The 56,048-nt window shown below is 55.5% G+C and carries 56 protein-coding genes and 2 pseudogenes (1 of these 58 only partly in view); 32 read left to right on the plus strand and 26 right to left on the minus strand.

What is annotated here, in order from left to right:
* Positions 1–360: 360 nt before the first annotated feature.
* The gene (locus MKZ79_RS02660; RefSeq protein ID WP_336140000.1) at positions 361–927 is read left to right on the plus strand and encodes a VOC family protein; all 567 of its coding nucleotides are present in this window, start codon (positions 361–363) and stop codon (positions 925–927) included.
* On the opposite strand, the gene MKZ79_RS02665 is transcribed toward MKZ79_RS02660, so the two are convergent.
* Entirely contained in the window at positions 916–2,064 is a 1,149-nt protein-coding gene (locus MKZ79_RS02665) for a MalY/PatB family protein (protein WP_336140003.1), read from the minus strand. The two genes, MKZ79_RS02660 and MKZ79_RS02665, sit on opposite strands and share 12 nt — an antisense overlap.
* Positions 2,065–2,165: 101 nt before the next feature.
* Here MKZ79_RS02665 and cutC point away from each other — a divergent pair, with 101 nt between their 5' ends.
* Both cutC and MKZ79_RS02675 read left to right on the plus strand, forming a co-directional pair.
* Complete coding sequence (gene cutC, locus MKZ79_RS02670; protein ID WP_336140005.1) at positions 2,166–2,921, plus strand: copper homeostasis protein CutC; 756 nt, start codon at positions 2,166–2,168, stop codon at positions 2,919–2,921.
* Positions 2,922–3,064: 143 nt separating this feature from the next.
* The gene (locus MKZ79_RS02675; RefSeq protein WP_336140007.1) at positions 3,065–3,910 is read left to right on the plus strand and encodes a hypothetical protein; all 846 of its coding nucleotides are present in this window, start codon (positions 3,065–3,067) and stop codon (positions 3,908–3,910) included.
* Between the two features lie 26 nt (positions 3,911–3,936).
* On the opposite strand, the gene MKZ79_RS02680 is transcribed toward MKZ79_RS02675, so the two are convergent.
* From MKZ79_RS02680 to MKZ79_RS02705, 6 genes are all read right to left on the minus strand, one after another.
* Positions 3,937–5,034 (minus strand): glycerol dehydrogenase, encoded by a 1,098-nt coding sequence (locus MKZ79_RS02680; protein ID WP_336140009.1) that lies wholly within the window; start codon positions 5,032–5,034, stop codon positions 3,937–3,939.
* A 225-nt stretch (positions 5,035–5,259) separates the two neighbouring features.
* Positions 5,260–6,225: a tRNA 5-methoxyuridine(34)/uridine 5-oxyacetic acid(34) synthase CmoB gene (gene cmoB, locus MKZ79_RS02685; protein WP_336140011.1), complete on the minus strand. Its 966-nt coding sequence runs from the start codon at positions 6,223–6,225 to the stop codon at positions 5,260–5,262.
* Entirely contained in the window at positions 6,225–6,965 is a 741-nt protein-coding gene (gene cmoA, locus MKZ79_RS02690) for a carboxy-S-adenosyl-L-methionine synthase CmoA (RefSeq protein WP_336140012.1), read from the minus strand. The genes cmoB and cmoA overlap by 1 nt, the downstream gene beginning before the upstream one ends.
* A 73-nt stretch (positions 6,966–7,038) precedes the next feature.
* Entirely contained in the window at positions 7,039–7,434 is a 396-nt protein-coding gene (locus MKZ79_RS02695) for an MAPEG family protein (protein ID WP_336140013.1), read from the minus strand.
* A gap of 85 nt (positions 7,435–7,519) precedes the next feature.
* The gene (locus tag MKZ79_RS02700) at positions 7,520–8,344 is read right to left on the minus strand and encodes a DUF72 domain-containing protein (RefSeq protein WP_336140014.1); all 825 of its coding nucleotides are present in this window, start codon (positions 8,342–8,344) and stop codon (positions 7,520–7,522) included.
* Positions 8,345–8,400: 56 nt separating this feature from the next.
* Positions 8,401–8,964 (minus strand): hydrolase, encoded by a 564-nt coding sequence (locus tag MKZ79_RS02705; RefSeq protein ID WP_336140015.1) that lies wholly within the window; start codon positions 8,962–8,964, stop codon positions 8,401–8,403.
* A gap of 267 nt (positions 8,965–9,231) precedes the next feature.
* On the opposite strand from MKZ79_RS02705, the gene aspS reads away from it, so the two are divergent.
* The 6 genes from aspS to ruvB all read left to right on the plus strand — a co-directional run bounded on the left by aspS (position 9,232) and on the right by ruvB (position 14,647).
* On the plus strand, positions 9,232–11,010 hold the full coding sequence (aspS, locus tag MKZ79_RS02710; RefSeq protein ID WP_336140016.1) for an aspartate--tRNA ligase: 1,779 nt from the start codon (positions 9,232–9,234) through the stop codon (positions 11,008–11,010).
* Position 11,011: 1 nt separating this feature from the next.
* Positions 11,012–11,446, plus strand: coding sequence for a dihydroneopterin triphosphate diphosphatase (nudB, locus tag MKZ79_RS02715; RefSeq protein ID WP_336140018.1), 435 nt, complete (start codon positions 11,012–11,014; stop codon positions 11,444–11,446).
* 195 nt (positions 11,447–11,641) lie between these two features.
* Positions 11,642–12,385: a YebC/PmpR family DNA-binding transcriptional regulator gene (locus tag MKZ79_RS02720; protein ID WP_336140019.1), complete on the plus strand. Its 744-nt coding sequence runs from the start codon at positions 11,642–11,644 to the stop codon at positions 12,383–12,385.
* A 34-nt stretch (positions 12,386–12,419) separates the two neighbouring features.
* Complete coding sequence (ruvC, locus tag MKZ79_RS02725) at positions 12,420–12,944, plus strand: crossover junction endodeoxyribonuclease RuvC (protein WP_336140021.1); 525 nt, start codon at positions 12,420–12,422, stop codon at positions 12,942–12,944.
* Between the two features lie 72 nt (positions 12,945–13,016).
* Complete coding sequence (ruvA, locus tag MKZ79_RS02730) at positions 13,017–13,634, plus strand: Holliday junction branch migration protein RuvA (RefSeq protein WP_336140022.1); 618 nt, start codon at positions 13,017–13,019, stop codon at positions 13,632–13,634.
* Positions 13,635–13,642: 8 nt separating this feature from the next.
* Positions 13,643–14,647, plus strand: coding sequence for a Holliday junction branch migration DNA helicase RuvB (ruvB, locus tag MKZ79_RS02735; protein WP_336140023.1), 1,005 nt, complete (start codon positions 13,643–13,645; stop codon positions 14,645–14,647).
* A gap of 46 nt (positions 14,648–14,693) precedes the next feature.
* On the opposite strand, the gene znuB is transcribed toward ruvB, so the two are convergent.
* Positions 14,694–15,479, minus strand: a complete 786-nt coding sequence (gene znuB / locus MKZ79_RS02740; RefSeq protein ID WP_336140024.1) for a zinc ABC transporter permease subunit ZnuB — start codon at positions 15,477–15,479, stop codon at positions 14,694–14,696.
* Complete coding sequence (gene znuC, locus MKZ79_RS02745; RefSeq protein WP_336140025.1) at positions 15,476–16,228, minus strand: zinc ABC transporter ATP-binding protein ZnuC; 753 nt, start codon at positions 16,226–16,228, stop codon at positions 15,476–15,478. Before znuC ends, znuB begins: the two co-directional genes overlap by 4 nt.
* Before the next feature lie 77 nt (positions 16,229–16,305).
* Between znuC and znuA the strand changes: the two genes are divergently transcribed.
* The 3 genes from znuA to lpxM all read left to right on the plus strand — a co-directional run bounded on the left by znuA (position 16,306) and on the right by lpxM (position 19,692).
* Positions 16,306–17,253 carry a zinc ABC transporter substrate-binding protein ZnuA gene (znuA, locus tag MKZ79_RS02750; RefSeq protein ID WP_336140027.1) on the plus strand — a complete coding sequence of 316 codons (948 nt, stop codon included), beginning with the start codon at positions 16,306–16,308 and terminating at the stop codon, positions 17,251–17,253.
* 12 nt (positions 17,254–17,265) lie between these two features.
* Positions 17,266–18,597, plus strand: coding sequence for a murein DD-endopeptidase MepM (gene mepM / locus MKZ79_RS02755; RefSeq protein WP_336140028.1), 1,332 nt, complete (start codon positions 17,266–17,268; stop codon positions 18,595–18,597).
* Positions 18,598–18,723: 126 nt separating this feature from the next.
* On the plus strand, positions 18,724–19,692 hold the full coding sequence (gene lpxM, locus MKZ79_RS02760) for a lauroyl-Kdo(2)-lipid IV(A) myristoyltransferase (RefSeq protein WP_336140029.1): 969 nt from the start codon (positions 18,724–18,726) through the stop codon (positions 19,690–19,692).
* Between the two features lie 32 nt (positions 19,693–19,724).
* Here lpxM and MKZ79_RS02765 read toward each other — a convergent pair whose 3' ends face one another.
* Positions 19,725–20,957, minus strand: coding sequence for an MFS transporter (locus MKZ79_RS02765; protein ID WP_336140030.1), 1,233 nt, complete (start codon positions 20,955–20,957; stop codon positions 19,725–19,727).
* A 159-nt stretch (positions 20,958–21,116) separates the two neighbouring features.
* Positions 21,117–22,559: a pyruvate kinase gene (pyk, locus tag MKZ79_RS02770; RefSeq protein WP_336140031.1), complete on the minus strand. Its 1,443-nt coding sequence runs from the start codon at positions 22,557–22,559 to the stop codon at positions 21,117–21,119.
* Between the two features lie 597 nt (positions 22,560–23,156).
* Between pyk and zwf the strand changes: the two genes are divergently transcribed.
* The 3 genes from zwf (at position 23,157) to MKZ79_RS02785 (ending at position 26,124) form a co-directional block, all read left to right on the plus strand.
* The gene (gene zwf, locus MKZ79_RS02775) at positions 23,157–24,632 is read left to right on the plus strand and encodes a glucose-6-phosphate dehydrogenase (protein WP_336140032.1); all 1,476 of its coding nucleotides are present in this window, start codon (positions 23,157–23,159) and stop codon (positions 24,630–24,632) included.
* Positions 24,633–24,884: 252 nt separating this feature from the next.
* Entirely contained in the window at positions 24,885–25,175 is a 291-nt protein-coding gene (locus MKZ79_RS02780; protein ID WP_336140033.1) for a hypothetical protein, read from the plus strand.
* Between the two features lie 310 nt (positions 25,176–25,485).
* Positions 25,486–26,124 (plus strand): bifunctional 4-hydroxy-2-oxoglutarate aldolase/2-dehydro-3-deoxy-phosphogluconate aldolase, encoded by a 639-nt coding sequence (locus tag MKZ79_RS02785; protein WP_336140034.1) that lies wholly within the window; start codon positions 25,486–25,488, stop codon positions 26,122–26,124.
* 64 nt (positions 26,125–26,188) lie between these two features.
* On the opposite strand, the gene purT is transcribed toward MKZ79_RS02785, so the two are convergent.
* Entirely contained in the window at positions 26,189–27,367 is a 1,179-nt protein-coding gene (gene purT / locus MKZ79_RS02790; RefSeq protein ID WP_336140035.1) for a formate-dependent phosphoribosylglycinamide formyltransferase, read from the minus strand.
* 138 nt (positions 27,368–27,505) lie between these two features.
* On the opposite strand from purT, the gene MKZ79_RS02795 reads away from it, so the two are divergent.
* The gene (locus MKZ79_RS02795; RefSeq protein WP_336140036.1) at positions 27,506–27,844 is read left to right on the plus strand and encodes a YebG family protein; all 339 of its coding nucleotides are present in this window, start codon (positions 27,506–27,508) and stop codon (positions 27,842–27,844) included.
* Positions 27,845–27,922: 78 nt separating this feature from the next.
* On the opposite strand, the gene MKZ79_RS02800 is transcribed toward MKZ79_RS02795, so the two are convergent.
* On the minus strand, positions 27,923–28,753 hold the full coding sequence (locus tag MKZ79_RS02800; protein WP_336140037.1) for a sugar phosphate isomerase/epimerase family protein: 831 nt from the start codon (positions 28,751–28,753) through the stop codon (positions 27,923–27,925).
* 202 nt (positions 28,754–28,955) lie between these two features.
* Between MKZ79_RS02800 and MKZ79_RS02805 the strand changes: the two genes are divergently transcribed.
* Positions 28,956–29,606 carry a tellurite resistance TerB family protein gene (locus MKZ79_RS02805; protein WP_336140038.1) on the plus strand — a complete coding sequence of 217 codons (651 nt, stop codon included), beginning with the start codon at positions 28,956–28,958 and terminating at the stop codon, positions 29,604–29,606.
* A gap of 116 nt (positions 29,607–29,722) precedes the next feature.
* Complete coding sequence (locus MKZ79_RS02810; RefSeq protein ID WP_336141332.1) at positions 29,723–31,786, plus strand: prolyl oligopeptidase family serine peptidase; 2,064 nt, start codon at positions 29,723–29,725, stop codon at positions 31,784–31,786.
* Here the strand turns inward: MKZ79_RS02810 and exoX are convergent.
* From exoX to MKZ79_RS02825, 3 genes are all read right to left on the minus strand, one after another.
* Entirely contained in the window at positions 31,783–32,445 is a 663-nt protein-coding gene (exoX, locus tag MKZ79_RS02815; protein ID WP_336140039.1) for an exodeoxyribonuclease X, read from the minus strand. The genes MKZ79_RS02810 and exoX overlap by 4 nt on opposite strands.
* Positions 32,446–32,455: 10 nt before the next feature.
* Entirely contained in the window at positions 32,456–33,214 is a 759-nt protein-coding gene (locus MKZ79_RS02820) for a carbon-nitrogen hydrolase family protein (protein WP_336140040.1), read from the minus strand.
* Positions 33,215–33,288: 74 nt separating this feature from the next.
* Positions 33,289–33,519, minus strand: a complete 231-nt coding sequence (locus tag MKZ79_RS02825; protein ID WP_336140041.1) for a DNA polymerase III subunit theta — start codon at positions 33,517–33,519, stop codon at positions 33,289–33,291.
* 151 nt (positions 33,520–33,670) lie between these two features.
* Between MKZ79_RS02825 and yobA the strand changes: the two genes are divergently transcribed.
* The 3 genes from yobA to MKZ79_RS02840 are packed head-to-tail and all read left to right on the plus strand — an operon-like array spanning position 33,671 to position 35,310.
* Entirely contained in the window at positions 33,671–34,042 is a 372-nt protein-coding gene (gene yobA / locus MKZ79_RS02830; RefSeq protein WP_442897118.1) for a CopC domain-containing protein YobA, read from the plus strand.
* A 1-nt stretch (position 34,043) separates the two neighbouring features.
* Entirely contained in the window at positions 34,044–34,922 is an 879-nt protein-coding gene (gene copD, locus MKZ79_RS02835; RefSeq protein WP_336140043.1) for a copper homeostasis membrane protein CopD, read from the plus strand.
* A 49-nt stretch (positions 34,923–34,971) separates the two neighbouring features.
* Entirely contained in the window at positions 34,972–35,310 is a 339-nt protein-coding gene (locus MKZ79_RS02840) for a YebY family protein (protein ID WP_336140045.1), read from the plus strand.
* A gap of 301 nt (positions 35,311–35,611) precedes the next feature.
* Here the strand turns inward: MKZ79_RS02840 and MKZ79_RS02845 are convergent.
* Together MKZ79_RS02845 and MKZ79_RS02850 are read right to left on the minus strand one after the other, a co-directional pair.
* Positions 35,612–35,953 (minus strand): annotated as a pseudogene (locus MKZ79_RS02845) (tyrosine-type recombinase/integrase); the annotation flags it as partial.
* Between the two features lie 10 nt (positions 35,954–35,963).
* Positions 35,964–36,229 (minus strand): annotated as a pseudogene (locus MKZ79_RS02850) (phage tail protein); the annotation flags it as partial.
* 136 nt (positions 36,230–36,365) lie between these two features.
* On the opposite strand from MKZ79_RS02850, the gene MKZ79_RS02855 reads away from it, so the two are divergent.
* Together MKZ79_RS02855 and MKZ79_RS02860 are read left to right on the plus strand one after the other, a co-directional pair.
* Positions 36,366–37,037: a hypothetical protein gene (locus MKZ79_RS02855; RefSeq protein WP_336140046.1), complete on the plus strand. Its 672-nt coding sequence runs from the start codon at positions 36,366–36,368 to the stop codon at positions 37,035–37,037.
* Between the two features lie 21 nt (positions 37,038–37,058).
* A complete protein-coding gene (locus MKZ79_RS02860) occupies positions 37,059–37,499 on the plus strand; it encodes a WapI family immunity protein (protein WP_336140047.1) in 441 nt (146 codons plus the stop codon).
* 55 nt (positions 37,500–37,554) lie between these two features.
* On the opposite strand, the gene MKZ79_RS02865 is transcribed toward MKZ79_RS02860, so the two are convergent.
* Positions 37,555–37,635, minus strand: coding sequence for a tail fiber assembly protein (locus MKZ79_RS02865; protein ID WP_336141333.1), 81 nt, complete (start codon positions 37,633–37,635; stop codon positions 37,555–37,557).
* Positions 37,636–37,912: 277 nt separating this feature from the next.
* Positions 37,913–39,556: a methyl-accepting chemotaxis protein gene (locus MKZ79_RS02870; RefSeq protein ID WP_336140048.1), complete on the minus strand. Its 1,644-nt coding sequence runs from the start codon at positions 39,554–39,556 to the stop codon at positions 37,913–37,915.
* A gap of 479 nt (positions 39,557–40,035) precedes the next feature.
* Between MKZ79_RS02870 and MKZ79_RS02875 the strand changes: the two genes are divergently transcribed.
* Together MKZ79_RS02875 and MKZ79_RS02880 are read left to right on the plus strand one after the other, a co-directional pair.
* Complete coding sequence (locus MKZ79_RS02875) at positions 40,036–40,494, plus strand: OB-fold protein (RefSeq protein ID WP_336140049.1); 459 nt, start codon at positions 40,036–40,038, stop codon at positions 40,492–40,494.
* Positions 40,495–40,837: 343 nt separating this feature from the next.
* Positions 40,838–41,257: a PH domain-containing protein gene (locus MKZ79_RS02880; RefSeq protein ID WP_336140050.1), complete on the plus strand. Its 420-nt coding sequence runs from the start codon at positions 40,838–40,840 to the stop codon at positions 41,255–41,257.
* Between the two features lie 191 nt (positions 41,258–41,448).
* Here MKZ79_RS02880 and MKZ79_RS02885 read toward each other — a convergent pair whose 3' ends face one another.
* Complete coding sequence (locus tag MKZ79_RS02885) at positions 41,449–41,619, minus strand: hypothetical protein (protein WP_336140051.1); 171 nt, start codon at positions 41,617–41,619, stop codon at positions 41,449–41,451.
* Between the two features lie 167 nt (positions 41,620–41,786).
* Here MKZ79_RS02885 and MKZ79_RS02890 point away from each other — a divergent pair, with 167 nt between their 5' ends.
* The gene (locus tag MKZ79_RS02890) at positions 41,787–41,987 is read left to right on the plus strand and encodes a hypothetical protein (RefSeq protein ID WP_336140052.1); all 201 of its coding nucleotides are present in this window, start codon (positions 41,787–41,789) and stop codon (positions 41,985–41,987) included.
* Between the two features lie 39 nt (positions 41,988–42,026).
* On the opposite strand, the gene MKZ79_RS02895 is transcribed toward MKZ79_RS02890, so the two are convergent.
* On the minus strand, positions 42,027–43,799 hold the full coding sequence (locus MKZ79_RS02895) for a hypothetical protein (RefSeq protein WP_336140053.1): 1,773 nt from the start codon (positions 43,797–43,799) through the stop codon (positions 42,027–42,029).
* A gap of 705 nt (positions 43,800–44,504) precedes the next feature.
* Here MKZ79_RS02895 and yjbD point away from each other — a divergent pair.
* Entirely contained in the window at positions 44,505–44,804 is a 300-nt protein-coding gene (gene yjbD, locus MKZ79_RS02900; RefSeq protein ID WP_336140054.1) for a DUF3811 domain-containing protein, read from the plus strand.
* 197 nt (positions 44,805–45,001) lie between these two features.
* The gene (locus MKZ79_RS02905; protein ID WP_336140055.1) at positions 45,002–45,649 is read left to right on the plus strand and encodes a metallophosphoesterase; all 648 of its coding nucleotides are present in this window, start codon (positions 45,002–45,004) and stop codon (positions 45,647–45,649) included.
* A 3-nt stretch (positions 45,650–45,652) separates the two neighbouring features.
* On the opposite strand, the gene rsmF is transcribed toward MKZ79_RS02905, so the two are convergent.
* The 3 genes from rsmF to yebS form a co-directional block, all read right to left on the minus strand.
* Entirely contained in the window at positions 45,653–47,089 is a 1,437-nt protein-coding gene (rsmF, locus tag MKZ79_RS02910; protein WP_336140057.1) for a 16S rRNA (cytosine(1407)-C(5))-methyltransferase RsmF, read from the minus strand.
* A gap of 100 nt (positions 47,090–47,189) precedes the next feature.
* Positions 47,190–49,826 (minus strand): PqiB family protein, encoded by a 2,637-nt coding sequence (locus MKZ79_RS02915; RefSeq protein WP_336140061.1) that lies wholly within the window; start codon positions 49,824–49,826, stop codon positions 47,190–47,192.
* A complete protein-coding gene (yebS, locus tag MKZ79_RS02920) occupies positions 49,795–51,039 on the minus strand; it encodes a membrane integrity lipid transport subunit YebS (protein ID WP_336140062.1) in 1,245 nt (414 codons plus the stop codon). Before yebS ends, MKZ79_RS02915 begins: the two co-directional genes overlap by 32 nt.
* 198 nt (positions 51,040–51,237) lie before the next feature.
* Here yebS and MKZ79_RS02925 point away from each other — a divergent pair, with 198 nt between their 5' ends.
* From MKZ79_RS02925 to htpX, 4 genes are all read left to right on the plus strand, one after another.
* Positions 51,238–51,738 (plus strand): GAF domain-containing protein, encoded by a 501-nt coding sequence (locus MKZ79_RS02925; RefSeq protein ID WP_336140063.1) that lies wholly within the window; start codon positions 51,238–51,240, stop codon positions 51,736–51,738.
* A 96-nt stretch (positions 51,739–51,834) separates the two neighbouring features.
* A complete protein-coding gene (gene proQ, locus MKZ79_RS02930) occupies positions 51,835–52,518 on the plus strand; it encodes an RNA chaperone ProQ (protein WP_336140064.1) in 684 nt (227 codons plus the stop codon).
* A 19-nt stretch (positions 52,519–52,537) separates the two neighbouring features.
* Positions 52,538–54,580: a carboxy terminal-processing peptidase gene (gene prc / locus MKZ79_RS02935; protein WP_336140065.1), complete on the plus strand. Its 2,043-nt coding sequence runs from the start codon at positions 52,538–52,540 to the stop codon at positions 54,578–54,580.
* 351 nt (positions 54,581–54,931) lie between these two features.
* The gene (htpX, locus tag MKZ79_RS02940; RefSeq protein WP_336140066.1) at positions 54,932–55,813 is read left to right on the plus strand and encodes a protease HtpX; all 882 of its coding nucleotides are present in this window, start codon (positions 54,932–54,934) and stop codon (positions 55,811–55,813) included.
* A gap of 83 nt (positions 55,814–55,896) precedes the next feature.
* Here htpX and MKZ79_RS02945 read toward each other — a convergent pair whose 3' ends face one another.
* A protein-coding gene (locus tag MKZ79_RS02945; protein ID WP_336140067.1) for an MFS transporter crosses the window boundary here: on the minus strand, positions 55,897–56,048 show its 3' portion. Its footprint extends 1,231 nt past the window's final position; only the last 152 of its 1,383 coding nucleotides appear in the window; its start codon lies beyond the right edge, outside the window; the stop codon is at positions 55,897–55,899.

The following is a 56,048-nucleotide window of genomic DNA, read 5'->3' on the forward strand; positions in this document are numbered from 1 at the left end:
AGAGCAAAGCCCATCATAACGATAAGCGCTGCAATAAGTATTAACATCAGCATTTGCTATTCCTTGTGTGAGTAGCGGAACGAATCTATAAGCAATAAGAATACCCGGAGACAGGAAAATTTGATTTAAGAAAAGTCGCATTGTATTAATTTAACCAAATTAAAACATTAAGTTAAGGCAAATTTCCTAAATGATGCGCTGGAACTAAACCAGTTTTAACTACAATAACGCGATTATCTCCGACTTATCTGTAGATATAACCGGATGTTACCTTATATTGCAGCAGTATAGCTGGCCCGGTTTAACTGGCTAATAAATGAACAATAGTTAATTATTTTAAATTGAATAAGTGAAAGAAATATGTTTCCAGAAAAGGTTGCAGTGGAATTAACCGATCTTGCTAATGATTCGGCAAGGTTTCTACAAAGCATTAACGAGCTGGCAGAACGGCTGGGGCTCGATTTAACCACGCTGGCTGCCGATCATATCGCCGTTCGCTGCCATCAAACCGCCACGGCGGAACGCTGGAAAAAAGGGTTTTTGCAGCACGGCGTGCTGTTTTCAGAAAAGATGATTGGCGGCAGGCCGGTTGCCCTGTTTGAGCTGCACGAGCCGTTGCAGGTCGGGCCGTGGCGAATCAGCATGGTAGAGCTGCCCTGGCCGGGCAAAAAGATCTACCGACATGAAGGCTGGGAACATATTGAAATCGTCCTGCCTGGCGATGAGTCGCAGCTTAGCGCCCGCGCCCTGGCGCTGTTGTCGGACGAGAGCCTGTCAAAACCGGGGATCTCGGTTAAAAACAGCGCGCCCAAAGGCGAAGGCGAGAGGCTGCCCAATCCCACGCTGGCGGTGAGCGATGGCCGCGTAACTATCAAGTTCCATCCCTGGAGCCTGAAAGAGATAGTGGAAAGCGAGCTAGCGCCTTAGCGTCCTTACCGCCTTTTCCATTCGCCTGACGGCTTCCGCCAGCAGATCGCGAGGAGAGCCAAAATTCAGGCGTATAAAATGGTCATCGCCAAAATCGCGTCCGGCGGAGAAACCCAGCCCGTGGCGTTCAAAAAACAGCGCCGGGCTGGCGACGCCAAGCTGGCTGGCGTCTATCCAGGCAAGATAGGTCGCTTCCGGCCCAACCAGCGAAAGCCCTTCAATCGCGTTGACGCGCTTGTTCAGCCAATCGCGTGATCCTCTGAGGTAGGCCAGCTGCTCGTCCAGCCACGGCTGTCCATCCCGCCAGGCGGCCGTAGCGGCCACTAAAGCCAGAATGTCAGGCTGCGGCACTATTCCCAGTCGCGCTTTGGTAAAGCGGGCGCGCAGCTCTTTATCCGGAATAATCGCCACTGAAGCGCCCAGACCCGCGATATTAAACGTCTTCGACGGCGAAATCAGCGTGACTGAACGCTGCTGCGCATCCTCGCTCAGGCTGCCGAAAGGGATATGCTTCGCGCCTTCATCCAGCAGCAGATCGCAGTGAATTTCATCAGAGCAGACGATGAGGTCGTGTTGACGGGCGAAACGCAGCTGGGCCTCCAGCTCTTCGCGCCGATAAACCGTGCCGCCGGGATTTTGCGGATTGCACAGCATCAACAGTTTTTCACTGCCGGTCATGGCGGGCGACAGCTCGTCGAAATCCACCAGCCAGCGTCCCTCGCGCAGCTGCAGCGGCGCGTTGCTCTGCGTGCGACCAGCCAGTTTCGCCGCGGAGCGGAAAGGCGGATAGATCGGCGTGGGCGCGATGGTGCCCTGATGCGGTTCGGTAAAAGCGCGCACGGCAAGATTTAGTCCGCTGACCACGCCCGGCAGCATAACCAGCCATTCCGGCCTGATCTTCCATTGATAGCGCGTCTGCATTCTGGCTACCACTATCTCGATCAGCTCTTCCGGCGCCGTGCCATAGCCGAACACGCCGTGCGCCACGCGCTGTTGCAGGGCGTCGATAATGCAGTCCGGTGAACGAAAATCGGTGTCCGCTACCCAGAGCGGCAAAATATCCTGTCCGCCATATTTTTGCCATTTCAGGCTATCGCTGTGACGGCGATCGATACGCTGGTCGAAAGTACATGCCATGTTGGTGATTCCCGTTACTATTATTTTTTAATGTCTGCACTCAGACTAAACAGCGAAGATTATTTTCACAACCAGCCAGCAGTCATTAACAGGAGGATGAAATGTTAAAACTGGAAGTATGCTGCTACGGAGTCGATTGCGCGCTGGCCGCGCAAACCGCCGGCGCCGACCGGGTGGAACTCTGTTCCGCGCCTTCGGAAGGCGGGCTAACCCCTTCGGCTGGCAGCCTGATGCAGGCCAGAGAAATGCTGACTCTTCCCGTTCATCCGCTGGTGCGGCCGCGTGGCGGCGATTTTTGCTTTAGCGACAACGAGTTCCGACAAATAAAATCGGACATCGCTTATATCCGCGAGCTCGGTTTTCCCGGCGTGGTGACAGGAATTCTGGATGTGGACGGCCATATCGATATCGGCCGGATGAAACAGTTGATGACGCTTTGCGAAGGAATGGCGGTTACCTTTCATCGCGCTTTCGATCTCTGTCACAGCCCGCTTACCGCGCTGCAGCAGTTGACCGATTTGGGCGTGGCGCGCATTCTGACTTCGGGCCAGCAGCAAAGCGCCGAAAGTGGTTTACCTTTATTAAGGGAACTTAATCAGCAAACTCGGGGTCCAATCATTATGGCCGGTGCAGGCGTACGTATGAGCAACCTGCATAAGTTTGTGGAAGCGGGGTTAAGTGAGCTGCACAGCTCGGCCAGCCAGCGTATCGCCTCTGCAATGCGCTATCGCAAAGCCGGCGTATCCATGACGTCGGTCGCAGAGACAGATGAATTCAGCCGCGCCTGCGTGGATGGCGATATGGTGGAAGCCATGAAAGCCTCGCTGGCGCTCCGTTCGCCCGCAAGCGCCGTCTGAACCGATTTTGCCGCACAGCACGCCAGTTCGACGACGTGATGTTTGCAAGTACCAGGCCTCATCATTTTGGTGAGGCTTTTTTTCTGCCGCGGGTCAAAATACCTCTTACACTAATCAAAATAATGGCTGCCGCGAGCTTGTGGATGAAAATCACCGTACCGATCCTGACTGTTACGCTTCTTATGACTGCTGTAGCCCAGGGCGCCGAAACCTGCCCCGTTAACGCCGCGCGTATCAACGACAGCAACAGCCTGCTGCTGCTGGGCGGCACCGCAAAGGGCACGATAAAGCAGGTAGTAATGGGCGAGTTTGGTAAAGACGTTGACTGGCAAAAGAGGTTGCTGAGCGAGTTTGACCGCTGCGGCGCCCTGCTGCGGGCAGATATCAGCTTTGATAAAAACGAAGGAAACGTCGTGCTGAAGATGGCGCAGAACATTACCCGCGTCGCTACCGGCTGGAAAGCCGTCTATGCGCTGTCGGTCTATGTGTTGCAAAAAGGCGAGCTGGTGGAGGTGAATAACAAGCGGGGCACCATCAGCTACCTGACCGGTAAAAAGGGCGTGATCACCAGTTCGTCGGAGGCTTTTTTGCTGCAGGGCAAGGAAGGCTTTACGGAAACCACCAACAGTTACGACAGCCGCCTGCGCCTGGTAAAGAGCGTAGCAAGAGGATCGGATGCGGACGCCAACGGCGAGTTTCTCTATCGATGGGACGCGCAAAACCGGCTAATCACCAGCAGCTCCGCCGACAGCGAGACGCAGTGGCGTTACGACACAAAAAACCGGGAACAGGGTTTATTAACCCACAGACATCAGCCGCACAGCGAGCTGACCACGCAGGATGAGTGCCAGCTGTGGGACGAGCATGACAACTGCACCCTGAGCTACTCGCACGAGAAAGAGGTCTTTGCGGATGGCAACATCGTACGCAATATCAGCACGGCCTGGCGCTTTGAGTATTGGGAAGAGCCGCAGGACAAGGAGAAATAAGCGGCCCGCAGACCGCTTATCTGGCGCTACTCCACCGTGCGGCTGAAAGCGTCCACCGCTATAATCGCGCTGGCGATATCCTGCGCGCTAAGGTTGGGATTGAGATTTTTCAGCGTATCGCCTTCGCTGTTAGCCAGTTCGCCGACTTTCAGCAGGTTCTCCCGGCTCTCATTTTCCAGATGCATCTCTTTCAGCGTTGTCGGCATCTTTATCGCACGATAAAAGCGAATATAGCGCGCGATCTCTTCATCAGGACGCGGCTCCAGCATCATCTGCGTCAGCGTGCCATAGGCGACCTTTTCGCCATGCGTCAGATGATGGATATCGCCATCAATGGCGGTAAAGCCGTTATGGATAGCGTGCGCGCCCGCCAGGCCCGCGTTCTCGAAGCCCAGACCGGAGAGCAGCGTGTTGGCCTCTACCACGGCTTCTACAGCGGGCGTAACCACTTTTTTCTCTACGGCCTGATAAGCGCTGTAGCCCCAGGTCAGCAGCGTTTTTTCACAGGCTTCCGCTATCGCCATACCCGCGATAGTGGGATCGCCGTTGACCATGGATTTGCTGTGCGAACGCTTCACCGCCTGCGCCTCGACAAAGGTCGCCAGGCCGTCGGCGATACCGGAAGCGAACAGCCTGACCGGCGCCTGCGCGCAGACCCAGGTATCCACCAGCACCAGATCCGGGTTTTTATTGTAAAAACGGTAGCTTTCAAACACGCCGCTCTCTGAATAGATCACGGACAGCGCGCTGCATGGCGCGTCTGTCGAAGCGATTGTCGGCACAATCGCTACCGGCCGCTTCAGTTCATCGGCCACGGCCTTGACCGTATCCAGCGTTTTACCGCCGCCGACGCCGATAACCAGACGTACATCGGCTTCTTTCGCCAGCGCCGCCAGCCGGGAGATCTCGTTGCCGGAGGCTTCCCCGTTAAATTGCTGATAGTGACACTCCACGTTGTACTGCCGCAGCGACGCCTGCACCGCTTCGCCCGTCAGCTTCCAGACGATTTCATCCGCCACCACAAAAGCGCTGTTGCCCAGTTCCGCCACATAGTCGCCCAGCTGCGCCATCACGCCAGCGCCCTGAACATATTTACGCGGTGAAGAGAAAACAAATTTACTCATGGGAACTCCTTTTGGTGAAAAAAAAGTCGTGCAGGTTCAACCCTGGCCCTTTTGTGGCAGAAGCGCTAGCGGATACAAGACATTTTGGGAAAAAGGCGAGGTTTGCGCAGGTGAGAAGGCAGAGAATGCGCCCGGTTAGCTGCATATTGATAGTTACAACATACTAAAAGAAACGCGTTTTGGGCGAAGATTGGCCTGGCGATGCCAGGCCAATGTGGAGAGCAGTCAGGGTTTGCGCGCCACCAGCACCGCGCGCAGCGGCGCCGGATAGCCTTCGACAGTTTTGCTGCTGTCATTGGGATCCAGAAACTCTGCCAGCGATTCGCTGGTCATCCAGTCGGTGCGGCGCTGCTCTTCGGTCGAGGTTACGGAGTAGTCCGCAATCTTCACGTCCACAAAGCCGCACTTCTCCAGCCAGTTTTTCAGCGCGCCGGTCGAAGGAATAAAGTAAACGTTGCGCATCTGCGCGTAGCGCTCGCCCGGCACCAGCACCGCGTGCTCGTCGCCTTCCACCACCAGCGTTTCCAGCACCAGCTCGCCGCCGCTGACCAGCTGATTTTTGAGCTGGTAAAGATGATCCAGCGGCGAGCGGCGATGATAAAGCACGCCCATTGAAAACACGGTGTCAAAGGCCTTCAGCTCCGGCAGCTGTTCAATGCCGAGCGGCAGCACGTGCGCGCGCTGATCGTTGCCCAGCAGCTTACGGACGGCCTCGAACTGGCAGATAAAAAGCTGCATCGGGTCGATACCGACCACCAGATTCGCCCCGGCGCCGACCATGCGCCACATGTGGTAGCCGCTGCCGCAGCCGACGTCCAGCACGGTGCGACCGGCCAGCGGCGAAATATGCGGCAGCACGCGATCCCACTTCCAGTCGGAACGCCATTCGGTGTTGATATGCACGCCATACAGCGAATAGGGGCCTTTGCGCCACGGCATCAGATTGCGCAGCAGGCTTTCAATGCCGCCGCGCTGACGATCGCTCAGCTGGCTGCTGTCGGCGGTGACGCTATGCAGCAAATCCAGGGTTTCCGGCACGATAGTCGGCAAATGTTCCACCGAGCGATCCCAGTTTTTGAAATGGCCGTGTAGCTGTTCGCGCTGCCAGGCGGCGATCTGCGCGGGCAGCGTCTCCAGCCAGTGTGACAGCGGGCTTTTGGCGATAAGCTGATAAAAATTACCGAAATCCATTAGCGGTCGCCTGCCTTAAGCGCGATCAGCGAGCCGAAATTAAAACACTGGAACCACAGCTCAGCGTGTTCAAATCCGGCCAGCCGTAGCCGCTCTTTATGGGTTTCCACGCTGTCGGTCAGCATCACGTTCTCCAGCATGCTGCGCTTCTGGCTGATCTCCAGCTCGCTATAGCCGTTAGCCCGCTTGAAGTCATGATGCATATTGAACAGCAGCTCGCCCACATCGGCGTCTTCAAAACTGAACTTCTCGGAGAGCACCAGCGCGCCGCCGGGACGCAAACCCTGCCAGATGGTATTCAGCAGCTGCTGACGTTCGGCGGGTTCCAGAAACTGCAGCGTAAAATTCAGCACCACCAGGGAAGCGTTTTCAATGGGGATAGCGCGAATATCCGCTTCAATCACCTCAACCGGCGTGTCGGCGCGAAAGGCGTCGATATGGCGGCGGCAGCGCTCGACCATTGCCGGAGAGTTATCCACGGAGATGATTTTACAGCCGTCGACTTTGATATTACGGCGTACGGAAAGCGTGGCGGCGCCCAGCGAGCAGCCGAGATCGTAAACCTGGCTGTGCGGCTGCACAAAGCGCTCGGCCAACATGCCGATCATGGAAATAATATTCGAATAGCCAGGCACCGAGCGCTGGATCATATCGGGAAAAACTTCGGCCACGCGCTCGTCAAACGTCCAGTCGCCCAGTTTGGCAATCGGCGCGGAGAACAGCGTATCGCGGTTAGACATAGTGGTAAGTCCGGAACAAAAACGGAAAGGGCGTATTCTGGCAGAAAGCGGCGCGGGCTGCACCTTTTCCGCCTCAGTTCAGGGTGAAAACCAAATCCCAGGGCAGAAAAATCAGGTTGACCAGGATCATGCCCAGCAGCGACAGCAGCGTGAGGATCATCCCGTTTTTACGCCAGACGAGCGTGCTGGTGCGCATACCATAGCTGTGCAGGGCGCGGCCCAGAAAAAAGAAGAGGCCGGTAAGATGCAGCATCCACATATCCGCGCCGTTCATCTCCATCACCACCAGCAGCAGCAGCGCTGCGGGAATATATTCCACCGCGTTGCCGTGAACGCGAATGGCGGTCTGTAATTCATAGAAGCCGCCGTCGCCGTAGGCTACGCGATACTGGCGGCGCAGCCGCACGACGTCGAAAGAAAACTTGATAAGAAACAGTGCTCCAAGCACCACGTACAGCGCGCTGACCATCCTGACTCCACCCAGACTGAAACTTCTGGCGCCATCATAGCGGCGAAAGAACAGACTGTCAGCAAATGTACAGGTTCGTTTAGGATCAGAAGAGACTTTCCTGCTGAGGCCAGGCGGGCGGCTCGCCGATATCGGGCACGGCCTGGCGCAGCGCCTGCCATAAGCTCTGCACCATCGCGGGAGCAAAGGCCACGTCCGGGGTATGAATAAACAGCCACGGCTGGCCCTGTTCGCGCCACTGCGGCAGTTTGTTGCGCCAGGCCTCGAACCATTTCAGGTTAGCCGTCGCGTCGTCGCCGCCGATAAAGCGGATCATCGGCTGGTCGGCGGTCATCACCGCATGAACCGGCAGATGCGGTTTTTTCCGCTGCGCCTCTATAATCGCCGGGTTACTGGGGATGGCGGAATGCACGCCGCGCGTGTCCAGGATCACCCGGTTGACGCCGCGCTGATGCAGTCCGGCGTTCAGCGCTTTTTCCGCTTCTCCTTTGGCAAAAAATTCCGGATGACGCACCTCCACGCCGTAGCTGAAATCCTTCGGCAGACCGTCGAGAAAAGCCCACAGCGCGGCTAAATCGGCTGGCGCGAAGGCGGCAGGAAGCTGGAGCCAGTACTGACCGACGCGCGACGCGAGCGGCGAGAGGAGGCTAAAAAACTCGGCGGTCAGATCGCCGCTGTCGCGCAGTGCAGCCTTATGACTGATGGTCGCAGGAAATTTAAAGCAGAAGCGGAAATCGTCATGGGTCATCGCATACCAGCGCTGTACGATCTCCGGGCGGGGCAGCGCATAGAGCGTGGTATTGCCTTCCACGCAGTTAAAAAAGCGGGCGTAGTCGGCCAGCGTCTCCATGCCCAGCTTTTTCCACTGCGGATGCTGCCACTGCGGCAGGCCCAGATAAAAAGGTTTCATTATTCCTCCCTTAACTACGGCGATCGCGATCGCCTCCCTGCGATCGCTGGCGGCGATTACAGCGCGGCGATGATTTCGTCAGAAGTCCGCACGCGGCCCAGGCGCGGGAAAATATAGCTAAAGCTGCTGTTATGCTCTTCCGTACTGCCTGCCGCGCAGATATCTTCCGCTACGATCAGGTTGAAGCCCAGTTCCCAGGCGTTACGCGCGGTGGATTCCACGCCGATATTCGTGGAAATGCCGCCCAGCACGATGGTGTCGATACCGCGGCGACGCAGCTGCAGCTCCAGATCGGTGCCGTAGAACGCGCCCCACTGATGTTTAATCACTTCGATATCGCTTTCCTGCTTGCCCAGCGCTTCCGGCCAGTCCCACCAGTTTTCCGGCAGCGGGCCGCCGTGGCTGCTGTCTACGGGCTGTTTTGGCGCGTCGCCGAAATCTTTCGCCCAGCCCACGCGCACCAGCACGACAGGCGCGTTGACGGCGCGGAATTTATTGGCCAGCTTCGCCGAACGGGTAACCACGTCTTCCGCTTTATAAGGGCCGCCGGCGAAAGGCAGAATGCCTTCCTGCAGATCGATCAGCACCAGCGCGGTGGTGGCGGCGTTTAGTTGCAACATAGTGACTCCGGGTGTTTGGGGAAAACCGTTGAGAATACAGGCAGTCAGCTCACCAGGGCGATAACAACAATGTGAGAGACGCGAGAAATTTGTTAGCTTTTGTGAGGCGCAGGCTAATTGTAGCGACTTTCCGCACGGCTTGCAGGAACCGGCTCTTATCGCGCCCGGCTTTTTCCATTATAATAGCCGCCTTTTTCGCGGCGGCATCGCCCCGAACGGATAACTAAAGATGCTGCCCGCGAGCGGCGAAGTTAAAAGGATAGCGTTATGCGTACCGAGTATTGCGGACAGATCAACCTGTCTCACGTAGGTCAACAGGTGACACTTTGCGGCTGGGTTAACCGCCGCCGCGATCTGGGAAGCCTGATCTTTATCGATATGCGCGATCGTGAAGGCATCGTGCAGGTATTTTTCGATCCCGATCGCAAGGAGGCTTTTAACCTCGCCTCTGAACTGCGTAACGAGTTTTGCATTCAGCTGACCGGCACCGTGCGTGCGCGCGACGAGAAAAACAAAAACAGCGAGATGGCGACGGGCGAAGTGGAAGTGTTCGCTACCGATCTGACCATCATCAACCGCGCGGAACCGCTGCCGCTGGACTCCAACCAGACCAACAGCGAAGAAGCGCGCCTGAAATACCGCTATCTGGATCTACGTCGTCCGGATATGGCGCAGCGCCTGAAAACCCGCGCGAAAATCACCAGCTTTGTGCGCCGCTTTATGGACGATAACGGCTTTCTGGATATTGAAACGCCGATGCTGACCAAAGCCACGCCGGAAGGCGCGCGCGACTATCTGGTGCCAAGCCGCGTCCATAAAGGTAAATTCTACGCGCTGCCGCAGTCGCCTCAGCTGTTCAAGCAGCTGCTGATGATGTCCGGCTTCGACCGTTACTACCAGATCGTGAAGTGCTTCCGCGATGAAGATCTGCGCGCCGACCGCCAGCCGGAATTTACCCAGATCGACGTGGAAACCTCCTTTATGACCGCGCCGCAGGTGCGTGAAATCATGGAAAAAATGGTGCGTGAGCTCTGGCAGAGCGTGAAAGGCGTTGAGCTGGGCGACTTCCCGATGATGACCTTCGCTGAAGCGATGCGTCGTTACGGCTCCGACAAGCCGGATCTGCGTAACCCGATGGAGCTGGTGGACGTTGCCGATCTGCTGAAAGAGGTCGAGTTCAAAGTCTTCTCCGGCCCTGCTAACGATGCCAAAGGCCGCGTCGCCGCACTGCGCGTGCCGGGCGGCGCGCAGCTCAGCCGCAAGCAGATTGATGAATACGGCAAGTTTGTGGAAATCTACGGCGCTAAAGGCCTGGCGTGGATGAAGGTTAACGAGCGCGCCAAAGGTCTGGAAGGCATCAGCAGCCCGGTCGCCAAATTCCTGAACGCGGAAATCGTTGAAGAGATCCTGAGCCGCACCTCTGCTGCGGACGGCGACGCCATCTTCTTCGGCGCCGACAGCGCGAAAATCGTGGCCGACGCGCTGGGCGCGCTGCGCCTGAAGCTGGGTCGCGACCTGGAGATTACCAACGGCAACACCTGGGCGCCACTGTGGGTGGTGGACTTCCCGATGTTCGAAGAGGACGGCGAAGGCGGCCTGACCGCAATGCACCATCCGTTCACCGCGCCGCGCGATATGACGCCGGGCGAGCTGAAAGCGGCGCCGGAAACGGCCATCGCCAACGCTTACGATATGGTGATCAACGGTTACGAAGTGGGCGGCGGTTCCGTGCGTATCCACAACGGCGACATGCAGCAGACGGTGTTTGGCATTCTGGGCATCACCGAGCAGGAGCAGCGCGAGAAGTTTGGCTTCCTGCTGGACGCGCTGAAGTTCGGCACGCCGCCGCACGCTGGTTTAGCCTTTGGTCTGGATCGCCTGGTTATGCTGCTGACCGGCACCGACAATATTCGCGACGTTATCGCCTTCCCGAAAACCACGGCAGCGGCCTGTTTGATGACCGAAGCGCCAAACTTCGCCAACCCGGCTTCGCTGGCGGAGCTGGGCATAGAAGTGGTGAAAAAGGACAAGCCTGAGAGCCACTAAGATGGCTTTCAAGCGGCCCGTATCGGTGCTGGTGGTGATTTTCGCCCGCGATAGCGGACGGGTGTTGATGCTGCAGCGGCGGGACGATCCCTCTTTCTGGCAATCCGTTACCGGCAGCCAGGAAGAGGGCGAAACGCTGCTGGCGACCGCGCAACGTGAAGTGCGGGAGGAGACAGGAATTGATATTAACGATGGCCAGCTCACCTTAGTGGACTGCCAGCGTCAAATAGAATTCGAGATCTTTGCGCATTTCCGTCATCGTTACGCGCCGGAAGTGACGCACAACAGCGAACACTGGTTTTGCCTGGCGCTGCCGGAAGAGCGGCCGATAGCCTTGAGCGAGCATCTGGCTTACCGCTGGATAGCCGCCGCCGACGCTGCCGCGCTCACGAAGTCCTGGAGCAACCGCCAGGCGATTGAAGAATTTGTAGTATAACTTGTTTAATTATCGCCTGATGGTCAGGCGGTATCGATGATGCTAAACCTTCAGGCGTATATCGGCGCAGTGAGTTTGTTCGCTGCCAGCGCACAGGAACCGCAGCGTACTTTAGTACGTGAGGATTCCGCGCACTGCCAGCGGACAAAATCACAAGTAAGATAGCCTGTGAGGGATCGAGGAGGAATTTAAAGCATGGCTGGTCATAGTAAATGGGCTAACACCAAGCACCGCAAAGCGGCGCAGGACGCTAAACGCGGCAAGATTTTCACTAAAATCATTCGCGAGCTGGTCACGGCGGCGAAGCTGGGCGGCGGCGATCCGGGCTCTAACCCGCGCCTGCGTGCGGCGATGGATAAAGCGCTGTCCAACAATATGACTCGCGACACCATGAACCGCGCTATCGCGCGCGGCGTGGGCGGCGAAGACGACAGCAACATGGAAACCATCATCTATGAAGGTTACGGCCCTGGCGGCACGGCAGTTATGGTGGAGTGCCTGAGCGACAACCGTAACCGTACCGTTTCCGAAGTGCGTCACGCCTTCACCAAAACCGGCGGCAACCTGGGGACGGACGGCTCTGTAGCCTACCTGTTTACCCGTAAAGGCGTTATCTCCTTCGCGCCGGGTCTGGAAGAAGACGCGGTGATGGATGCGGCCCTGGAAGCGGGTGCGGATGACGTCGTGACTTACGATGACGGCGCTATCGACGTCTTTACCGCCTGGGAATCGCTGGGCGAAGTCAAAGACGCGCTGGCGGCAGCCGGTCTGAATGCCGACAGCGCTGAAGTGACCATGATCCCTTCCACCAAAGCGGATATGGACGCGGAGACGGCACCGAAGCTGCTGCGCCTGATCGATATGCTGGAAGACTGCGACGACGTGCAGGAGGTCTACCATAACGGCGAGATTTCCGACGAGGTGGCGGCTACGCTGTAATGGCGTTATTTCCACAGCTGGCCGGAGGAGCGTGATGGCGATCATTTTGGGTATCGATCCCGGTTCACGCATCACCGGCTACGGCATCATCCGCCAGGTGGGTCGCCAGTTGACTTACCTGGGCAGCGGCTGTATTCGCACCAACTCCACCGATTTGCCGGCACGCCTGAAGATAATCTATGCGGGCGTTAGCGAGCTTATCACCCAGTATCAGCCGGATTATTTCGCCATTGAGCAGGTCTTTATGGCGAAAAACGCCGATTCGGCGCTCAAATTGGGTCAGGCTCGCGGCTCGGCGATCGTCGCGGCGGTGAATCACGATTTGCCGGTGTTCGAGTACGCGGCGCGTCAGGTCAAGCAAACCGTGGTCGGCATCGGCAGCGCGGAAAAAAGCCAGGTGCAGCATATGGTGAAAACGCTGCTGAAGCTTTCCGCCAGTCCGCAGGCCGACGCCGCGGACGCGCTGGCTATCGCCATTACGCACTGCCACCTCAGTCAGAACGTCAACCGGCTGGGCGAAGGCAAACTTAACCTGGCGCGTGGCCGCCTGCGTTCCTGATAAGCTGGATATCTATCCAGCTTTTTTTGTGATATAAAACCCCGCATTACTCTTTTCTGAAGGAAGCTTAAGGTGATAGGTCGTCTGAGAGGCAAGATTCTGGAAAAACAGCCGCCGCTGGTTCTGTTGGAAGTGGGCGGCGTAGGCTATGAAGTGCATATGCCGATGACCTGCTTTTACGAGCTTCCCGAGCTGGATCACGAAGCAACGCTGTTCACCCATTTTGTGGTGCGCGAGGACGCGCAGCTGCTGTTCGGTTTCAACAGCCGTCAGGAGCGGGCGCTGTTCCGCGAGCTAATCAAGGTTAACGGCGTCGGGCCTAAGCTGGCGCTGGCTATTCTTTCCGGCATGTCGGCGCAGCAGTTCGTTACCGCCGTAGAGCGCGAAGAGATCGCCTCGCTGGTGAAGCTGCCGGGCGTGGGCAAGAAAACCGCCGAGCGTCTGGTGGTCGAAATGAAGGATCGCTTCAAAGGGATGCATGGCGATCTGTTCGCCGCCGATGCGCCTTTCGCCCTGACCAGCGAAGTCCAGGCGCCCGACGCGGGCAACAGTGCCGAAGAAGAGGCCGTTGCCGCGCTGGTATCGCTGGGGTATAAACCTCAGGAAGCCAGCCGGATGGTGGGTAAAGTCGGTCGTCCGGACGCGGATTGTGAAACGCTGATCCGCGAAGCCCTGCGCGCAGCTATTTGAGGTAAAGCATGATTGAAGCCGATCGCCTGGTTTCGCCGGGAACCATCAGCGAAGAAGAAGTGATTGACCGCGCTATCCGGCCTAAACTGCTGGAAGAGTATGTCGGCCAGCCGGTCGTGCGCGAGCAGATGGAAATCTTTATTCAGGCCGCCAAAATGCGCGGCGACGCGCTGGATCACCTGCTGGTGTTTGGCCCGCCGGGCCTGGGCAAAACCACGCTGGCGGGGATTGTCGCCAACGAGCTGGGCGTAAACCTGCGCACCACTTCCGGCCCGGTGCTGGAAAAAGCGGGCGATCTGGCGGCGATGCTGACTAACCTTGAGCCGCACGACGTGCTGTTTATCGATGAGATCCATCGTCTCTCGCCCGTGGTGGAAGAGGTGCTCTATCCGGCGATGGAAGACTACCAGCTGGATATCATGATCGGCGAAGGCCCGGCCGCGCGCTCTATCAAGCTGGATCTGCCGCCGTTTACGCTGATTGGCGCCACCACGCGCGCCGGCTCGCTGACTTCGCCGCTGCGCGACCGCTTCGGCATCGTGCAGCGTCTGGAGTTCTATCAGGTGGAAGATTTGCAGCATATTGTTGGCCGCAGCGCCAGCTGCCTTGGGCTGCCGCTGAGCGAAGAGGGCGCGCTAGAGATCGCGCGCCGTTCGCGCGGCACGCCGCGTATTGCCAACCGTCTGCTGCGCCGCGTACGCGACTTTTCCGAAGTGCGGGCAGCGGGTAGCCTGAGCGGCGAAGTGGCCGCCAGAGCGCTGGATATGCTGAACGTGGATACGGAAGGCTTTGACTATATGGACCGCAAGCTGCTGCTGGCGATCATCGATAAGTTTACCGGCGGCCCGGTCGGGCTGGATAACCTGGCGGCGGCCATTGGCGAAGAGCGCGAAACCATTGAGGACGTGCTGGAGCCTTATCTGATCCAGCAGGGCTTTATCCAGCGCACGCCGCGCGGCAGGATGGCCACCCAGCACGCTTACCGGCACTTTGGCATCACGCGGGAAGAGTAAAAAAAACCGGTCATCGCTGACCGGTTTTTTCTTGCCTGGCGAAGAGCTACACCGCAGGTTTTCTTACCATGCTGAGCATAAACATCAGCGATGCGCCCAGCACCACGGAAGGCCCGGCTGGCGTATCGTAAAACGCCGAGAAGGTCAGGCCAGCGGTCACTGCCAGAATGCCTACCAGAACGGCAAAGGCGGCCATCTGCTCTGGCGAACGGGCGAAGCGACGCGCCGTGGCCGCCGGGATAATCAGCAGCGAGGTGATAATCAGCGCGCCGACAAATTTCATCGCCACGCCGATAGTCAGCGCCGTCACCAGCATCAATATCATTTTGGTTCGCTGGATATTCACGCCGTCGACCTGCGCCAGCTCCGGGCTGATGGTCATGGAGAGCAGCGAGCGCCAGTTGGCCGCCAGTACCGCCAGCACTATCACTACCCCAGCCGCGATGGTGTAGAGATCGGTCGGCGTCACCGCCAGCAGATCGCCAAACAGATAAGCCATCAGATCCACGCGTACGCCGGACATCAGGCTGACTACCACCAGGCCCAGCGACAGCGCGCTGTGCGCCATAATCCCCAATAGTGTATCAATGGCCAGGTGAGGACGTCGCTCCAGCCAGACCAGCAGCAGCGCCAGCAGCAGCGTCACCGCGATCACCGCGTAAAACGGACTGACGTTAAGCAGTAGGCCGAAGGCGACGCCAAGCAGCGAGGCGTGCGCCAGCGTATCGCCAAAGTAGGACATGCGGCGCCAGACCACGAACGAGCCTAGCGGGCCGGCGGCAAGCGCCAGCAAAAAGCCCGCCAGCCAGCCGGGAAATAACAGTTCAATCACCTGGTTTGTCCTCTGCGCAATACGATACGTCCCTGAAGGTCGTGACGATGATTATGCTGGTGTCGATAGATAGCCAGCTGCTCGGCGCCGCGAGGGCCAAACATAGAGATAAATTCCGGATGGCGGGAAACCGCCTCGGGCGTGCCGGAGCAGCAAATGTGCTGATTCAGGCAGAGCACCTCGTCGGTTTTCGCCATCACCAGATGCAAATCGTGGGAAACCATCAGCACGCCGCAGTTGAGTTCACGCCGCAGTTGATCGATTAAATCGTACAGGGCGACCTGACCGTTGACGTCCACGCCCTGCGTTGGCTCATCCAGCACCAGCAGCTGCGGCTGATTAAGCAGGGCGCGAGCCAGCAGCACGCGCTGCATTTCACCGCCGGAGAGTTTTTGCAGCGGCGCTTGCAGCAGCTGGCCGGCCTGAACTCTTTTCAGCGCAGGCAGAATATCGGTGCGCCTGACGCCGCCGCGCAGCAGCATAAAGCGTTCAACGGTCAGCGGCAGCGTGGCGTCCAGGTGGATTTTTTGCGGCACGTAGCCGATGCGCAGCTGTTCATGGCGCACGACTTTGCCCTTCGTGGGCGAAATCAGCCCCAGCACCACGCGCACCAGCGTGGATTTGCCGGCGCCGTTAGGGCCGAGCAGCGTCAGTATCCGGCCAGGCTGCAGCTGCAGCGACACGCTGGAAAGCACGGCGCGCTGGCCAAAGCTGACGGAAATGTTTTCAAGGCTTATCAGTGAAGACATAGTGATTACAGGTTGCAGAAGTTTTATAATGTTATAATATCACAATCCATCGACCTGTCACGATGGACTGAATCATTATGTTACATAAAACTAAGCCCTTGTTTACCCTGCTTTCCGCGCTCGGCCTTGCCGCTTCGCTTACCTCTGCTGCTAATGCTGCGGTAGTCGCCTCCGTTAAACCGCTGGGCTTTATCGCCGCCGCTATCGCTGACGGCGTTACGCCGGTCGAAATCCTGCTTCCCGATGGCGCTTCGGAGCATGACTATTCACTGCGTCCTTCGGACATTAAACGCCTGCAGGGCGCGGATCTGGTGGTCTGGATCGGGCCAGAAATGGAAGCCTTTATGCCGAAAGCGGTAGCGACGCTACCCGCACAAAAAAACCTCGAACTGGCTGATTTAACCACGGTCAAACCGCTGCTGGTTCGCGGGCAGCATGACGACGAGAGTGAACATGAAGAAGGTGCTGCAGGGGATGCCGAACAGGCTCACGCGCACCATCATGGCGAATATAATATGCACCTGTGGATGTCGCCGGAAATCGCGAAGCAATCTGCGGTTGCAATCCACGCAAAATTATTGGAACTTATGCCGCAAAGCAGAGACAAACTAGACGCGAACCTGCAGCACTTTGAGGCAGAATTGGCCACGGCTGATACGCAAATAGCCGCTCAGCTTGAGCCGGTAAAAGGGAAGGGTTATTTCGTTTTTCACGATGCATATACCTACTTTGAAAAACACTTCGGTCTGACCCCCAGAGGGCATTTTACCGTTAACCCTGAAATCCAGCCCGGCGCTCAGCGTTTACATCAAATTCGAACAGAGTTGGTTGAGCAAAAGGCGGTCTGCGTCTTTGCTGAGCCACAATTCAGGCCGGCCGTGATCGATGCCGTCGCCAGAGGAACCAAAGTGCGTACAGGAACGCTGGATCCGCTGGGTACGGACATCACTCCGGGAAGAGATAGCTATGTGAAATTCCTCTCACAGCTGTCCAGCCAGTATGCGAGCTGCCTGAAAGGAGCTTAGAGGAACTAATACGTGCAGCAAATTGCCCGCGCTGTCGCCATGGCGTTTAATACATTGCCGCGAACCCACCGCGTTATGCTGGGTTCGCTCACCGTCGTTACGCTGGCCGTCTCCGTATGGCGGCCTTTCGTTTATCACCCGATCGTCCCCGGGGAAAATCCTGTCGTCAAAAGCATCGAGCTGGACAAAGAGCAGCTGCGCACGCTGCTGCCGGAAGCCAGCGAGCCGATTGACCAGGATACGCCTTCGCCGGACGAAGACGTGCCGAAAGATGAGATAGATCAGGATGTGCCCAGCGAAACCGGCACGCATGATTACGTGGTGTCAGCGGGAGATACGTTAAGTAGCGTACTCAACCAGTATGGCATCGATATGGGAGATATCAACCAGCTGGTCAAAGTGGATAAAGATCTGCGTAATCTGCAGATTGGCCAACAGCTCTCCTGGACGCTAACCGATGACGGCCAGCTGCAGCGTCTGACCTGGGAAGCTTCGCGTCGCGAAACCCGCACCTACGACCGTTCCGGGGATACCTTTAAAGCCTCTTCCGCCGTCCAGCAGGGCGAATGGCAGAGCAGCGTGCTTGCCGGCACCGTACAGGGCAGCTTTGTCACCAGCGCCCGTAACGCGGGTCTGAGCAGCGGCGAAATCAGCGCGGTGATCAAAGCGCTACAGTGGCAGATGGACTTCCGCAAGCTGCGTAACGGCGATCGTTTCTCGGTGATGATGTCCCGCGAGATGATGGACGGTAAAAGCCAGCAGAGCCGTCTGACGGGCGTGCGCCTGCAAACCGGCGGCAAAGACTATTACGCTATTCGCGCCGCGGACGGCAAATTTTACGATCGCAGCGGCGCGGGTCTGGCGCACGGCTTTATGCGCTTCCCGACGGCGAAACAGTATCGCGTCTCCTCCAATTTCAACCCGCACCGCCTGAACCCGGTGACCGGCCGCGTTGCGCCGCACAAGGGCGTAGACTTCGCGCTTCCGCTGGGCACGCCAGTATTAGCGGTGGGCGACGGCGAGGTGATCGTGGCGAAGCGCAGCGGCGGCGCAGGCAACTATGTCGCCATTCGTCATGGCCGCCAGTACATGACGCGCTATATGCATATGAAAAAGCTGCTGGTGCAGCCGGGCGACAAGGTGAAGCGGGGCGAGCGTATCGGCCTGAGCGGCAACACCGGCCGTTCTACCGGGCCGCATCTGCACTTTGAAGTCTGGATCAACAACCAGGCGGTCAACCCGCTGACGGCGAAGCTGCCGCGGATGGAAGGGCTGACCGGCAAAGAGCGTAGCGACTATCTGGCACAGGTTCGCGAAATCACGCCGCAGCTGCGTTTTAATTAATCGTTCCACCCTGAAAGACAAGCCGACGGATCCTCCGCCGGCTTTTTCTTATGGGTAAAACGAGGCGAACGTTGCAAAATAGTTCGTCAGCACTATCATTAGCCGCTCAGAATTTGAGGCGAGTGCATGAATAACAAAAAAAGCAATATTGAATTTATCCCTGTTTTTCAGAAATCCTTTCTGCTGCCGCGCTACTGGGGAAGCTGGCTGGCGATAGGATTGTGCGCCGGTATGGCCTGGGTACCCGCGCGCCTGCGCGATCCGCTGCTGGGTGCGCTGGGTCGCTTCGCCGGCAAGTATGCGAAAAGCGCTCGCCGCCGCGCGCAGATCAATTTGTTCTACTGCCTGCCTGAAATCCCGGAAGCCGAACGTGAGAAAATCATCGACGAGATGTTCGCTACCGCGCCGCAGTCCATGGTGATGATGGCGGAACTCGCCATGCGCCCAGAGCATGCCCGCCAACGTATAACCTGGCACAACAGAGAGATTATCGAGCAGATCCGCGCTGAAAATCAGAACATTATCTTTCTGGTGCCCCACGGCTGGGCCGTGGATATTCCGGCTATGGTGCTGGCCTCCGAAGGCCAAAAAATGGCGGCGATGTTTCATAACCAGCGTGACCCGCTGCTGGACTATATGTGGAACACGGTGCGTCGCCGCTTCGGCGGCCGTATGCATGCCCGAAACGACGGTATCAAGCCGTTTATCAGCTCTGTGCGTCAGGGCTACTGGGGCTATTATTTGCCGGACCAGGATCATGGAGCCGAGCACAGCGAGTTTGTGGACTTTTTCGCAACCTATAAGGCGACGTTGCCAGCGGTAGGTCGATTAATGAAAGTCTGCCGCGCTCGCGTAGTGCCGCTGTTCCCGGTTTACAACAGCAAAACGCATCGCCTGGATATTCACCTGCGTGCGCCGATGGACGATCTGCTGGAAGCGGACGACAAAACGCTGGCGCGCAGGATGAATGAAGAAGTGGAGAATCTGGTGCGGCCGAATCCGGAACAGTACACCTGGATCCTGAAGCTGCTGAAGACCCGCAAAGAAGGCGATATTGAGCCTTATCGGCGTAAAGATCTCTTCCGCAAAAAGTAGCAGAGAGCCCCGTTATCCAACGGGGCTTTTTTTTATTCCGCCAGCGCGACGATGCGCCTTTCGCGCTCGCGCAAAAAGGCTTTCACCAGCCAGAACCAGCACAGCCCGCAGGCAAGGTTCACCAGGCTGAACCAGAAGCTGCCGCCGCTGAAATAAGCGCTTTTCACCGCCTCGATCCCCAGCGTAAACACCAGAATGCTTACCATGCCGAGCATGGCGGCGACGCTGCCTTTGCCCGACGAGCTGGAGAACAGCGTCAGGCGATAAAGCCCGGCGTTGACCAGGCCGGTGCCGAAGCCGTACAGGCTCAGGCCGGCGGTCAGCCAGAGATAGCTGTGTGCATTCAGCATTGTGGCGAAGGCCGCTACCGCCAGGCCAATCAGAATCGGCCACGCGGCCAGCTTCAGCGGCTGCTCAATCGGTACGCGGCCGGAAAGTTTACCCAGCGTCAGATTTCCCGCAATCATCGCCAGGAAAACCGGCAGCTGCAGCAGCGCATAGTCCATCCGGGAAAGATGCTCGCTATGGATCAGGATCACCGGCGACAGCGCGACCCAGCCCAGGCAGGGAATGCTTACCAGCCCGATAGCCAACGAACCGCTCATCACCTGACGATCGCGCAGCAGATGCAGATAGCCTTTGCCCAGCGACTTCAGCGCTACCGAAGCGCCGCTGTCGCCGGCGGTTTCCGGCATCGTCCGCCACAGGCCGATTAACGCCACGGCGCTGACGGCGCCGAACAGCCAGAACATGGCGCGCCAGTCGCTTACCGACAGAAAGGCGGCGCCCGCCAGCGGGCCGGCCAGCGGCGCCAGCAGCGCGATATTCGCCATCAGCGCCATCATCTTTACGCTCAGCGCCTCGTTAAAAGCCTCCTGAATGGCCGCGTAGCCCACCGCGCCGATAAAGCAGAGGCTGGTGCCCTGTAAAAAACGCATCAGGATAAATTGCCCGATGGAGTCGACCCAGTGCGTAGCGACGCAGGCCAGCGTAAAGAAAGCCACGCCGGCCAGCATGACCGGCCGCCGGCCAAGCTTGTCGGAAAGCGGCCCCAGCAGCCACTGCAGCACGATACCGCCAGCCAGATAAGCGGTCAGCGAGGCGGAAACCCATTCCGGGCCAACGCTGAACTCGTCGGTAACCAGCAACATGCCCGGCTGGATCATGTCGTGAGCGATATAGCTGGCAAACTCAAACAGCACCAGCGAAAGCGGAAAAATTAAATGGCGACGGGTTAAGGTCGACACGGGGAGAAAAGAGGGCATTCAGGCACCTTCCGGACAAGTAAACAGGATCTGCAAAATCGCGCCAGCATACGGGTTGTGTATGGAGACTTGATGAATGTGTTGCTGAAAAAACAGCGAAAAGAGGAATAATAGCGCGGAAAAGGTTATCGGGCGCGACGGCCCGATAACGTCTGGAGATTATTCTACCCGCAGCACGCGGCTGGTGTTGGTGGTGCCGGTGGTGCTCATTACGTCGCCCTGGGTGACGATCACCAGATCGCCCGACATCAGGAAGCCTTTATCGCGCAGCAGATTGATAGCGTCATGCGCGGCGGCCACGCCTTCGTTGTTGCTGTCGAAGTAGACCGGAGTCACGCCGCGATAGAGCGCGGTAAGGTTCAGCGTATGCTCATGGCGCGACATAGCGAAAATCGGCAGGCCGGAAGTGATGCGCGAAGTCATCAGCGCGGTGCGGCCCGATTCCGTCATGGTGATGATCGCCGTCACGCCCTGCAGATGGTTGGCGGCGTACATGGCGGACATGGCGATGGCTTCTTCGATATTGTCGAACTGCACGTCCAGGCGATGTTTGGAAACGTTGATGCTGGGGATCTTCTCGGCGCCCAGGCAGACTTTCGCCATTGCCGTGACCGTTTCCGCCGGATACTGGCCCGCTGCGGTTTCCGCAGAAAGCATCACGGCGTCGGTGCCGTCCAGCACGGCGTTAGCGACGTCCATTACCTCGGCGCGGGTTGGCATCGGATTGGTAATCATCGACTCCATCATCTGCGTAGCGGTAATTACCGAACGGTTCAGCTGACGGGCGCGGCGGATCAGCGCTTTCTGAATGCCGACCAGCTCAGGATCGCCAATTTCAACGCCCAGATCGCCCCTGGCGACCATTACCACGTCGGAAGCCAGGATAATGTCATCCATTGCTTCCTGCGTCGCTACGGCTTCGGCGCGCTCGACTTTAGAGACGATTTTCGCCTCGCAGCCCGCTTCGCGAGCCAGACGACGGGCGTAATTCAAGTCTTCGCCGCAGCGTGGGAAAGAGACGGCCAGGTAATCCACGTCAATTTTCGCGGCGGTAATGATGTCCGCTTTGTCTTTTTCGGTCAGCGCTTCGGCAGAGAGCCCGCCGCCCAGCTTGTTGATGCCTTTGTTGTTGGAAAGCGGGCCGCCGACGGTGACTTCGGTAAAGACCTTCATGCCCTGAACTTCCAGCACCTTCAGCTGCACGCGGCCATCATCCAGCAGCAGGATATCGCCAGGCACAACGTCCGCCGGCAGTCCTTTGTAATCGATGCCGACTTTTTCCTTATCGCCTTCGCCTTTGCCCAGGCTGGCGTCCAGCAGAAAACGGTCGCCCTGGGTGAGAAACACCTTGCCTTCTTTAAAGGTGGATACGCGAATTTTCGGGCCCTGAAGATCGCCCAGGATGGCCACGTGGCGGCCCAGTTTTGCCGCAATCGCACGCACGTTGCTGGCGCGCTGCATATGGTCTTCCGGCGTTCCATGTGAGAAGTTAAGTCGAACCACGTTGGCGCCGGCAGCGATAATTTTTTCGAGGTTGTTGTCGCGATCGGTAGCCGGACCCAGGGTGGTAACGATCTTGGTTCTTCTTAAACGTCTGGACATGTGTGACTCCATTGACTTTGAAAGAGGTGTTGCCGCAGCAATTCCTGAAGAGCGCGGCCATTTTATAAGGGAAAGGCGTTCCGCTTCGACCTTTTCCCTGTAAATCCCTCAGGCTGGCTCGCCGCATAACAATATCACCCTAAGCGGGCGCTGGCATATCGTCGTGAGAAAAATTCTTTAATCTCTTATAAACGGCGGCGAGATGGGCATTTTGCTCGGATACTCGCCGCTTTAGCGTTTATATATTTTGTCGATTTCAGTCAAAGGGGAAATCGATAGCCGCCGACGTCGCGGGATAGCGTCACGGAGTAACGCTGACGTCGCCGTTTCGCCGCCGTTTGCCGCGAGTTATCACTTTTATGCGCAAAAAACGGCCTGTTACGCCGATACGAAAGCTAACAAAAAAGTGGAAAGATTAAGCACATTCTGTCCGCGTATTGGCCAGCAAATCGGTGTGAACCTGGCTACGCTGTGCTGGCGAAGCGCAGTCAGGTTTACGCAGACCCGGCAAAAGCAGTACATTGTATTGAAAGAAAATCAAAAAAGCCTGACCGCGCCGGGATTCGCTGGTCGGGTCATCCCAATGAGGAGAATAGAATGGCGGTTACACAAACAGCCCAGGCATGCGATCTGGTGATTTTTGGTGCCAAAGGCGATCTTGCACGCCGGAAACTGTTGCCTTCCCTGTATCAGCTGGAGAAAGCCGGTCAGATTCACGAAGAGTCGCGCATTATCGGCGTAGGCCGTGCGGAGTGGGATAAAGCGGCCTACACCAAAGTCGTGCGTGAAGCGCTGGAAACCTTTATGAAGGAAACCATCGACGAAGCGCTGTGGGACAAGCTGAGCAGCCGGCTTGATTTCTGCAATCTGGACGTGAACGACGCGGCGCACTTCACCCGCCTGGGTAAAATGCTCGATCAGAAAAAGCGCGTAACCATCAACTATTTCGCTATGCCGCCAGGGACTTTCGGCGCGATCTGTAAAGGATTGGGCACGGCTAAGCTGAACGCGCAGCCTGCGCGCGTGGTCATGGAGAAGCCGCTGGGCACCTCGCTGGAAACCTCTCGCGAGATCAACGACCAGGTCGGCGAATATTTCGAAGAGAACCAGGTTTTCCGTATCGACCACTATCTGGGTAAAGAGACGGTGCTGAACCTGTTGGCGCTGCGCTTCGCCAACTCGCTGTTCGCCGCCAACTGGGACAACCGTACTATCGATCACGTGCAGATCACCGTGGCGGAAGAGGTGGGTATCGAGGGACGCTGGGGCTACTTTGATAAAGCGGGCCAGATGCGCGACATGATCCAGAACCACCTGCTGCAGGTGCTGACCATGATTGCGATGTCGCCGCCTGCGGATCTGACCGCTGACCGCATCCGTGACGAAAAAGTAAAAGTGCTGCGCTCGCTGCGCCGTATCGACCATACTAACGTGCGTGATAAAACCGTGCGCGGCCAGTACACTTCCGGCTTCGTACAGGGCAAAAAGGTGCCGGGCTACCTGGAAGAAGAAGATGCCAACAAATCCAGCAACACGGAAACCTTCGTCTCCATCCGCGTGGATATTGACGACTGGCGCTGGGCTGGCGTGCCTTTCTACCTGCGCACCGGCAAGCGTCTGCCGACCAAATGCTCCGAGGTCGTGGTCTACTTTAAAAACCCGGCGCTGAACCTGTTCAAGGATTCCTGGCAGGAGCTGCCGCAGAACAAGCTGACCATTCGTCTGCAGCCGGACGAGGGCGTTGATATCCAGATCCTGAACAAAGTGCCGGGTCTGGATCACAAGCACAATCTGCAGACCACCAAGCTTGATCTGAGCTTCTCGGAAACCTTTAACCAGTCGCATCTGGCCGACGCCTATGAGCGTCTGCTGCTGGAAACGATGCGCGGCATCCAGGCGCTGTTTGTGCGTCGCGACGAGGTAGAGGAAGCCTGGAAGTGGGTCGACTCCATTATGGAAGCCTGGGCGGCGGATAACGAAGCGCCTAAGCCTTATCAGGCGGGCACCTGGGGGCCGGTCGCTTCCGTGGCGATGATCACCCGCGATGGTCGCTCCTGGAACGAGTTCGAATAAGCCCCTCAGCCTGTTCCGCTACCGAAAATCGTTCGGTGGCGGAACGGTTTCCCGTCACGAAATGATATTCTTCAGAAACCGCAATAACCTTCAGCAACCAATATTAAATATAATAAACTCTCTTTCCAGATACATATTAAATGAATTTCTTTACATCGGGACTTAAGATATTAGAATCACACCTGCCTGAATAATTGTTATTTATGGCATGTTATAGTTTTAGTTCTTATTAATAAGATTAAGGATAAACCAATGAGAATGTTAATGGATTTTGAAATAGCGTCTGTCTCCGGCGCCGGTAGCTGCGACTCAACAACCACTACGACAGGAGGCTCTCCGGTGGCGCCGCGTGAGCCAGCTGCAGGCATGACGGGCAAAGCGATGCTCAGCGACGGCAGCAAATATGAAAGCGCTTATGAAGGAGATATTTTTGCGGCCTGGGATGCATGGAATGCACAACTTGAAACGCTTAGCGGTAGAACTTATTCAGTATTCGCTGTTCATGGGAATAACAACTCCTCTGCTTCTGCCATAGCACTCTGATAATTAACATCGATTAATTTAATTTCTGTGGTTACGGAAGGGCGGCTTTATTTTACAGAAAGGAAAATAGTCTGAATTTCGTAACCTTTTAATCTTTTTTAAGCTTATTTTTTATGAAAATGTACGGCCACTCTGGCCCGGGCAGACTATGCTCCTGAAAAATGAACCGCAGTTTCAAAAACAGATTTCACGCATGGACGAAGCCGCTAAAAATCCTGTATGGTAGACAGCTTCCGGACGCCGCGCGCGTCGTTTTTGCCCGCCTCGCTGGTAACAGGGAACAGGCAGGCCTGAAAGGAGAAGCAGGACGATGAGTAACTGGAAAACAAGCGCTGAACAAATTCTGACTACTGGCCCGGTTGTGCCGGTTATCGTAGTCAACAAGCTGGAACATGCGGTGCCGATGGCGAAAGCGCTGGTGGCGGGCGGCGTGAAAGTACTGGAAGTGACGCTAAGAACCGCCTGCGCTATGGATGCGATAAAAGCGATGATCGCGGAAGTGCCTGAAGCCATTGTTGGCGCGGGAACGGTGCTGAACGTACAGCAGCTGCGGGAAGTCACCAATGCGGGCGCAAAATTTGTTATCAGTCCCGGCATTACTGAGCCGCTGCTGAAGGCCGCTGTGGATGGGCCCATTCCGCTGATCCCGGGTATCAGCACCGTATCAGAACTGATGGCCGGTATGGATCATGGCCTGCGCGAGTTTAAATTCTTTCCGGCGGAAGCCAACGGCGGCGTCAAGGCGCTGCAGGCGATTAGCGGGCCTTTCCCGCAGGTGCGCTTTTGTCCAACCGGCGGCATCTCTCCGGCCAACTATCGCGACTATCTGGCGCTGAAAAGCGTGCTTTGCATCGGCGGTTCCTGGCTGGTGCCTGGCGACGCGCTGGAGGCGGGCGATTACGATCGTATTACGCAGCTGGCGAAAGAAGCCGTGGCGGGCGCGCGCTAACAGCGCGGCTGGCAGGAAAACAGGATGGCCTGAGCCATCCTTTTTTACGGATGCCGCCTGAACCTCAGCCGCTGACTTTCACGCCGGCGGCGCAGGTCACGGCACGTTTTACGGCATCATCGATATCGTCGCCGGTAGCCAGCGCTACGCCCATCCGGCGCTTGCCGCGCACCTCGGGCTTGCCGAACAGGCGCAGCTGCAGGCCCGCGCCCAGTACCGCTTCCAGATTGGCGAACTGCACGTTGTCGCTCTCCAGCTCCGGCAGGATAACCGCAGAGGCCGCTGGCCCGTACTGGCGAATGCCGCCAACCGGCAAACCCAGGAAAGCGCGAACGTGCAGCGCGAACTCGGACAGATCTTGCGAAATCAGCGTCACCATACCGGTATCATGCGGGCGAGGAGAAACTTCGCTGAAGATCACTTCGTCACCGCAGACAAACAGCTCGACGCCAAACAAACCGTGGCCGCCCAGCGCGGTAACGACTTTTTCCGCAATCTGCTGCGCGCGCTGCAACGCCAGTTCGCTCATCTGCTGCGGCTGCCAGGATTCCCGATAGTCGCCATCTTCCTGACGATGGCCGATTGGCGCGCAGAAGTGGATGCCGTCAACGGCGCTGACGGTAAGCAGCGTAATCTCAAAATCAAATTTCACTACGCCTTCAACAATCACGCGGCCGGCACCAGCACGACCGCCTTGCTGTGCATATTCCCACGCGGCGGCCAGTTCGCCCGCTTCGCGAATAAAGCTCTGGCCTTTACCCGAGGAGCTCATCACCGGCTTAACGATGCAGGGGAAACCAATTTCCTGCGCGGCCTGATTAAAATCCGCCACGTTATCGGCAAAGCGATAAGAAGAGGTCGGCAGAGCGAGCTCTTCGGCCGCCAGGCGACGGATGCCTTCGCGGTTCATGGTCAGACGGGCGGCACGCGCCGTAGGGACAACGCGCTGTCCCTGTTTTTCCAGCTCAATCAGCATATCGGTAGCGATAGCCTCGATTTCCGGCACGATATAGTCCGGACGCTCCTGCGCCACCAGCGCTTTCAGGGCTTCGCCATCCAGCATATTGATCGTGTGGCTGCGGTGAGCGACCTGCATCGCTGGCGCGTCGGCATAGCGATCGACTGCGATAACTTCCACGCCCAGACGCTGACATTCCAGCGCCACTTCTTTGCCCAGCTCGCCCGAGCCGAGCAGCATTACGCGAGTCGCCGCAGGGCGCAGCGCAGTACCCAGAGTTGTCATAAATCTCTACCTGATTGAGGGAAAAAACGCGGCCGCAGTATAAACGAAAACGATTGCGCGATCATCCGATTTCCGGGCTTGAGAAAACTTCCTGGTCTGATATACTGTATAAAAATACAGTTAAACGAGGTGGGCACTATGGCTGTTGAAATCAAATTTGTTGTCGTCAGAAAAGGTGAGGAAAAGATGACTTTCGCCAGTAAGAAAGAAGCCGACGCTTATGACAAAATGCTCGATATGGCCGAAGTGTTCTGCGACTGGCTGAGCGCGGCGCCGCTGGAGATGGACGAGAATCAGCGCGAGGCGCTGGGTATGTTCCTGTCGGAAAACAAAGATGCCGTCCAGCATATTCTGCGTACCAGTAAAATGCCGGAAGCGGAGCGCTCGCGTCCCGTGGCAGCGGTAGCAGAAATCGCGGCTGAAGATGTCGACGCGGAAGAGAAGAAGCCCAAAGCGGGCCGCAGTAAAGCGGCCTGACGGCGCGTCGCTGCAAATAAAAAGCCTGTCCGCAGACAGGCTTCAGGTTGCCGGGTAAAGTAAACCTTTTGTCAGGCGTCAGTCAGGCGATATCTGCGCGCAACAGCGCTTCAGGGCGTGCATCGCTTCTCTGGCTGCCTCCGTCGGCGCCTGCTGTTTAATCTCATCATTAAAGACCTCCAGGCCGATTGGGCCGCTATAGCCTTCCTTCTGCAGATAATCCAGCAGCGTATAGAGCGGGAAATTCCCCCGGCCCGGCAGCAGGCGATGATGTCGCGCCGTATCCACCAGTTCGCTTCCTGAGGGCAGGGTAGCCAAATCGGAAAGCTGCACCAGAAAAATTTTCTCCATCGGGATGCCGTTTAAATCGGCGACGGTACGGTTACGCACAAAAATATGGAAGGCGTCCACCACCAGCCCTAAATTAGGCTCGTTAACACGCTGTACCAGCTGCCATGCGGCGGCCGTCGTGTTGATGTGCGTGCTCCACGCCATTGCTTCGAAAGCGACCCGTAGCCCGCGCTTTCCCGCTTCCTGCACCAGCCAGCGAATATCCTCTTCCTCGCGCTCGGCGACGCACTCTTTTTGCGTCGAGGCCGGCGTCAGCAGCGTAGTCGCGCCCAGTTTCACCGCCGTATCCATCATTTTAATAGCGTCCTGACGCTTCTCCTGCCGCTGCTCATCCGGCGCGCCGTCAAAGTCCAGCAGTACCTGATAATCCGTCAGGGCGATACGCTGATTATCCAGCAGGCTGGCCACATCCTGCGCGGCTCCTTTAGCTGACTCCACATCCTGCCGCCACAGCTCCAGCTGAGTGAATCCTGCCTGCGCGGCGGCAATGATTTTCTCTTCCGTCGTGCCGCCCAGTAAAACCGTATTAATAAATAATGGGTTATTTTGAAAACGCATTTCTTCCCCTTATCAGCTGTGTCTGCGAAACAAACCGGCGGGAAACGGTCCGACCTTTTGACTCCCGCCTGTCTACAAGTATAGCGAGTCGCGTTATTCCGCCAGCGGCGGCAGGGCAATAAAGGTTTTCCAGGCTTTGCCTGACTTGACGCTTGCTGACAATAACCGCTTTATGCTAGTCATTATTTAACAAGGAGCAAATATGACTAACTGGCTGCAACAAATTCAAAACGTGCTGGGCAATGTAAAAGGCAAGAGCGATGGCGAAGGGCTAAGCAAAATGCTGGCGCCAGGCGCGCTGGGCGGACTGGCTGGTCTGCTTATTACCAGTAAATCCTCACGCAATTTGCTGAGCAAATATGGCAAAAACGCGTTGATTGTTGGCGGCAGCGCGGCGGCTGGCGCACTGCTCTGGAACAAATATAAACAGCGGATCAGCGAAACGCGTCATGATGAACCGCAGTTCGGCCAGCAGGCTACGGCGGTCGAGCGTCGCGCTGAGCGGCTGGTACAGGCGCTGGTCTTCGCTGCTAAAAGCGATGGTCATATTGACGCGCAGGAGCGTAAAGCGATTGACGAACATATTCATCAGGCGGGCCTCGGAAAAGAGGGCGAGCAGCTGATTCAGCGTGCTATGGATATGCCGCTCGATCCCAAAATGCTGGCGCAGGACGTAAAGAATGAAGAAGAGGCGCTGGAAGTCTATTTCCTCAGCAACCTGGCAATTGATGTCGATCACTTTATGGAGCGCAGCTATCTGCAGGCGCTGGGCGATGAGCTAAAAATTCCGCAGGACGTCCGCGACAGCATGGCAAAAGATATTCAGCAGGAGAAACAAAAGCTGAGCGCCTGACCACTTTCCGACCGACGCGCCTGATTATCAACTCTTATCGCTGCGCCGCGCTTGGCAATCATCGTCGTAGCTGCCACCCTTACTCTGTATAACTGATTCAGCGGGGCAGCAGAATGATAAAACCACCAGTCGCCAGAAAGATCCCTTATGAGATGAGCGCTCACGGCGAAACGCGTATCGATAACTACTACTGGCTGCGTGACGACAAGCGCGAAGATCCGGCCGTGCTGGACTATCTGCACGCAGAAAACGATTATGGCCAGGCGGTGATGCACACGCAGCAGGCGTTGCAGGATAAGCTGCTGAAGGAGATGGTCGATCGCGTGCCGCAACGCGACAGCTCCGTGCCGTACGTGAAAAACGGCTATCGGTACCAGCGTCGCTACGACGAAGGCAATGAGTACGCTGTTTATACTCGTCAGCCGGAGGAAACGGCGACGCCGGATGAGTGGGAGATCCTGGTCGACGGCAACCAGCGCGCCGCGCACAGCGAGTTTTATACGCTGGGCGGTTTGGGCATCAGCCCTGATAATGAAGTCATGGCGCTGGCGGAAGATTTCCTGTCGCGCCGTCAGTACGGCATCCGTTTCCGTAATCTGAAAACCGGAAACTGGTACCCGGAAATGCTGGACAACGTCTCCAGCAGCTTTGTCTGGGCTAGCGACAGTCAAACCTTTTACTACGTCCTCAAGGATAAACAGACGCTGCTGCCGTGGCAGGTATGGCGTCATCGGCTCGGCACCTCGCAGCGCGATGACGAGCTGGTGTATGAAGAGCAGGATGAAACTTTTTACGTCAGCCTGCATAAAACGATGTCCGAGCACTTTATTCTGATTGTGCTTAACAGCACCACCACCAGCGAAATCCAGCTGCTGGACGCCGAATTTGCCGATGCGCAGCCGCAGGTGTTCTGTCCACGCCGCAAAGATCATGAATACAGCCTCGATCATTACGATCACCACTTTTACGTGCGCTCCAACCGCGCCGGTAAAAACTTCGGGCTCTACCGCACCGCCCACGTAAAAGAGGAAAAGTGGCAAACGCTGATTGCGCCACGCGATCACGTGATGCTGGAGGATTTCGCGCTGTTTCGCGACTGGCTGGTGGTGGAAGAGCGCCAGCGCGGACTAACCAGCCTGCGGCAGATCAACTGGCAGAGCGGAGAGGATTACGGCATCGCCTTTGACGATCCCGCCTATGTCACCTGGCTCTCCGTCAATCCCACGGCGGATACCAGCAAGCTGCGCTACGGCTACTCCTCAATGACCATGCCGGACACGCTTTTTGAACTGGATATGGACAGCGGCGAACGCCGTATTCTCAAGCAGGCGGAAGTAAAAGGCTTCGAGGCGGGCGACTACCGCAGCGAACATCACTGGATCAAGGTTCGCGACGGGGTGGAAGTGCCCGTTTCGCTGGTTTATCACCAGCAGCATTATCGCCCCGGTAAAAACCCCATGCTGGTTTACGGTTACGGCTCTTACGGCAGCTGTATGGACGCGGACTTTAGCTCCAGTCGCCTGAGCCTGCTGGATCGCGGCTTTGTCTACGCGCTGGTGCACCTGCGTGGCGGCGGCGAGCTGGGCCAGCAGTGGTATGAAGATGGCAAGCTGCTGAAGAAGCTCAACACCTTTAACGACTTTATAGACGTTACTCACGGGCTGGTAGAGAAAGGGTACGGCAATCCTGAAAAGCTGTACGCTATGGGCGGCAGCGCGGGAGGCCTATTAATGGGCGCGGTCATCAATATGGCGCCAACGCTTTTCCACGGCGTGGTAGCGCAGGTGCCTTTTGTGGACGTGGTGACCACCATGCTGGATGAATCCATTCCGCTGACCACCGGCGAGTATGACGAATGGGGCAACCCGGCGGAGGAGCAATATTACCGCTATATGCGCCAGTACAGCCCTTATGACTGCGTCAGCGCGCAGCCTTATCCGCATATGCTGGTGACAACGGGTCTGCATGATTCGCAGGTGCAGTACTGGGAACCGGCTAAATGGGTGGCGAAGCTGCGAGAGCTGAAAACAGACGACAACTTGCTGCTGCTCTGCACGGACATGGATGCAGGCCACGGCGGTAAATCAGGACGCTTTAAATCTTATGAAGGCGTGGCGCTGGAGTATGCTTTCCTGATTGGCCTGGCGCAGGAGACGCTGACCGCAGCCAGTCTCCGCTAATCCGCTGACAGCGCCCGTTCCATCGCGCTTTTCAGATCGGGTTTCAGATCCGGGATATTTTTCAACATCCATTTCAGGTATCCCGGATCGCGTTTCACCACGTCGTCAACGCGGCTGCCGCGATACTTGCCGAAAGGAAAGGTCACGGCGGAACCACGCGCCTGCATACGGCGCACCATTTCCGCCGCGTCCCAGCCGGAAAAAGTCATAATGCGGATCAGCAGGGCGGCGGTCACGTAGCAGTCATACAGCGCGCGGTGAGCGTGCAGATCTGCTGGCGGTGTCACTTCCAGCTGCAAGGATTCACGCAGCGCCTGGTTGCCATATTTTCTGCCTGGCCACAGGCTTTTCGCCAGCGTCATGGTGCAGATCCATTCGCCCGACATCTCCGGCAGCATACGACGATCGAAGCTGGCGTTATGGGCGACGTAATAAGGACTGCCGTGATAGCGGCCAATCGCCTCTTCGATGGTCGGCTTGCCCTGTACCATCGCTTCGGTAATACGGTGGATGGCCATTGCCTGGCGACTGATAGGGCGATCCGGGCAGATCAGATCGCTCATCGGGTTCACGATCCTGCCGTCGATAACGTCAACAGAGGCGACTTCCACTACGCCGCCCTGAAGACCACAGGTTTCGGTATCTATTACGCGTAACATACTCAATCTCTCAGCTAACGGGCGTCGTGCCGAGTTCATGCACTTCGCCCTGCCATTTATTATCCTTGCGGCGTGCGATCACCAACTGTTCGCCATGACCGCCGACGATCACCTGTCTGCCGCTTTCATCCCAGACGGCGCTTTTGCCGGCGCTCTGAAAACCGCCGGTAGGCAAAGCGTGGTTAGCCATCAGTATGGCGATATTAAACTCGCGCGACCAGCGCGCCAGATAGTCGCAATCCTTTTGATAGCCGCGTTCGGACAGCAGTACGCTGGTCGCGTAGAGACTGGCGCCGCGTCGGGCGGCATCGCGCGCATACTCTTCTTCGCTGATGTCCGCGCAAACCGCCATCGCCACATGATGATCCTGATAGCCAAACACGGGAACGCCCGTGCCTGCCTGGAAAAAGGGTTTCTCCGCCTCGACCAGCTTACGCTTGAAGTAGGCCAGCCGCGTGCCGCACGGCAAAAATGCCAGCGCGCAAAGGCGAGTGCAGTCACCATCCTGAAGAGGAACGCCGGTGATGATGCTCATCTGATGTTCGGTAGCCGCTGCGGCAAAGGCATCAAGGCGAGGGTCATCTATCGACATGGCCAGCTCGCTGGCGAGCGCCAGTTCATAGCCGGTGATGGAGAGCTCCGGAAACAGCAGCAGATCGACCTGATGCTCTGCGGCCTGGCGAACAAAAGCCAGGTGACGTTCAATATTCCACTCGACTTCTCCGGGACGAGACCCTGACTGCGCGGCGGCGATGCTCCAGACGGACATAAATTTACTCGCGTTACGGATTTTGAGCCGTTATCTCAACCGAAGCGGTCAGGAAACACAAGTTATTCGCTAAACTATTTTTGTTTGGGTTCATAGGGCAGACGGGAAAAACTTAGCGAGGCCTGACGATAATGCGTAAGCCGCTGGCGAAACCAGTCTCGCAGCGCTTCCGGCTGCTCGCGCTCAACCATCTCCGCCACCACCGGCATATTGTAACGCTCTTTAAACGCGACGCCTGCTGCGGCCAAATCGACATTCACTTTATCTTTCTCTTCCTGCGGCAGTGCCGCCAGATTGTAGTTCATTGGTACCTCCGTAGACTCGCGGCAAAAATAAAGCAGAGCGGGGCGTTTCGCAAGCCTGGCGGCAGGTTAAAAAGCCGTTAACGACTCGACACTTTATTTTTAGCGGAGTATTCTTTCGGCCTTGCCGCAGCCCTTAGCTGCATCAAACGGGATGGATTCAATGCGTAGGTCAATGATTTTCGCGCTGGCGCTGAGTGCCGCCGCTTTCTCGCAGCAGGTTTCTGCTCACGCCCACCTTAAAAGCCAGTATCCGGCCGCCAATGCCAATGTGCAGGCGTCGCCGCAGGCGCTGACGCTGACGTTTTCCGAAGATATCGAGCCGGCTTTCAGCGGCGTCGAGGTGACCAATGAGAACCAGCAGGCTATGCCGCTCGCCGAGGCCGAACGCGCGCCCAGACAGCATAACCAGCTGATTGTCCCCTTAGCAAAACCTTTAAGCAGCGGACGCTATCAGGTGAGCTGGCACGTGCTGTCGGTAGATGGTCATAAAACTAAAGGAACCTACACCTTTAGCGTGAAGTAAGATGTCCCTCAGCTTCTTCTATATACTTTGCCGCTGGCTGCACTTTGCCGCGCTGATGACGCTGACCGGCGGCGCGGTGTTCACCACGCTGCTGGCGCCCGCGAGTTTTAAAGCTTCGCTTGCGCAGCGCCTTAACGCGCTGCTTGTCGCCGCCGCGCTAATCTCGCTGTTAACGTCGGCGCTGCTGCTGGCGGCGCAAACCGGGCTGATGGGCGACGGCTGGGGCGATATCGCCAGAGCCGCGGTCTGGCAGGCGGTGTTGCAGACGCGTTTTGGTCAGGTCTGGCAATGGCAGCTGGTGTTTGCGCTGATTGGGGCGGCCGCGCTGCTGTTGAAAGGAAAAGCGCGGCAGCAACTCTTTTTGCTGGGTGGAGCAGGGCAGCTAATTGGACTGGCCTTCGTGGGACACGCGGCGATGCTGGATGGCTTTTCCGGCTGGCTGCAGCGCAGCAATCAGGCCATTCATTTGCTTTCGGCGGCCTTTTGGGCCGGTGGATTAGTGCCTGTAGTGCTCCTTATGCGGGATATGCGGCGTTTTCCATCGGGCTACGACGCCATCCGCGTGCTGATGCGCTTTTCCCGCTACGGTCATCTGGCCGTCGCGCTGGTTATCGTCAGCGGCATCGTTAACGCTTTTATTCTGCTGCCGGCCTGGCCGCCGACATTTGGCCGCTACAGTCAGCTACTGCTGCTGAAAACGCTGCTGGTCGCGGCAATGTGCGCTCTGGCGCTATTTAACCGCTACTGGCTGGTGCCGCGCTTTCGTAGCTCAGGGGAGCACGCTCGCGCCGTATTTATTCTGACCACGCTGGCCGAGCTGCTGCTTGCCGCGATGGCGCTGCTGCTGGTAAGTTTCTTCGCCACGCTCGATCCAGCCTGAATCGTTACCGCCTGTTTACAGGCGTTTTTTACAAGAGGTAGTGCAAGATATGAAAAAATTAGTTGGCCTGCTGCTCGCTCTGAGCTTTTGTTCCAGCGCAATGGCGTCGGAAGTGATTACCGTCAGCCGTTTTGAAATAGGCAAAGACAAGTGGGCTTTCAATCGCGAAGAGATCATGCTGACCTGTAGCAAAGGCGGCGCGCTCTATGCTATTAATCCCAGCACACTGATGCAGTATCCGTTAAATGACGTAGCGCAACAGCAGGTAAAAAGCGGACAGGCCAAAGGTCAGCCGATCGACATTATTCAGATTGACGATCCGGCTCATCCGGGCGAGAAAAAAAGCCTTGCGCCCATTATTGAGCGTGCACAAAAGCTGTGTGACTGATCCCTTCTGCCGCGTCCGCACTCTGCGGACGCGGTAGCACTAATTAGCCTTTCCTGCCATCCTGATACTGTTTCTGCCGTTACGATCACAGAGCTGTCATATTTTAGCTGGCCCTGGATGCCGGGGCTGGAAAATTCCCGCGCCTGTACTACCTTTTAAGGTGCAAGGCGTCATAGCCTGCACAAATGCCAACTTTTAGCGCACGGCTCTTACCAGAGCCATTCCCCTGGACCAAAGACAGGAATCGTCTTTGGTCTTTTTTTGGTTGGGGTTTTAAAACAAGTACTTATAGATAAATCAATCAGTTATGTCCCGCCCAGTTGTACCGTATTACCCCCTGTAAGAACCTATGTAGACACTTTGTAGTCACTTTTTGGACCATTCTCGCCAGCGGATTGTTGGTCACGGCCTCTTCCAGATGATCGGGTGCAAAGTGCGCATAACGCATGGTCACGCGGATATCTGAATGCCCCAGGATGCGCTGCAGTACCACGATATTGCCACCGGCCATCATAAAGTGGCTGGCAAAGCTATGACGCAGAACGTGGCTCATCTGACCTTCTGGTAAGGTTATTTTGGCCAGACGTATTACGCGGTAAAACTGCCGATAGCACTCCGAGAAAAACTTCCCTTCTTTATCTTCAAGCATCGTCGATGCTGGCAAGCGCGATCCCCACCTCTATTGAATCGAGGTCAGGCACGCCCAGAATGCGCGGCTTTAAGTCGAGTTGGGTCTGCGCGCTTAACAGCGTCTTTATGCCAGTTTACTGCCCGTTTTTGTTGGTGGTACCGATGATATTGGGGATGGTTTCTGCTTCGGCCAAGCGTACTACAATGGTGAAGAGCTTTGACTGGTCGGCAATCGCCTGCAAGGATGCGGTCAGCGTACTTTTTTACCGGTTCTGGCAATAGCACTCCGTTAAATGAATGCGCTCAGATTTTCCGCTGAAGTGGAACGATGCATGCGATTGGATTTGCTGAAGATTTAATAGTAAATGATCGTTTTATTTTGTTGTGGCACTATAAACTGCCATCATTAAAAAGAGGGAACTAAGATGATTTCAGCAACGGCAGAAAGACAGGAACCAGGACGGTATTATACCTTTGAGTCAAGATTACCTCAGGGGGAATTTTTTGAGCTTCGGCCTAATAATTTACCCCGTAATGCAAAACCGATTACAGACGAAACAAGCGGCATGTGTATCGGATATACGGTGGCACAGGCACCCGGGCTATGGAAAATATACGACGTCCAGGGGTGTTTTGTGCGCCTTGAAGAGGCTCCACTTGAATCACCGCTAATTGATCCGATAGATATTGCGCTGGTTGCATTTGGCGTTTTCCGTATTCTTCGGACAGGTCGTGTTCTATTTGAATCGGGTACGCGTGCGGCTATCTCAGCAAAAATTAGCCAGGGTACAGTATCCCTGTTGCGTGGCAGGCTAAAAGTCGGGCTGCACGCCCGTAACCTTAAAATGACCGAAACTGCGGCAAAGCACATGTATGAACCAGGCCGGTATGTGCCTTTGCAGATTCAGGAGAGAGCCATCCGCTATGGTACTCGCATGGCCGATCCTCGCAAGGGAAAAGGCATGTTCAGATATGAAACAGAAATGTTTAAACTTCGCCTTGATAAAACGACCGGGGAGTATATATACAAAAAATACAAACTTGAAATTATCGTTCGGGAATCAGACTGGACAATTTTTCATTTTATGTATTTTTAACAAGCTGACAGGAACGCTTATATGTTTGACTTCAGAAACGATAATTTCACTTTCACAGTATCTCCCTTTGAACGCGTAGCTGACAGGGAGGCAGATCCGATTGAACATTTATGGGACTGGATTCAATGTTGGATTGAGTTCTCAGTAGATGGTTTGAAATCTCAATTTCAGACCGAATTCACCATCGGAGAACTAAAAATATTGCGTGATAGCTTCTCTAACCATCACGAAGCACTAATCGCGCAAAATGATATAAAGCCTTTTGAATTTCATAGCGAACGCCATCAATTAGATATGGTGCTCAGGAAATTAAATGATGTTGATAGTGTAATTATCGAGTATATCCTTAGACCAGAGGCACATGCTGACAGCGTCCAGGTTAAAGGAGATTTTAGTATTAACGAAAGCTATTTTCCTGACATACTGAAACGGTTGGATGAAATGATTGCGTGGCAGAATTAAACATCCTGGCATCCGATATGTTTATCAGAGAATCCCCGCCGGGCGGGGATCATTATCAGGCTGGCTTTTCCGGCCAGATAATATCCGGTGCGGCAAAGGTATCGACGCGATTCAGCGCCACCGATACCTTTTCCACTAATTCAGCAGGGATTTCTTGCTGTCTGTATCGATGCTTGATTCATCCGCATTCTGCAAAGGCTGGATAACACAATCGGCATTTGCCCTAACGGCGTTTTTCTCATTTTCAGTCTGGAATGCACTAATCTTCGAAAGGCAAAGTCATTTACGACGAGATCATCTCTAACAGTGGTAGTACTGGCGATGCCATAACAGTGATCGCAATGAAACTTTACAGCCTGCGGCGTCAAAAGCAAAAGCCCCTTCATTGGTGAAGGGGCTTAGCGTTCTACAGGTTAAAAGCTTTCCCAGCTTTCATCCGCCAGGGCCGTAGCGCGCTGTGACGCGCGTGCCGCAGGCTGCTTAACCTTTTCCGCTTTGCTGGCAACATTGTAGCCAGCCGACAGTTTAAATGTTGACACCAGCCTGCTGAGATTTTCTGCCTGATCCTGCAAGGATCTCGAAGCGGAAGAGGCTTCTTCAACCAGCGCGGCGTTCTGTTGCGTCACCTCATCCATTTGTCCAATCGCCTGATGAACCTGCTCGATACCACGGCTCTGCTCGGTCGCCGAAGTAGCTATTTCATTAACTATGGTAGCAACCTGATTAATGGAATCCGTGACCTTTTCTGAGTTCTCGCCGACGTTGGCGGCCTGCAAAGCACCACTCTCAATCTGCTGTACGGAAAGGGAAATCAGCTCTTTAATCTCTTTTGCGGCAGAGGATGAACGTTGGGCGAGATTACGCACCTCGCTGGCTACCACAGCGAAACCACGGCCATGTTCACCGGCTCTTGCTGCTTCTACCGCCGCATTCAGTGCCAGGATATTAGTCTGGAAAGCGATGCCTTCAATCAGGCCCGTAATTTCAGAAATCTTGCCGGAACTGGTGCGGATCTCATCCATGGTCGTCAGCATATCTTTTACCGATCTGCCGTTTTCAGAAGAGAGTTTATTGGCATTACCTGCCAGCAAGTTAGCTTCATCGGCGCTGTTAGCATTAATTTTTACGGTTTCGCTAAGGGTGGCCATGCTGGCCGCCGTTTGCTCCAGGGAAGCCGCCTGCTGTTCGGTACGGGAAGAGAGATCCTCGTTGCCGGCCGCGATTTGTGACGAGCCGGTACTGACGGAAAGCGCTGACTGATTCACTGAAAGCAACGTATCGGCAAATTTGCCAAGAAGCTGATTAAACGCTCTGGCGGTTTTACCTATCTCATCATGACGGCTGTCGTCGGCGCGGCAGCTCAGATCCAGTGAATTGCTCACTTCGCTCATCGTGTTTTCAATATCCTTCAGGCTTTTTCTGATAGCCAGAATGGTTTTAATGGCAAAGAAGCTCAGAACGAGAATAATCAACGCAACGCCCGAACACATAATCCAGAGAGTTTTGCTATAAATTTTCTGGTTTTGTACTTTTAGCTCATTGGATATCCGAATATTCAGTTCGATTTGTTTATTCAAATCGGCGGCTAATTTGCGGCCAGACGCACCGATACCGGTATCGCCATGCAGGAGTGAGAGCGCTAACTCAGCGTTATCAGACCTTGCAGCAGTTAAAAAAGCAGGCAGGTCGGCCCGTAACGCAGCAATATCCCGCCACGCCTGTTCCGTCATTGCACGATCTTCCTCATTGGAAATATCATTATCCATATAATAGTCGGTCGCCTTCTTCAGGTCGTCCAGAATAGTATTGATTTGCTGCTCGGCAACCTGCATTTGAGATTGATCGGTCAGTGCCTGATATTTGTATAAGGCCAGGCCCAGACTACTGGAAGCGCTGATGGCTTTATTGAGATCTTTAATGCTGGGTATCGCATTGTTCTGCACGTACTCGAAACGAGTCTGAAAGCCAGTAATGACAGACAGCGATGAAAAAGCGATAACGCAGAGCGCCAACGCCAGCATGCTGAATGTTAAAAATAAACGTTGTGTAATAGTCATGAACGCCTCGACGCAGGGAAGACAAACTAAGCTGATAAAGAGCGAACGCGCTCCGGGCTCAGGTTATCGGCCAGCGTGCAGGCAGGTTTAGCGCATAATTTCTCTGTTCTGAGAGCAAAAACTGGCTGCAAACCGATCTTTTTTTCAGCGTGTTGATTTTACAGCGATTTAAAACGTTACTGTTGTAAAACCCGGCATGCTTTGTCAAACAACGTTACCACTGGTAACAAACACCTGGCAGAGTAAGCCTCATTTCTGTACAGCAAATCTCTTTTTCAGACCGGGGCGAGCAGGGCAAAGAGAAGCCAAAGAGCCATTTTGCTCTCAGCGTCGCACAGGTTTTTGAATCTAAACCTAAATTTTTTAAGATTTGTGCCGATAAACTCATTGGTTTGCAGGCAGATAGCTTTCAGCTTGCCGTAAGGCAGTAAGAGAGTGAAGCCTTATTGGACTCATTTTATTTTTTAAAAGGAAAGTTTGTGAAAAAAATTATCAAGTGGATATTTTTTATTTTTGTGGCGCTGGTAGTGATTCGGGCAATTACCGGGCCAGGCGAAGCGAATAAAGCACCGGCGCAAACCGGGCAAAGCGCTGATACGACATCATCGTCAAAACCGCAGAAAGAAATTTATCGCGTTTCAGCCGCGAAGCTTTTCAAAGACTATGAAGATAACGAAGTGGCTACGGATGAGGCGATGAAAGGCAAAACGATCGCGGTAACCGGCACGGTTCAGTCTATTGATAAAGATTTCAGTAACGCCATTATCATCCGGTTAAGAACTGCGAATCAATTTATGCCTGCCAGCCTGGAAATGCTGGACTCGGAGAAAGAGACAGCCTTAAAGCTGAAAAAAGGTACGCAGGTTGAAATCCTTTGTCAGCGTATGGCACGCGTAATCGGCACGCCTTCGGGACGCCGCTGCGTATTCAATCAATAAGGTTGCGATAAAAGGTTGTGCACCGGATATCCTGGGCGCAGCATACAATGCCTCGATCCAGAAATCGGGGCTTAATTATTTTCGCTAAATAATAGCCGTTTTTACAAAGCCTTTCCCGCCGATGTTTCTTCAGCAGTAGCTATCCAACAGGATTTAAAGCAGAGCAAAGCCGCAATCCGAAAAATAATGATAAATTGTCATATTTATTGTTTGCGGAAAGTAAATAACATGATTTTAATATGTGATTTTAATGTTTATTTAAAATCAAGGCCTGACAAGTAATTCCACATTAATAATTAAGGTGATAAAGTACGGGCCTGAAATTTTATATAAGGAAATAGACATGGCCTATATCGATGACAACCTGATTGGCAATGAAACGCTGCTGTACCGTGGCGAGGTGACGCTTTGGGCTCTGGTACCCTGGGTGCTGTGGGCGTTCATTTTACTCCTGCCCACGGCGGGCATAGCGCTGCTGTTGATACCTTTGGGCTATGTGGTACTACGCGCAAACGAAGCCGGGATTACCAATAAACGGATTATCGCTAAAACAGGATTGATCAAACGAGAAACTATTGAGATTAGCCTGAATAAGATATCGAGTCTGCAGATCAAGCAAAGCATTGCAGGACGTATTCTGGGTTATGGCTCCCTGGTTATTTGCGACGTTGGCGCTTCACGCGCGCCCGTTAAATATATTAAAAACCCCATGGCCTTCAGGCGGCGTTTTTTTGAGTTGCAGGAAGAAAACACGCAAGGCTAATGCAAATAGCTGGCGGTAAATTGGCTTTTATCGCCAGATCTACCCGTAAAAAATCACTTTACTCTTCATCAAAAAAAAGAGGCCGAAAAGAGGAAATATCCGCAGGCGTTAGCTGTCAAATTTTAGCGGCGTGACCATGCGAATAATACCGGCCTGAAGCCGGTATCAGAGAGCTGTTCAAAGAACTCAGATTATGACTGCGGCTGCCCAACCGGGCCCGCGCCCAGCGTACCGCCCGGCACAGATTGCGCGCTCGGCGCATGAGGACGTCCATCCTGGCCCACCGCGCTGCTGCGATGCATACAGCCTGCCAGCGACATCACGGCCAGGAGAGCAATAATACCTTTCGTGCAATTTTTCATAATATTTTCCGTGGGTTAAAAATGATTCAGAGGTTTAAGCGTAGCCTGGCGTCTGTTTATTGCCAGCAGCAAGGTAAGAAAAGCCCCGCGCCAGGTTAGCTTTAAGTCGCCAGCGTCGTACGGATCCTCTACTACACTTAACTGACCGGAATCCAAAGGAGCGAGCTATGTCTGATAAAGAATTAAATAAAAAGCGTAAAGATGAGGGCGACGTGCATAAAGGGCTGCCTGAGGCTGCACCTTCAGCCGGCAACGCCTATGAGGAGGACGATCATCCGGCCAAAGATGCGCCTGCCGAACATGGCGAAATGCCGCGTACTCGTGATGACAGCCAGGCGGATAAAAAAGATCCTTATCAGGAGAAATAAGAAAGGCGGCGCAATGCCGCCTTTTTCATTGTTAGCCCGTTAGCTTGCCAGCGGTTTCAGTTCAATGCCGTACAGCGTGTTATTAACGTAAACCTGCAGACACTGGGTAGCGTCATTAAAGCCGCTGACGGGCTGCGTCTGTCCCTGCAGCAGCAGCTGATTATTGTTATTAAAGCCGAACCCGACACCGTCTCTGCCGCTCCAGTGCTGGTGGTAGCAGTTATCCGCCAGCGTTTCGAGCGTGGCGACCTCTTCAGTAGTCGCCTCGCGATAGCCCGGATAGAAGCGGAAATGCACGCCCGCGCTGAAGCGGTCAAAATCATTGGTTTCAATTTGCGCCGTACAGTAGCCCGTATAGGCGGCGACTTTGACGTAAACGGCAATTCTGTTGCTGACGCTGCCCGGCTGTAGCACCACGCGCGTGATGGGCAATGAACCTTCTCCGGCCCAGGTACCGATAAAAGAGCCGTCCTGAAGGGTCTGCAGGGAGATCACCGCACAACCTTCAGCCGTGCGTCCCGTATAGCCGGTTTGCGTCGAGGGGATACTGTTGTAGCTGCCGGAGCCGTCCAGACGAATTTTGGTCTGCACTGAAATCTGAGAATGGAATACCTCGCCCAGATAAAACCATCGATCGCTGTCGGACTGGTTGTTCATTTTGCCGCTGCCGCTGAGATATTGATAATTCATGGCGCCATCCACCTTAACGCCGTGGTTTTCAATATGCACGCTACCCATTTCATACTCGGAAATACTTTCCCAGCGATCGCCGGTTTCGCTGCTGTCGATGCTGCTCTCGCCCTGTAGATTAATCTGGTTAAGAATGGTGCGGCTATAGTGGGCTTCCAGCGGATTAGTACAATTTTCCATGCTCAGCGCGTTGATAATCCACTGGCCGTTAGAGATATTGCCCGGATAAGCGCTGTGCTCAATCCAGCCGTTCCAGATCAGTGATTGTGTTGCCCGCTGTAAATCGATGGCCGGATTAACCGTCTGGGACTGTACGTTAAAGTTAGAGAGCTCAACGGCGGTGATATGATCCCAGCTACCGGTGCCGGACCAGGTGGCATAAATAACCGTGCCGCTACAGGCGCTTGAATACCACTGGTCGATCTTACAATCGAGCGTATCCAGCATATCCAGACCTCTGCCGCCCAAATTCATAAAGAGCAGGCTGGTAGCGCGCATATATTGCCCGGCCGTGGTGATATTTTTAAAAAAGCCTTTGGTGTTTTGCGCGGCATCTGTTTCGCCGTTAATAATCAAGCTGGAAATTTCCGTATGGCGTGCCTGTACGGTAAACATCGCCTCGCTATTTTTTCTGTCGGAATAGAGCGTGGTAGCCGGGAAGTAACCGAAATTAACCTGCCGACCAACGAGTCGGAAGCGGGTGACTTCCGCGCCGGTGATATCAAATTTAGAGATTAAAAATTCCCCGGCAGGAAACTGTATTCCGATATAGGGATAGTTACTTTGCGACCAGTTCCACATCGCGGTGACGGCGCTATGACAATCGGTGGTGCCATCGGCGCGCGCACCGAAAAAAGAGACGTTAACATCATTGGGGTCGTTAACCATGCGTTTCCAGCGCGCGCCGCCAGCGGTGACGATGGTCATACCGCTATCATCAGTAGTGGTGGTGTCTGTGGCATCATAGACAAAGATGCCGCCGCCGCTGCCATAACCGGTGGCGTATTCGTTAACCACAGCGACATCACCGGCCGCCGCAGGCTCAAGCTGGCGCAGCTCAGCGATGGTAGCCGCCGTATTGAGTTCAGTTAAGGCGTTGCCGTGCCGCTCTGTAAACTCCATGACCAGTTTATTGAGCGATAACTCTTCATTATTATGATTATAAGCTTTGAACCCGAATTTTTTTGGCGTCTGAGTATTGTTGCTGCCAGGCCGTGCTGTGTTGTCAATAGTCATAATAAGCCTCATCGGTAAAGTTAATAGTAAAATCGCCGCCCGTAACCGCAGGTATAAATTCAGAGTGTTGTGGGTATTTTAGCTGGCTCATTAAAACTAATTATCGATTCAGAGCATGGCAATCCTTTTTTTCTGTGAGTGTGAGCTGAAACTTTATGTGAAATCAAAGGGCTTTTAAGGTTTCGTTATTAACCGGAATGGGTGTTATTATTGATTTATTATAGTGGCGGGATTAACAAGTTCGACTCTGGATTTTATTAATGAAAATCTGTGTTTGTTTAGCGCGGGTTTTTGTATAGAAAAGCCATTCTTAGCTTCGAAATTAAATTGCTTTTTATCGTCCAGGGCTGATGGCGACAGGCTGAAAAAGAGTAATAAAAACATAATAAGTTCTGTCTCCTAAAAAGAGGGTTATTTAATTAAATAATTATCTTTAAGGTGGAAGGTGCCAGAGTTTAATCCGCCGGAAATTTGTTACGTTCTGAGGCTGCCGCCAGCGTTCCCTGCTTGTATCTCTAAGGCGAAAGCACTACGCTGCCTTTTCCACGCCACGCGATTTGCGCGTCTGGCGTTCTGGCAGGAGCAAGCCTGATGAAAAGCAGCAAAGAGATTTCTATCGACCAGTTTACCGACGGTGAAAAAGAACTGATTGCGGCGAAAGTAAAAGCCCTTACGCTAAAAAAAGGCCATATTCCTTCGCAAAAAGAGGAAAAGGAGATCCTGAAAGAGGCTAAAAGGCTGGTGATGAAGGAACGCGTTATCAAAGAGAGTAGCAAGGCCGTGGTCGCCAGAAAGCCCCGCAAGCCTGCCGCCGCTAAAGAGAGCGAAGTAAAAGAATTTAACTGGAGCGCCTCGCTACGCAACAACCCTCGCGCGCTGAAAGGCAGCTAGCCGATAAACAGCAGCAGCGCCCTGACCAGCACTTCCAGCAGCAAAGCGCCGCCAACGATAACCAGCGCCAGCATCACCCTAAACTGTTGACAGACGTCCATGTTCTGCAAACTTCCTGCTACGTTAAGACTATAATGTAGTACCTGATAACTGAACAATGCATCAACATATGATCACTTTCATTCCGGGATGCAACTATGACGTATCAATTTCTTAACGGTGCGGACTGGCGTCAAATCTTTATCGTGGGTGACTTGCATGGTTGTCTCGGTATGCTGCAGGAAGAGCTGGCCGAGCGACGCTTCGACGCCGAAAGGGATTTGCTGATAGCCGTGGGCGATTTAATCGATCGCGGGCCGGACAGCTATGGCTGTGCGAAATTGCTCAATGAGCCCTGGTTTCGCAGCGTACGCGGCAACCATGAAGAGATGGCTATCGGCGCGCTAAGCCGGGGCGAACACCAGCAGTGGATCGGCAACGGCGGCGACTGGTTTTACCGGCTGGAAGGAATGAAGATGATCGAAGCCAAACATGCGCTAAGCCGCTGCCGCCTGATGCCGTTAATTATTCATCTGCAGCTGGCCGATCGCGTGGTGGTGGTAGCGCACGCCGACTATCCGGCGGATCGCTACTCATGGCAAGCCGAAGTCGATCCTTTTAAAGTCGTCTGGAGCCGCAGCCGCGTGGAGCAGGTTCAGCAGGGCAGAGGCGAAGCGATTAGCGGCGCCGACGCGTTCTATTTCGGCCATACGCCGCTGGCCAAACCGCTGAGCGCCGCTAATCTGCACTTTATCGATACCGGCGCCGTCTTCGGCAACCGGTTGACGATGGTACAGGTGCAGTGATTTTCAGGAAAAGAGTCTGCCGTCCCGCACGAGTTCGCGCGGATAGCTGTTTTTAATTCGACTACCTACTTTTTTCGCCAGGCCGATCGGCTGCTGCTGGCAGGTAAGGATAACCTCGTCGGCCGGCAGCGCTCGTTCAGGCCAGATATCTCTTCCGCGATACCATTCCTCCGCTTCCGCCAGCGTCAGCTCAAAACGGTTTTTCGCCTGCGGCTGCGCCAGGGCGACAGCAGCTTCGTGCTGCCAGCGCCAGCCTTTGGCAAAGGTTTCCGCCAGCTTCAGCCCAATGCGCGAAAAGCGAACTTTTCCTAACAGCGGCTCTACAGCGCGTGGAAACAGCCAGAGTTCTTTGTCGCGCTGCCAAAGTGCATGGCTCTCTTGTTCCCAGCTCAGCCCAACTTTGGCCGCCGCCGCTATGATTTCCTGCTCTTCTTTGCGCTTAACCGGCGCGAAAGGCAGCTTGCCGACCTTGTAACCGGGTTGAGGCAACGGCGGTACGCTTGCAGTTTTACGCAGGCGCGCGACAAAAAAGCCTTCGCTGTCGAAAAGGTGTGGGAAAACATGCAGAAAGCCTTCTGCCGTAGCGACCCGTTCCGCGCCGGGGAACAGATCGCCTAACGGTTCTACCGCTACGGCGTCGGGATAGCGCGCCAGCAGCCAGGCAATGACCTGCTGATTCTCACTGCGGTTTAACGTGCAGGTGGAATAAACCAGCGTGCCGCCGGGCTTCAGCGCGTGAAAGGCGCTTTCAATTAAATCTTGCTGGGTGGCGGCGATCGCCTCATTGCTTTCCGGCGACCAGTTGCGCAGCGCGTCGGCGTCCTTGCGGATAACGCCTTCGCCGGAGCAGGGCGCGTCCAGCAGGATAGCGTCAAAGGCTTCCGGCAAAGCGGGCCCAAAAACGCGACCGTCGAAATGGGTTATCGCCGCATTGCTGACGCCGCAGCGGCTGATATTGGCATGGAGCACTTTTACCCGGCTGGCGGAGTATTCATTAGCCAGCAGCGCGCCTCTGTTATTCATGCCAGCTGCGAGCTGGGTTGTTTTTGAGCCCGGTGCAGCGGCCACATCCATCACGCGTTCCGGCGCGGGCGAACCGGAAAATAAAGCGGTTACCGGCAGCATCGAGCTGGCTTCCTGAATATAGAAAAGCCCGGCCAGATGCTCCGCCGTGCTGCCCAAAGGCAGCGTGTCGGCATCGTCACGGCTAATCCAGAAGCCTTCTTTACACCACGGGATCGGCGTCAGCGCCCACTGATAAGGTTCAACCAGCGTCAGAAAGGCCTCGACGCTGATTTTCAGCGTATTGACACGCAGGCTGCGGCGTAAAGGCTGCTGGCTGAGGGTGATAAAGCGTTCGAACTCTGCGCTGTCGGGCAGCAGCTCGCGCATCTGGCTTAAAAAGAGATCCGGGAAGTACACGCGTGAAGAAGAAGACACTGAAAATTTCCGCTGGCAATAAAGTAGGGCGGAGTTTACCACATTCCGCCGCAGCAAAAAAAACGGGCAGCCAGGCTGCCCGTTTCACTTTCCGTTGCGGTTATTTCGCCGGCAGCGCCGTGCTCCATTTCCGCCACTCTTTCGGCTCTTCATCCTCCAGCAGATAGTGCTTGCCGCTGGTGGCCTGCGGCGCAAGCGGCACGGTTGGCGGCGTGGCGAACTGAATGCCGCCCTGGATAAATTGCTGGAAGGTGCCGGTTTTCACTACGCCGCCAATCAGGCCGAACTTGAAGTTGTAGCCGGAAGCCAGCCAGAACACCGAGTTATTGCGCACCAGATGCTGATACTTTTTGCTGATGCGCAGCGTGATCTGGACGCGATCCGCCATCGAGCCAAGCGAAGTGCCGGTTACCGTACCCACTTCAATGCCCCGGAACAGCACCGGCGTGCCGATGGAAAGCGAACCGCCCTCAGCCGCGTCGAGGATCACGTTCAGGCCATCCAGATAGCGCGCGTCGGTAATCGTCGATTCCTGCAGCTCGAAAGCGCGCTGAGCGCGGCCTTTGCCCGGATCGACATTGATATAAGGCTGCAAAATCGTATCCAGATGATTGACGCCCGCTGCGGAAATCTCCGGCGACACCACCGAGAAACGACTGCCCAGCCGCGCGAAATCTTTTACATATTCGGGATAGAGCACGGCTTTCGCTACCACCTGGTTGCGGTCGCTGTTCAGCGCCAGCGACTCCACCTGTCCGATGGTAATGCCCAGATAGCGGATCGGCATGCCGGATGAGAGCTTGCTGGCGTCATAGGTGCGCAGCGTGATCTGGCTGCCGACCGCTCTGGCCGCCGTTTCCGATTCGAATAGCGTGCGCTTGTCTCTGCTGGTCAGGCCCGCGCCCGCGCCGCTGAGGTTATCGAAGCTGATAGCGCCTTTCAGCGCCCGGTTCAGCGGCGAAGCCTGCACGGTAAGACCGCTGCCGTTAAGCTGCACGCGCGCGCCGCCTTCCGACCAGAAGACGCTGTTCGGCGTCAGCAGCTTGCGGTATTCCGGCTTGATATGCACGCGGACGTCGAACTCGTTGGCTTTTGGCGTTACGTCTACAATCTCGCCGACCTGAAACTTACGATAAAGCACCACGGAGCCGGCCTGAATATCGGGCAGACTGCTCGCGGTCAGCGTCAGCGTGGTCGGCAGCTGATTGGTGGTGATGCCTTCCGCCGCTTTTTCCGCATTGGCGAACAGCGGGTAGCTCTCTTTTGGCGCGCCTTTGCTGCCGGGCTCCAGGCGAATGCCGCCGTCAATCCACTCACGCGCGCTGGCGCCGAGCACTTCCATGCCGTCCAGCCCCAGCTTGACGTCCAGCCGACTGTTGATAATAAACTTGCTGTCGCCGTGCACCAGATCGCGATAGTCCGGCGTAATGGCAACGATAAAATCTACCCCTTTTTCGCCGAGTTTTCGGTTCACCACCTGGCCAATTTGCATACCGTGCAGCATGACGGGCTGGCCGGCGTCGATGCCGTAGCTTTCCGGCGCGGTGAGTTTCACTTCCAGCGTATTGGGGCGCTGCAGCAGGGTTTCATTGCTCTGCAGCACGGTAAAGCGATTGCGGGGTTCGCCTTCGCCCGGCACCAGCTCCAGCGTATTGCCGGTTAACAGGCTGCTGAGACTGGTATCGGCCAGAGTAATTTTCGGGCTGCGCATTTCGATGCGCGTACCGGTGCGCATCAGTCCGGTTACGGAAGGGTCGATAGTGAGTTCGCCGGTAACTTTGCCGTCAGGCTGCAGATTAAGGGCGGTCAGCGTGCCGACTTCCAGACCCTGATACATCAGCGGCGTACTGCCCGCTTTCAGATTCTTGCCGCCGGGCAGATCGAGCGTGATAAGCACGCCGCGCTTGCTGTGCGCCAGATCCGGATAGAGCTGGTAGTTGTCGTCGCTTTTCGCCTGTGCGGAATCGGTCGGCGAATCGAAGGCGATGGCGCCGTTGACCAGCGCGGCCAGGCTTTCCAGCTGCACTTTAGCGCCGCTTAAGCCCACGTCAGCCTTGACGCCCGAGACGTTCCAGAAGCGGCTCTCTTTCTTCACCAGGTTGGTAAAGCGGCGTTCGATCAGCACGTCGACCGTCACGCCCTGGTTGCCGGGATTGATGCTGTAGTCATAAACGCGGCCTACCGGAATTTTGCGAAAGTAGACCAGCGAGCCGGTATTTAACGAGCTTAAATCGTCGGCGTGCAGATGGATCAGCATTTCGCCCGTATTCACGCGGTATTTCGGCTGCGTATCCTGCGCCACAAAGTGATCCTGCGGATTGCCTTTGCCCGGCATCATGCCGATATAGTTGCCGCCCACCAGCGCATCCAGCCCGGAAACGCCCGCCAGCGACGCTTTTGGCGTCACCAGCCAGAACTGCGTTTTGTCGCGCAGCGCGTCTTTCATATCACGCTTGATGCTGGCCTTGATTTTAATGGTGCGCAGATCGTCGGTCATGCTGATGCCTTCGACCTGGCCGACTTCCACGCCCTGATAGCGCACCGGCGTTCTGCCTGGCACTATGCCGTCCGCGGTAGCGAAATCAATAGTGATAGTTGTGCCGCGCTCCTGGTAATTGGTCCAGACGAGCCAGCCCGCAATCAACAGCGCGATAAACGGCAGCAGCCAGAACGGCGAAATTCTGCGGCGGTTTTTAATGCGTGCGCTAGTCGGTGTAGTCGGCGTTTCCTGTTGCATGTGCATCCCAAAGTAAACGGCTATCCAGCCACTCGACGGCAAGGATAGTAAGAATGACCGCTGCGCCAAAATAGAAGGCGGCTGGTCCCATAGTAAAAGCCAGAAGCTGATCGCGATTCACCAGCGACATGGTTAAAGAGATAACAAACAGGTCCAGCATAGACCAGCGTCCAACCCAGGTGACAACCCGCAGCAGACGGATGCGGGTTTTCAGACCCTGTTCACATTTAAAGTGGATGCTGACCAACAGCGTCAGCAGCACGATAACCTTGGTAAACGGCACCATGATACTGGCGATAAACACCACGATCGCCACCGGAATATTACCGGAAGCCAGCGAAAGAATACCGGAAAGAATCGTATCTTCCTGACGCGCGCCGTTGAGATAAATAATGGAAATCGGCAGCAGGTTGGCCGGGATCAGCAGCACTATCGAAGAGATCAGCGCCGCCCAGGACTTTTGCAAACTGTGGCGCCGACGCAAACGCAGCGGCGTATGGCAGCGCGGACAGCGACCGCGCTCGTCCGGCAGCCCGGTATGATGGCAGTTCAGGCAGACCCGCAGCTGATCCAGTGAAGTGTGCGGCTGCGGCTGCGGATAAAAGCGGTGCCAGAGCTGTTCGACGTTCATATGAATCAGCGTGACCAGGCTTAGCGCCGCCAGCGACAGAAAGGCGATCAGGCCAGTGCCGGGATTGATATCCGCGTAGTCCTGCACCTTGATGGAAGCGACAGCGACGCCCACCAGATAAATATCCAGCATCACCCACTCTTTCAGGCGATCGAGTATCAGCAGCGCCGGTCGCAAATTCAGCCCCAGCCGGTTGCCGAAAAAGAGCCAGCCGATAGCGGCGACCAGCGTAGCGGGCGCGCCGATGGTGCAGAACGCCACCATAGAAGCGGTAATAATGTCGCCCTGCTGCGCCATCTGCATAATGCCTTCCAGCAGGCTGGCGCGAATATTGGTGCCCAACAGGCGAATGGTCAGCAGCGGCTCGCTGAAGGCAAACGGCATCAGCAGCAGCATGGTGACGGCCATCGCCGTCAGCCGCGTCATCGACCAGTCGCGGCCGTTGAGAATGCGGGCGTTGCAGCGAGGGCAGTGCGCCGATTGCCTGGATTTAACATCTGGTAAGGAAAAAAGGGTATCGCATTGCGGACAACGCTGATAACGTTCCTGAGGCAGAATTTGGCTGATAGCGTATATTTTCACGGATTACCCGGATTGGCTGGGTTGCGGTCAGGTTAAATCGTCCCGGCGAACCCCTCTTCGTTATGCTTTTAAGGCTTTTGACCAACAAGAGTATATTAACAAACGGAATCATTCACCTTGTCCGTCTGGACATTTAATGCTTATTTTATCAGGCGAACTCATTCCGGGCTTCGTACAAGTTTTAATAATGGTTAAAAAATGACTAAAAAAGAATTTTACTCGGATCTTAATCGCGATTTGCGCGCGCTTATCGCTGGCGAAACCAGCTTTCTGGCCGCAATGGGCAACTGCAGCGCGCTGCTTTTCGAACGCCTGGAAGGCGTAAACTGGGCCGGGTTTTATCTGCTAACGGAAGAAAATACCCTGGTGCTGGGGCCGTTTCAGGGCAAAATCGCCTGCGTACGCATTCCGGTAGGGCGCGGCGTTTGTGGTACTGCCGTAGCCGAGAATGCCGTACAGCGCGTGGATGACGTCCATGCTTTTCCCGGCCATATCGCCTGCGACGCGGCCAGCAACGCGGAAATCGTCCTGCCGCTGACGGTAAATGGTGAGGTTATCGGCGTGCTGGATATCGACAGCGTGGAATATAATCGCTTTGATCGGGAAGACGAAATCGGGCTGATCGAGCTGGTTGACGGGCTTTGTACAGTACTGGCCGGTACTGACGTGGAAAAATTTATTCACATGAAACGCAGCTAAAGTGCTGGATCACGTAGCATTTAACGATGGGGTCATTATAATGACGCCTGTTCATGCCTGCGCTGGTTGGCAAACCCGTTGTAATCAGGAAATTTCATGGAAAATCAACCCAAGTTGAATAGCAGCAAAGAAGTAATCGCCTTTTTGGCGGAGCGGTTCCCACAGTGCTTTAGCGCCGAAGGCGAAGCGCGACCGCTTAAAATCGGCATCTTTCAGGATTTAGTCGACCGCGTGCAGGGCGAAATGAATCTGAGTAAAACTCAGCTTCGTTCCGCGTTGCGCCTCTATACTTCAAGCTGGCGCTATTTGTACGGCATCAAAGCCGGTGCGACCCGTGTTGACCTCGACGGCAACGCCTGTGGCGTGCTGGACGAGCAGCATGTGGAGCATGCCCGCAAGCAGCTCGAGGAGGCTAAAGCGCGCGTTCAGGCGCAGCGCGAACAGCAGCAGGCGAAGAAACGCGAGGCCGGTGAAGAGTCCGCGCCGCGTCGTCCGCGCAAGCCGGTTCGTAAACCTTCTGCTGAAGGCGAGCAGCCTCGGGCCGCGCGCGCTAAGCCACAGCGCAATCCCGGCCGCGCGCCTTCCGCAGAACGCCAGCCGCAGCGCACCACTACGCCCGTTACGGATACCGCAGCACTGCAGGTGGGCCAGAATATCAAAGTCACGGCAGGCAAAAGCGCCATGGATGCAACCATTCTTGAAATTACCAAAGATGGCGTCCGGGTACAGCTGGCTTCCGGCCTGGCAATGATAGTACGCGCAGAACACTTGCAGTTCTGATACGGAGGCCAATCAGGGCATGAACAACTTTTTCAGAACCACCGTTATTGCTGCGCTGCTGTTAACCGGAAACGTTTTCGCCGCCGATACCATCACTCGCGCCGATCAAATCCCGCAGCTTCATCAGGAACCGCAGCACGCGACCGTCAGCGAACGCGTGACGTCGCGCTTTACCCGTTCTCACTATCGTCAGTTCGATTTGGACAAAGACTTTTCGGCGAAAATCTTCGCCCGTTATCTGAATCTGCTGGACTATAACCACAATGTGCTGCTCGCCTCTGATGTGGCGCAGTACGACACGAAAAAAACTACGCTGGGCGACGAGCTAAAATCGGGCCAGCTAAACGTTTTCTACGACTTATACAATCTGGCGCAGAAGCGCCGTTTCGAGCGCTATCAATACGCGCTGACGGTGCTGAAAAAGCCGATGGATTTCAGCGGCAACGATACCATTGATATCGACCGCAGCAAGGCGCCGTGGCCGCAAACCACCGCCGAGCTGAATCAACTCTGGGACGCCAAAGTCAAATATGACGAGCTGAGTCTTAAACTCACGGGCAAAGAAGAGAAGGAGATCCGCGAGGTTCTCACCAAGCGTTATCAGTTCGCCATTCGCCGTCTGGCGCAGAGCAACAGCGAAGACGTGTTCCAGCTGGCGATGACCGCTTTCGCCCGCGAAATCGATCCGCACACCAGCTATCTTTCACCGCGCAACACCGACCAGTTCAACACGGAAATGAGCCTGTCGCTGGAAGGCATCGGTGCGGTGCTGCAGATGGATGACGACTATACCGTAATCAACTCTATGGTCGCGGGCGGCCCGGCAGCGAAGAGCAAGGCCATCACCGTAGGCGATCGCATCGTTGGCGTCGGTCAGCCGGGCAAACCGATTCAGGATGTGATCGGCTGGCGTCTGGATGACGTGGTAGCGCAGATTAAAGGGCCGAAAGGCAGCAAGGTTCGTCTGGAGATCCTGCCGGCAGGCAAGGGCACCAAAACCCGCATCATTACCCTGACGCGTGAAAAAATCCGTCTGGAAGATCGCGCGGTGAAGATGAGCGTGCATAACGTCGGCAAAGAGAAGGTCGGCGTGCTGGATATTCCTGGTTTCTACGTAGGCCTGACCGACGATGTCAAAGTGCAGCTGCAAAAACTGCAGAAGCAGAATATCGACAGTATCGTTATCGATCTGCGCACCAACGGCGGCGGAGCGCTGACGGAGGCGGTATCGCTTTCCGGCCTGTTTATCCCAAGCGGCCCGGTTGTGCAGGTGCGCGATAACAACGGCAAGGTGCGTCAGGACAGCGATACCGACGGCGTGGTCTACTACAAAGGGCCGCTGGTGGTGCTGGTTGACCGCTTCAGCGCTTCCGCTTCGGAAATCTTCGCGGCAGCGATGCAGGATTACGGCCGCGCGCTGATCGTCGGTGAACCAACCTTTGGTAAAGGCACGGTTCAGCAGTATCGCTCCCTGAACCGCATCTACGACCAGATGCTGCGGCCGGAATGGCCTGCGTTAGGCTCGATCACCTATACCATCCAGAAGTTCTACCGCGTCAACGGCGGCAGTACTCAGCGCAAAGGCGTGACGCCGGATCTGCTGATGCCGACCGGTGTGGAAGCGGTGGAAACGGGCGAGAAGTTCGAGGATAACGCGCTGCCGTGGGATAGCATCGACGCGGCTACCTATACCAAGACCGGCGACGTGAAACCGCTGATCCCGCAGCTGCTTAAAGATCATCAGGATCGTATCGCTAAAGATATGGAGTTCCAGTACATCCTGAAGGATATTGCTCGCTTCAACGCCATGAAGGAAAAGCGCAACATCATCTCTCTGAACCTCGCCGAGCGCGAGAAAGAGAATCGCGAGGATGACGCGCTGCGGCTGGAGCGGATTAACGCCCGCTTCAAACAGCAGGGTAAAAAGCCGCTGGCGAAGCTGGAAGATCTGCCGAAGGATTACAAAGAGCCGGATCCTTATCTGGACGAAACGGTTAACATTGCCAACGATCTGGCTCATCTGGAAAAAAGCGAAAGCGCCAGCCAGACGAGCGGGCAGTGATCTCAGGGCAACCCTGAAGCAATGTCGGTCAGTGACTTGAGCATGTAGCGCGAACCACGGAAGGTTCGTTGTAAAAGCCTTTTCAGACCGAGGCGTATTCAAATCGACAGTGATTCCATACCCTAAGGCACAGCGAAAGCTGTGCTTTATTTTTACCTGAATTTTCCAAAAGCAGGTTAAAACTTCACTCTTCCTGACGATAAACTTTTCCGGAACGTTATAAATTAAGACAAAATGTAAAGTTATGTCTTTTTAGGCACTTAATGCGCGTCGCCGCTTGAAATGTTTTGCCGCGCCCATAGGATAGGTATCCGCTGAAAGCGATTTTTTAACTGAGGAAGAAGAAAGTTTATGATGCGTATTGCGCTTTTCCTGTTAACCAACCTGGGCGTAATGTTGGTTTTTGGACTGATTCTCAGTCTGACGGGAATTCAGTCAAGCAGTGTTCAGGGCCTGATGATTATGGCGGGTCTGTTTGGCTTTGGCGGTGCGTTCGTCTCGCTGCTGATGTCCAAATGGATGGCGCTGCGCTCCGTGGGCGGCGAAGTCATCGAGCAGCCGCGTAATGAAACCGAGCGCTGGCTGATGCAGACTATCGCCGGTCAGGCGCAGCAGGCGGGCATCGCCATGCCGCAGGTGGCAATTTACCACGCGCCTGATATTAACGCTTTCGCTACCGGCGCGCGTCGCGACGCCTCGCTGGTGGCGGTATCAACCGGTCTGTTGCAAAACATGAACCGCGACGAGGCCGAAGCGGTACTGGCGCACGAGATCAGCCATATCGCTAACGGCGACATGGTGACGATGACCCTGATTCAGGGCGTGGTGAATACCTTTGTTATCTTTATCTCGCGCATTATCGCGCAGATCGCTGCCGGTTTTATGTCGGGCGATCGCGATGAAGGCGAGAGCAGCAACGGCAATCCGCTGGTCTATTTTGCGGTATCGATGGTGCTGGAGCTGGTGTTCGGTATTCTTGCCAGCATTATCACCATGTGGTTTTCGCGTCACCGCGAATACCATGCCGATGCCGGTTCCGCACGCCTGGTTGGCCGCGAGAAAATGATCGCCGCGCTGCAGCGCCTGAAAACCAGCTACGAGCCGCAGGAAGCGAGCACCATGATGGCGTTCTGCATCAACGGCAAGTCAAAGTCGCTGAGCGAGCTGTTTATGTCGCATCCGCCACTGGATAAGCGTATCGAAGCGCTGCGTAGCGGCCAGTACCTGAAATAGCGGTCGCGGACCGCCGATAAACCGGAGCCTGGGTCCGGTTACAGCAAATGCCGGTCATTGACCGGCATTTTTTTGCCTGGCGATCAGGCGTTCTGCTGCGGACGCGGCTGGGTAAGCCGCATGGCGCTGACCACAGCGGCGACGGTAGAGAAACCGCCCGCCAGCAGCAGCGAAGCATGGGTTCCCTGTTCCTGAAACAGATTGAACATTAGCGCTACCAGCGCGGCGCCGCTGG

Origin of the sequence: Erwinia sp. CGal63 (assembly GCF_037026505.1) — a bacterium.
In the GTDB taxonomy this organism is placed as follows: Bacteria; Pseudomonadota; Gammaproteobacteria; order Enterobacterales; family Enterobacteriaceae; genus Erwinia.

Excerpts from the sequence above, each read along its gene's own strand:
- MKZ79_RS02660 (WP_336140000.1), top strand. The coding sequence starts at position 361 with ATGTTTCCAGAAAAGGTTGCAGTGGAATTAACCGATCTTGCTAATGAT.
- MKZ79_RS02665 (WP_336140003.1), bottom strand. The coding sequence starts at position 2,064 with ATGGCATGTACTTTCGACCAGCGTATCGATCGCCGTCACAGCGATAGC.
- cutC (WP_336140005.1), top strand. The coding sequence starts at position 2,166 with ATGTTAAAACTGGAAGTATGCTGCTACGGAGTCGATTGCGCGCTGGCC.
- MKZ79_RS02675 (WP_336140007.1), top strand. The coding sequence starts at position 3,065 with ATGAAAATCACCGTACCGATCCTGACTGTTACGCTTCTTATGACTGCT.
- MKZ79_RS02680 (WP_336140009.1), bottom strand. The coding sequence starts at position 5,034 with ATGAGTAAATTTGTTTTCTCTTCACCGCGTAAATATGTTCAGGGCGCT.
- cmoB (WP_336140011.1), bottom strand. The coding sequence starts at position 6,225 with ATGGATTTCGGTAATTTTTATCAGCTTATCGCCAAAAGCCCGCTGTCA.
- cmoA (WP_336140012.1), bottom strand. The coding sequence starts at position 6,965 with ATGTCTAACCGCGATACGCTGTTCTCCGCGCCGATTGCCAAACTGGGC.
- MKZ79_RS02695 (WP_336140013.1), bottom strand. The coding sequence starts at position 7,434 with ATGGTCAGCGCGCTGTACGTGGTGCTTGGAGCACTGTTTCTTATCAAG.
- MKZ79_RS02700 (WP_336140014.1), bottom strand. The coding sequence starts at position 8,344 with ATGAAACCTTTTTATCTGGGCCTGCCGCAGTGGCAGCATCCGCAGTGG.
- MKZ79_RS02705 (WP_336140015.1), bottom strand. The coding sequence starts at position 8,964 with ATGTTGCAACTAAACGCCGCCACCACCGCGCTGGTGCTGATCGATCTG.
- aspS (WP_336140016.1), top strand. The coding sequence starts at position 9,232 with ATGCGTACCGAGTATTGCGGACAGATCAACCTGTCTCACGTAGGTCAA.
- nudB (WP_336140018.1), top strand. The coding sequence starts at position 11,012 with ATGGCTTTCAAGCGGCCCGTATCGGTGCTGGTGGTGATTTTCGCCCGC.
- MKZ79_RS02720 (WP_336140019.1), top strand. The coding sequence starts at position 11,642 with ATGGCTGGTCATAGTAAATGGGCTAACACCAAGCACCGCAAAGCGGCG.
- ruvC (WP_336140021.1), top strand. The coding sequence starts at position 12,420 with ATGGCGATCATTTTGGGTATCGATCCCGGTTCACGCATCACCGGCTAC.
- ruvB (WP_336140023.1), top strand. The coding sequence starts at position 13,643 with ATGATTGAAGCCGATCGCCTGGTTTCGCCGGGAACCATCAGCGAAGAA.
- znuC (WP_336140025.1), bottom strand. The coding sequence starts at position 16,228 with ATGTCTTCACTGATAAGCCTTGAAAACATTTCCGTCAGCTTTGGCCAG.
- znuA (WP_336140027.1), top strand. The coding sequence starts at position 16,306 with ATGTTACATAAAACTAAGCCCTTGTTTACCCTGCTTTCCGCGCTCGGC.
- lpxM (WP_336140029.1), top strand. The coding sequence starts at position 18,724 with ATGAATAACAAAAAAAGCAATATTGAATTTATCCCTGTTTTTCAGAAA.
- MKZ79_RS02765 (WP_336140030.1), bottom strand. The coding sequence starts at position 20,957 with ATGCCCTCTTTTCTCCCCGTGTCGACCTTAACCCGTCGCCATTTAATT.
- pyk (WP_336140031.1), bottom strand. The coding sequence starts at position 22,559 with ATGTCCAGACGTTTAAGAAGAACCAAGATCGTTACCACCCTGGGTCCG.
- zwf (WP_336140032.1), top strand. The coding sequence starts at position 23,157 with ATGGCGGTTACACAAACAGCCCAGGCATGCGATCTGGTGATTTTTGGT.
- MKZ79_RS02780 (WP_336140033.1), top strand. The coding sequence starts at position 24,885 with ATGAGAATGTTAATGGATTTTGAAATAGCGTCTGTCTCCGGCGCCGGT.
- MKZ79_RS02785 (WP_336140034.1), top strand. The coding sequence starts at position 25,486 with ATGAGTAACTGGAAAACAAGCGCTGAACAAATTCTGACTACTGGCCCG.
- purT (WP_336140035.1), bottom strand. The coding sequence starts at position 27,367 with ATGACAACTCTGGGTACTGCGCTGCGCCCTGCGGCGACTCGCGTAATG.
- MKZ79_RS02795 (WP_336140036.1), top strand. The coding sequence starts at position 27,506 with ATGGCTGTTGAAATCAAATTTGTTGTCGTCAGAAAAGGTGAGGAAAAG.
- MKZ79_RS02800 (WP_336140037.1), bottom strand. The coding sequence starts at position 28,753 with ATGCGTTTTCAAAATAACCCATTATTTATTAATACGGTTTTACTGGGC.
- MKZ79_RS02805 (WP_336140038.1), top strand. The coding sequence starts at position 28,956 with ATGACTAACTGGCTGCAACAAATTCAAAACGTGCTGGGCAATGTAAAA.
- exoX (WP_336140039.1), bottom strand. The coding sequence starts at position 32,445 with ATGTTACGCGTAATAGATACCGAAACCTGTGGTCTTCAGGGCGGCGTA.
- MKZ79_RS02820 (WP_336140040.1), bottom strand. The coding sequence starts at position 33,214 with ATGTCCGTCTGGAGCATCGCCGCCGCGCAGTCAGGGTCTCGTCCCGGA.
- MKZ79_RS02825 (WP_336140041.1), bottom strand. The coding sequence starts at position 33,519 with ATGAACTACAATCTGGCGGCACTGCCGCAGGAAGAGAAAGATAAAGTG.
- yobA (WP_442897118.1), top strand. The coding sequence starts at position 33,671 with ATGGATTCAATGCGTAGGTCAATGATTTTCGCGCTGGCGCTGAGTGCC.
- copD (WP_336140043.1), top strand. The coding sequence starts at position 34,044 with ATGTCCCTCAGCTTCTTCTATATACTTTGCCGCTGGCTGCACTTTGCC.
- MKZ79_RS02840 (WP_336140045.1), top strand. The coding sequence starts at position 34,972 with ATGAAAAAATTAGTTGGCCTGCTGCTCGCTCTGAGCTTTTGTTCCAGC.
- MKZ79_RS02855 (WP_336140046.1), top strand. The coding sequence starts at position 36,366 with ATGATTTCAGCAACGGCAGAAAGACAGGAACCAGGACGGTATTATACC.
- MKZ79_RS02860 (WP_336140047.1), top strand. The coding sequence starts at position 37,059 with ATGTTTGACTTCAGAAACGATAATTTCACTTTCACAGTATCTCCCTTT.
- MKZ79_RS02870 (WP_336140048.1), bottom strand. The coding sequence starts at position 39,556 with ATGACTATTACACAACGTTTATTTTTAACATTCAGCATGCTGGCGTTG.
- MKZ79_RS02880 (WP_336140050.1), top strand. The coding sequence starts at position 40,838 with ATGGCCTATATCGATGACAACCTGATTGGCAATGAAACGCTGCTGTAC.
- MKZ79_RS02885 (WP_336140051.1), bottom strand. The coding sequence starts at position 41,619 with ATGAAAAATTGCACGAAAGGTATTATTGCTCTCCTGGCCGTGATGTCG.
- MKZ79_RS02890 (WP_336140052.1), top strand. The coding sequence starts at position 41,787 with ATGTCTGATAAAGAATTAAATAAAAAGCGTAAAGATGAGGGCGACGTG.
- MKZ79_RS02895 (WP_336140053.1), bottom strand. The coding sequence starts at position 43,799 with ATGGAGTTTACAGAGCGGCACGGCAACGCCTTAACTGAACTCAATACG.
- yjbD (WP_336140054.1), top strand. The coding sequence starts at position 44,505 with ATGAAAAGCAGCAAAGAGATTTCTATCGACCAGTTTACCGACGGTGAA.
- MKZ79_RS02905 (WP_336140055.1), top strand. The coding sequence starts at position 45,002 with ATGACGTATCAATTTCTTAACGGTGCGGACTGGCGTCAAATCTTTATC.
- MKZ79_RS02915 (WP_336140061.1), bottom strand. The coding sequence starts at position 49,826 with ATGCAACAGGAAACGCCGACTACACCGACTAGCGCACGCATTAAAAAC.
- MKZ79_RS02925 (WP_336140063.1), top strand. The coding sequence starts at position 51,238 with ATGACTAAAAAAGAATTTTACTCGGATCTTAATCGCGATTTGCGCGCG.
- proQ (WP_336140064.1), top strand. The coding sequence starts at position 51,835 with ATGGAAAATCAACCCAAGTTGAATAGCAGCAAAGAAGTAATCGCCTTT.
- prc (WP_336140065.1), top strand. The coding sequence starts at position 52,538 with ATGAACAACTTTTTCAGAACCACCGTTATTGCTGCGCTGCTGTTAACC.
- htpX (WP_336140066.1), top strand. The coding sequence starts at position 54,932 with ATGATGCGTATTGCGCTTTTCCTGTTAACCAACCTGGGCGTAATGTTG.